50 protein-coding genes (1 of these 50 running past the window's edge) are annotated in these 57,671 nt (G+C 72.7%); 25 read left to right on the top strand and 25 right to left on the bottom strand.

Going from position 1 to position 57,671, the window contains the following annotated elements:
* Positions 1–103, top strand: partial view of a hypothetical protein gene (locus tag ABZS58_RS21370; protein WP_354783967.1) — the final stretch only. 1,349 nt of this gene lie to the left of the window's left edge; only the last 103 of its 1,452 coding nucleotides appear in the window; the start codon falls outside the window, past its left edge; its stop codon occupies positions 101–103.
* Between the two features lie 189 nt (positions 104–292).
* Here the strand turns inward: ABZS58_RS21370 and ABZS58_RS21365 are convergent, their stop codons facing one another.
* The 3 genes from ABZS58_RS21365 to ABZS58_RS21355 form a co-directional block, all read right to left on the bottom strand.
* Positions 293–1,660, bottom strand: a complete 1,368-nt coding sequence (locus ABZS58_RS21365; RefSeq protein ID WP_354783965.1) for an FAD-binding oxidoreductase — start codon at positions 1,658–1,660, stop codon at positions 293–295.
* A gap of 138 nt (positions 1,661–1,798) precedes the next feature.
* Positions 1,799–3,181: a prolyl oligopeptidase family serine peptidase gene (locus ABZS58_RS21360; protein ID WP_354783963.1), complete on the bottom strand. Its 1,383-nt coding sequence runs from the start codon at positions 3,179–3,181 to the stop codon at positions 1,799–1,801.
* A 32-nt stretch (positions 3,182–3,213) separates the two neighbouring features.
* Positions 3,214–5,496, bottom strand: coding sequence for a fibronectin type III domain-containing protein (locus ABZS58_RS21355; protein ID WP_354783961.1), 2,283 nt, complete (start codon positions 5,494–5,496; stop codon positions 3,214–3,216).
* A 134-nt stretch (positions 5,497–5,630) separates the two neighbouring features.
* Here ABZS58_RS21355 and ABZS58_RS21350 point away from each other — a divergent pair, with 134 nt between their 5' ends.
* Positions 5,631–6,467: an expansin EXLX1 family cellulose-binding protein gene (locus ABZS58_RS21350; protein ID WP_354783959.1), complete on the top strand. Its 837-nt coding sequence runs from the start codon at positions 5,631–5,633 to the stop codon at positions 6,465–6,467.
* 19 nt (positions 6,468–6,486) lie between these two features.
* On the opposite strand, the gene ABZS58_RS21345 is transcribed toward ABZS58_RS21350, so the two are convergent.
* Positions 6,487–7,065 carry an MBL fold metallo-hydrolase gene (locus tag ABZS58_RS21345; protein WP_354783957.1) on the bottom strand — a complete coding sequence of 193 codons (579 nt, stop codon included), beginning with the start codon at positions 7,063–7,065 and terminating at the stop codon, positions 6,487–6,489.
* A 72-nt stretch (positions 7,066–7,137) separates the two neighbouring features.
* Here ABZS58_RS21345 and ABZS58_RS21340 point away from each other — a divergent pair, with 72 nt between their 5' ends.
* A complete protein-coding gene (locus ABZS58_RS21340) occupies positions 7,138–9,822 on the top strand; it encodes an Hsp70 family protein (RefSeq protein ID WP_354783955.1) in 2,685 nt (894 codons plus the stop codon).
* A 107-nt stretch (positions 9,823–9,929) separates the two neighbouring features.
* Here ABZS58_RS21340 and ABZS58_RS21335 read toward each other — a convergent pair whose 3' ends face one another.
* A complete protein-coding gene (locus tag ABZS58_RS21335) occupies positions 9,930–10,661 on the bottom strand; it encodes an SDR family oxidoreductase (RefSeq protein ID WP_354783953.1) in 732 nt (243 codons plus the stop codon).
* A gap of 70 nt (positions 10,662–10,731) precedes the next feature.
* Between ABZS58_RS21335 and ABZS58_RS21330 the strand changes: the two genes are divergently transcribed.
* A complete protein-coding gene (locus ABZS58_RS21330) occupies positions 10,732–11,658 on the top strand; it encodes a LysR family transcriptional regulator (protein ID WP_354783951.1) in 927 nt (308 codons plus the stop codon).
* A gap of 252 nt (positions 11,659–11,910) precedes the next feature.
* Here ABZS58_RS21330 and ABZS58_RS21325 read toward each other — a convergent pair whose 3' ends face one another.
* Complete coding sequence (locus ABZS58_RS21325) at positions 11,911–12,303, bottom strand: MerR family transcriptional regulator (protein WP_354783949.1); 393 nt, start codon at positions 12,301–12,303, stop codon at positions 11,911–11,913.
* Positions 12,304–12,306: 3 nt separating this feature from the next.
* Entirely contained in the window at positions 12,307–13,011 is a 705-nt protein-coding gene (locus ABZS58_RS21320; protein WP_354783947.1) for a serine hydrolase, read from the bottom strand.
* Positions 13,012–13,105: 94 nt separating this feature from the next.
* On the opposite strand from ABZS58_RS21320, the gene ABZS58_RS21315 reads away from it, so the two are divergent.
* Complete coding sequence (locus tag ABZS58_RS21315; RefSeq protein WP_354783946.1) at positions 13,106–13,891, top strand: endo alpha-1,4 polygalactosaminidase; 786 nt, start codon at positions 13,106–13,108, stop codon at positions 13,889–13,891.
* Positions 13,892–13,897: 6 nt separating this feature from the next.
* Here ABZS58_RS21315 and ABZS58_RS21310 read toward each other — a convergent pair whose 3' ends face one another.
* The 5 genes from ABZS58_RS21310 to ABZS58_RS21290 form a co-directional block, all read right to left on the bottom strand.
* Positions 13,898–14,779, bottom strand: a complete 882-nt coding sequence (locus ABZS58_RS21310; protein WP_354783944.1) for a diacylglycerol kinase family protein — start codon at positions 14,777–14,779, stop codon at positions 13,898–13,900.
* Between the two features lie 437 nt (positions 14,780–15,216).
* Entirely contained in the window at positions 15,217–15,345 is a 129-nt protein-coding gene (locus tag ABZS58_RS21305) for a hypothetical protein (protein WP_354783942.1), read from the bottom strand.
* A gap of 154 nt (positions 15,346–15,499) precedes the next feature.
* On the bottom strand, positions 15,500–16,342 hold the full coding sequence (locus ABZS58_RS21300) for an ABC transporter permease (protein WP_354783940.1): 843 nt from the start codon (positions 16,340–16,342) through the stop codon (positions 15,500–15,502).
* Positions 16,339–17,892, bottom strand: a complete 1,554-nt coding sequence (locus tag ABZS58_RS21295) for an ABC transporter permease subunit (RefSeq protein WP_354783938.1) — start codon at positions 17,890–17,892, stop codon at positions 16,339–16,341. The genes ABZS58_RS21300 and ABZS58_RS21295 overlap by 4 nt, the downstream gene beginning before the upstream one ends.
* A complete protein-coding gene (locus tag ABZS58_RS21290) occupies positions 17,889–18,818 on the bottom strand; it encodes an ATP-binding cassette domain-containing protein (protein WP_354783936.1) in 930 nt (309 codons plus the stop codon). Before ABZS58_RS21290 ends, ABZS58_RS21295 begins: the two co-directional genes overlap by 4 nt.
* Positions 18,819–18,904: 86 nt before the next feature.
* Between ABZS58_RS21290 and ABZS58_RS21285 the strand changes: the two genes are divergently transcribed.
* From ABZS58_RS21285 to ABZS58_RS21265, 5 genes are all read left to right on the top strand, one after another.
* On the top strand, positions 18,905–19,567 hold the full coding sequence (locus tag ABZS58_RS21285; RefSeq protein WP_354783934.1) for a response regulator transcription factor: 663 nt from the start codon (positions 18,905–18,907) through the stop codon (positions 19,565–19,567).
* Positions 19,564–20,814: a HAMP domain-containing sensor histidine kinase gene (locus ABZS58_RS21280; protein WP_354783932.1), complete on the top strand. Its 1,251-nt coding sequence runs from the start codon at positions 19,564–19,566 to the stop codon at positions 20,812–20,814. The genes ABZS58_RS21285 and ABZS58_RS21280 overlap by 4 nt, the downstream gene beginning before the upstream one ends.
* A gap of 1,292 nt (positions 20,815–22,106) precedes the next feature.
* Positions 22,107–22,991, top strand: a complete 885-nt coding sequence (locus ABZS58_RS21275; protein WP_354783930.1) for a hypothetical protein — start codon at positions 22,107–22,109, stop codon at positions 22,989–22,991.
* A gap of 7 nt (positions 22,992–22,998) precedes the next feature.
* A complete protein-coding gene (locus ABZS58_RS21270) occupies positions 22,999–24,030 on the top strand; it encodes an LLM class flavin-dependent oxidoreductase (RefSeq protein WP_354783928.1) in 1,032 nt (343 codons plus the stop codon).
* A gap of 48 nt (positions 24,031–24,078) precedes the next feature.
* The gene (locus ABZS58_RS21265; protein ID WP_354783926.1) at positions 24,079–24,666 is read left to right on the top strand and encodes a dihydrofolate reductase family protein; all 588 of its coding nucleotides are present in this window, start codon (positions 24,079–24,081) and stop codon (positions 24,664–24,666) included.
* Here the strand turns inward: ABZS58_RS21265 and ABZS58_RS21260 are convergent.
* The 5 genes from ABZS58_RS21260 to ABZS58_RS21240 form a co-directional block, all read right to left on the bottom strand.
* Entirely contained in the window at positions 24,663–25,067 is a 405-nt protein-coding gene (locus tag ABZS58_RS21260; protein ID WP_354783924.1) for a hypothetical protein, read from the bottom strand. The two genes, ABZS58_RS21265 and ABZS58_RS21260, sit on opposite strands and share 4 nt — an antisense overlap.
* Positions 25,064–25,522, bottom strand: a complete 459-nt coding sequence (locus ABZS58_RS21255; RefSeq protein WP_354783922.1) for a hypothetical protein — start codon at positions 25,520–25,522, stop codon at positions 25,064–25,066. Before ABZS58_RS21255 ends, ABZS58_RS21260 begins: the two co-directional genes overlap by 4 nt.
* A 102-nt stretch (positions 25,523–25,624) precedes the next feature.
* Complete coding sequence (locus tag ABZS58_RS21250) at positions 25,625–26,011, bottom strand: VOC family protein (protein WP_354783920.1); 387 nt, start codon at positions 26,009–26,011, stop codon at positions 25,625–25,627.
* Positions 26,012–26,322: 311 nt separating this feature from the next.
* A complete protein-coding gene (locus ABZS58_RS21245) occupies positions 26,323–28,722 on the bottom strand; it encodes an ABC transporter permease (protein WP_354783918.1) in 2,400 nt (799 codons plus the stop codon).
* 124 nt (positions 28,723–28,846) lie between these two features.
* Complete coding sequence (locus ABZS58_RS21240) at positions 28,847–29,587, bottom strand: ABC transporter ATP-binding protein (RefSeq protein WP_354783916.1); 741 nt, start codon at positions 29,585–29,587, stop codon at positions 28,847–28,849.
* 145 nt (positions 29,588–29,732) lie between these two features.
* On the opposite strand from ABZS58_RS21240, the gene ABZS58_RS21235 reads away from it, so the two are divergent.
* Entirely contained in the window at positions 29,733–31,061 is a 1,329-nt protein-coding gene (locus ABZS58_RS21235; RefSeq protein ID WP_354783914.1) for a condensation domain-containing protein, read from the top strand.
* Positions 31,062–31,150: 89 nt separating this feature from the next.
* A complete protein-coding gene (locus tag ABZS58_RS21230) occupies positions 31,151–31,873 on the top strand; it encodes a laminin G domain-containing protein (RefSeq protein WP_354783912.1) in 723 nt (240 codons plus the stop codon).
* Between the two features lie 248 nt (positions 31,874–32,121).
* Here the strand turns inward: ABZS58_RS21230 and ABZS58_RS21225 are convergent, their stop codons facing one another.
* Positions 32,122–32,946, bottom strand: a complete 825-nt coding sequence (locus ABZS58_RS21225; RefSeq protein WP_354783910.1) for an ROK family protein — start codon at positions 32,944–32,946, stop codon at positions 32,122–32,124.
* Positions 32,947–33,025: 79 nt separating this feature from the next.
* Here ABZS58_RS21225 and ABZS58_RS21220 point away from each other — a divergent pair, with 79 nt between their 5' ends.
* Entirely contained in the window at positions 33,026–33,529 is a 504-nt protein-coding gene (locus ABZS58_RS21220; protein ID WP_354783908.1) for a GNAT family N-acetyltransferase, read from the top strand.
* 135 nt (positions 33,530–33,664) lie between these two features.
* Positions 33,665–34,327, top strand: a complete 663-nt coding sequence (locus ABZS58_RS21215; protein WP_354783906.1) for a phenylalanine--tRNA ligase beta subunit-related protein — start codon at positions 33,665–33,667, stop codon at positions 34,325–34,327.
* A gap of 71 nt (positions 34,328–34,398) precedes the next feature.
* On the opposite strand, the gene ABZS58_RS21210 is transcribed toward ABZS58_RS21215, so the two are convergent.
* Positions 34,399–34,830, bottom strand: coding sequence for a hypothetical protein (locus ABZS58_RS21210; RefSeq protein ID WP_354783904.1), 432 nt, complete (start codon positions 34,828–34,830; stop codon positions 34,399–34,401).
* An 848-nt stretch (positions 34,831–35,678) separates the two neighbouring features.
* Between ABZS58_RS21210 and ABZS58_RS21205 the strand changes: the two genes are divergently transcribed.
* The 3 genes from ABZS58_RS21205 to ABZS58_RS21195 all read left to right on the top strand — a co-directional run bounded on the left by ABZS58_RS21205 (position 35,679) and on the right by ABZS58_RS21195 (position 38,078).
* Positions 35,679–36,179 carry a SigE family RNA polymerase sigma factor gene (locus ABZS58_RS21205; protein WP_354783902.1) on the top strand — a complete coding sequence of 167 codons (501 nt, stop codon included), beginning with the start codon at positions 35,679–35,681 and terminating at the stop codon, positions 36,177–36,179.
* Entirely contained in the window at positions 36,172–36,756 is a 585-nt protein-coding gene (locus ABZS58_RS21200; protein ID WP_354783900.1) for a hypothetical protein, read from the top strand. Before ABZS58_RS21205 ends, ABZS58_RS21200 begins: the two co-directional genes overlap by 8 nt.
* Positions 36,757–36,917: 161 nt before the next feature.
* The gene (locus ABZS58_RS21195; RefSeq protein WP_354783898.1) at positions 36,918–38,078 is read left to right on the top strand and encodes a hypothetical protein; all 1,161 of its coding nucleotides are present in this window, start codon (positions 36,918–36,920) and stop codon (positions 38,076–38,078) included.
* 249 nt (positions 38,079–38,327) lie between these two features.
* Here ABZS58_RS21195 and ABZS58_RS21190 read toward each other — a convergent pair whose 3' ends face one another.
* Positions 38,328–38,654: a helix-turn-helix transcriptional regulator gene (locus ABZS58_RS21190; protein WP_354783981.1), complete on the bottom strand. Its 327-nt coding sequence runs from the start codon at positions 38,652–38,654 to the stop codon at positions 38,328–38,330.
* A gap of 152 nt (positions 38,655–38,806) precedes the next feature.
* On the opposite strand from ABZS58_RS21190, the gene ABZS58_RS21185 reads away from it, so the two are divergent.
* Complete coding sequence (locus ABZS58_RS21185) at positions 38,807–41,086, top strand: EAL domain-containing protein (protein WP_354783896.1); 2,280 nt, start codon at positions 38,807–38,809, stop codon at positions 41,084–41,086.
* Here ABZS58_RS21185 and ABZS58_RS21180 read toward each other — a convergent pair.
* Positions 41,073–42,116 carry a hypothetical protein gene (locus ABZS58_RS21180; RefSeq protein ID WP_354783894.1) on the bottom strand — a complete coding sequence of 348 codons (1,044 nt, stop codon included), beginning with the start codon at positions 42,114–42,116 and terminating at the stop codon, positions 41,073–41,075. The two genes, ABZS58_RS21185 and ABZS58_RS21180, sit on opposite strands and share 14 nt — an antisense overlap.
* A gap of 62 nt (positions 42,117–42,178) precedes the next feature.
* On the opposite strand from ABZS58_RS21180, the gene ABZS58_RS21175 reads away from it, so the two are divergent.
* Positions 42,179–42,550 carry a tetratricopeptide repeat protein gene (locus tag ABZS58_RS21175; RefSeq protein WP_354783892.1) on the top strand — a complete coding sequence of 124 codons (372 nt, stop codon included), beginning with the start codon at positions 42,179–42,181 and terminating at the stop codon, positions 42,548–42,550.
* On the opposite strand, the gene ABZS58_RS21170 is transcribed toward ABZS58_RS21175, so the two are convergent.
* On the bottom strand, positions 42,544–46,572 hold the full coding sequence (locus tag ABZS58_RS21170; protein ID WP_354783891.1) for a bifunctional nitrate reductase/sulfite reductase flavoprotein subunit alpha: 4,029 nt from the start codon (positions 46,570–46,572) through the stop codon (positions 42,544–42,546). The genes ABZS58_RS21175 and ABZS58_RS21170 overlap by 7 nt on opposite strands.
* Positions 46,573–46,612: 40 nt before the next feature.
* Here ABZS58_RS21170 and ABZS58_RS21165 point away from each other — a divergent pair, with 40 nt between their 5' ends.
* A complete protein-coding gene (locus tag ABZS58_RS21165; protein WP_354783889.1) occupies positions 46,613–46,870 on the top strand; it encodes a hypothetical protein in 258 nt (85 codons plus the stop codon).
* On the opposite strand, the gene ABZS58_RS21160 is transcribed toward ABZS58_RS21165, so the two are convergent.
* Entirely contained in the window at positions 46,860–47,318 is a 459-nt protein-coding gene (locus ABZS58_RS21160) for a pyridoxamine 5'-phosphate oxidase family protein (RefSeq protein WP_354783887.1), read from the bottom strand. The genes ABZS58_RS21165 and ABZS58_RS21160 overlap by 11 nt on opposite strands.
* A 1,108-nt stretch (positions 47,319–48,426) precedes the next feature.
* Positions 48,427–49,845: a WGR domain-containing protein gene (locus ABZS58_RS21155; RefSeq protein ID WP_354783885.1), complete on the bottom strand. Its 1,419-nt coding sequence runs from the start codon at positions 49,843–49,845 to the stop codon at positions 48,427–48,429.
* Positions 49,846–49,921: 76 nt separating this feature from the next.
* Between ABZS58_RS21155 and ABZS58_RS21150 the strand changes: the two genes are divergently transcribed.
* Positions 49,922–50,848, top strand: a complete 927-nt coding sequence (locus ABZS58_RS21150) for a DUF389 domain-containing protein (RefSeq protein ID WP_354783883.1) — start codon at positions 49,922–49,924, stop codon at positions 50,846–50,848.
* A complete protein-coding gene (locus ABZS58_RS21145; RefSeq protein WP_354783881.1) occupies positions 50,845–51,936 on the top strand; it encodes a small ribosomal subunit Rsm22 family protein in 1,092 nt (363 codons plus the stop codon). Before ABZS58_RS21150 ends, ABZS58_RS21145 begins: the two co-directional genes overlap by 4 nt.
* Here the strand turns inward: ABZS58_RS21145 and ABZS58_RS21140 are convergent.
* The gene (locus tag ABZS58_RS21140) at positions 51,837–53,684 is read right to left on the bottom strand and encodes a glycoside hydrolase family 9 protein (protein WP_354783879.1); all 1,848 of its coding nucleotides are present in this window, start codon (positions 53,682–53,684) and stop codon (positions 51,837–51,839) included. The genes ABZS58_RS21145 and ABZS58_RS21140 overlap by 100 nt on opposite strands.
* Before the next feature lie 274 nt (positions 53,685–53,958).
* Between ABZS58_RS21140 and ABZS58_RS21135 the strand changes: the two genes are divergently transcribed.
* The 3 genes from ABZS58_RS21135 (at position 53,959) to ABZS58_RS21125 (ending at position 57,641) form a co-directional block, all read left to right on the top strand.
* A complete protein-coding gene (locus ABZS58_RS21135; RefSeq protein ID WP_354783878.1) occupies positions 53,959–54,483 on the top strand; it encodes a PadR family transcriptional regulator in 525 nt (174 codons plus the stop codon).
* 85 nt (positions 54,484–54,568) lie between these two features.
* Positions 54,569–55,249, top strand: a complete 681-nt coding sequence (locus ABZS58_RS21130; RefSeq protein ID WP_354783876.1) for an ABC transporter ATP-binding protein — start codon at positions 54,569–54,571, stop codon at positions 55,247–55,249.
* A 52-nt stretch (positions 55,250–55,301) separates the two neighbouring features.
* A complete protein-coding gene (locus ABZS58_RS21125; protein WP_354783874.1) occupies positions 55,302–57,641 on the top strand; it encodes an FtsX-like permease family protein in 2,340 nt (779 codons plus the stop codon).
* Positions 57,642–57,671: the final 30 nt, after the last annotated feature.

Below are 57,671 nucleotides of genomic sequence, written 5' to 3'. Positions count from 1 at the left end.
GTGGCTGCTGGGCCTCGCCGTCTGGCTCGTCGTCGCCCTGGTCCGGAGGTCCCGCGGACCGCGGCGGACCCGGCCGGTGAGCACGACGCGGATCCGGCCGTGACCGCGGCCGGATCCGCACGGAGCCCCTGTCAGGAAGCGGAGCCCCTGTCAGGAAGCGGAGCCCCTGTCAGGAAGCGGAGCCCCCCGTCAGGAAAGCGGAGCCCCCCGTCAGGAAAGCGGAGCCCCCGTCAGGAAAGCGGAGCCCCCGTCAGGAAAGCGGAGGCCCCTGTCAGGAGAGCTGGAACACCTGTCAGGACGTCGGCAGCAGTGCCTGGTTGGTGGAGAACATGTTGGCCGGGTCGTAGGCGCGCTTCACCCGCAGGAGGCGGTCCCGGTCGGCGGCGGGCCAGTTCGCCAGCAGCGCATCGGGTCCGGCGCCGCCGGAGAAGTTCATCAGCCCGCCCGCGACGGTGTCACCGGCGGCCGCGGCCAGGACCGCGCCGGTGACCGCGTCGACGACCGGCGCGAGCTCCGGCACGCCGAGACCGACGACGAACAGCGAGTAGGCGGCGTCCCGGCCGGGGACCGCGTTCGGGACCGCCGGCGGCCGGGCGAGCGCGCCGCCGAGATGCCGCAGCTCGACCATGATGAGCGGCACGTCCACCTGCGGGCCGGCGGCCGCGAGGAGCCCGTCGACGGTCGCGGCGGTCAGGTCGCCGAGCAGCACGCCGCGTTCCCGGGTCGGCGTCGGGTCGACCGGGTCCTGATGGATCGAGTCGACCGCCTGGTAGGGCAGGTCGCCGACGCCGCCGAGCAGCACCGGCGCCGCGGCGAGCATCGGCGCCAGGATGTCCTTCGCGTCGCCGGCGTCGCCGAGGTACGCCACCCGCAGGTGCACGACGAACGCGCCGCGCAGCGGCTCCGGCAGCTGCGGCAGCGGGGGCAGGCGCAGCAGCGCGAGGGATGTGTTCATCCGCTCCGGCAGCGTCGGCGCCCACGCCCGGTAGGCGTGCAGGACCTGCGCGGCGTGCGTCGCCGGGAAGTAGATCCCGCCGCCGGTGAGCGACGGCACGTCGAAGAGGTCGAACTCGACGGCCGTGACGATCCCGAAGTTGCCCTTGCCGCCCCGCACGGCCCAGAACAGCTCGCGGTCGTTGTCGGCGTCGACGGTGCGGACGTCGCCGCCGGCCGTGACGATCTCGATCGAGCGGACGTGGTCGGCGGCGTGGCCGAAGGTCCGGCCGAGAAGCCCGAGCCCGCCGCCGAGGGTGTAGCCGACGACGCCGACCTGCGACGACGAGCCGCTCAGCGGCGCGAGGCCGTGCGGCGCGGCCACCTCGATGACCCGCGACCACCGGACGCCCGCCGCGACGCGGGCGGTGCGGGCCTCGGGGTCGACGAACAGGTCCTGCATCCGGCTCGTCGTGATGAGCACGCAGCCGACCGCGGGCCGGACCGCGCCGTGCCCGGTGGCCTGCACGGCGACGGGCAGGCCGTGCCGCCCGGCCCAGCGGACCGCGGCGGCGACGTCGGCGGTGGAGGTGGCACCGACGGCGACGACGGGTCTGTGCGGGTTCGCCACGTTCCAGGCGAAGATCTCCCCGGCGAACCCGTCGTCGGCGGGCAGGAACACAGGGCCGTCGACAGCGGCGGCGAGGTCAGCGAAGGACAACGTCATGGGGATTCCTCGGGTCAGGGCGCCTCGTCGACGAGGACGCCGGTAGACCCACCGTGCGCGGCCGCACTTAAAGGCCGCTTGGTCACCGCTGAAAGCCCGGCACCACCGAAAAGCCCGGCGCCACCGGAGCTGCTCCGGTCACGCGGGGCAGGCGGGACCGAACGCCGGGCGCTGCGTCAGCGTGAAGCGGCAGCCGAAGTCGGCGGCGGCGACCGCCCGGCGGTCCAGGATCGCGTCGCCGGCCGGCCGGTGCCCGGTCCGCACCCACGCGACCAGGTCGTCGAAGCCCTGCGCGAGCTCCGGCACCGTGAACTCGCAGTGCCCGAGGGCGCGCACCGCCCGGGACACGAACAGGGTGCCGCGTCCCTGGAGTGCGGCGCGTTTCGCGTACACCTGCTCCATCGAGATCGGCACGAACAGGTCGCCGATCGTGTGCATCGACAGCACCGGCACGCGCGGGCGGCCGTCGACGCGCGGCACGCCGGTCAGGTCACGGGACGGCAGGTCGGTGCGGTCCACGCGCAGGGCGTCGCGGTTGACCCGCAGTTCGTCGCGGTTGAGCCAGATGCTGTCGTCGCTCTGGTACAGGGTGAGCCGGTTCGACGTGACGTTGCCGTCGGCGATGCCGGCCGTGCCGCCGTTCAGGCCCGGGTACACGCCGAACAGGAACGGGACCGTCGTCAGCGGCGGGATGCCGGGCAGCGCGCTCCAGTAGGCGATCGCGTTGCCGAAGCCGGGCCGGGTGCCGCCGCTGCGCTGCTCGACGAAGCGGCCCCACTGCCGCCCGAGGTCCGTCAGCCCCGCCCCCTGGCCGAGCAGCGGGACCTGGCGCGCCACCTGCTGCCGGTACACCTCCTGGAACGACGGATCGACGGGTGCCTCCGGGAACGTGATGGTCGTGCCGGTCAGCGCGGCGGCGGTGACGTTGGCGTCGAGGAAGTAGTCGAACAGCTCGGCGTCGCCGAGGACGCCGCAGACGGGCATCGCGGCGACGAACGCCTGCGGGTGCCGCTCGATCGCGACCGCGGTGACGTGACCGCCCATCGACGCCCCGGTCATGTAGACGGACCTCGCGCGCAGTCCGGTGCGCTCCTTGAACCGGTCGATCAGCGTGTACGAGTCGCGCACGCCCTGACCGACGTCGTAGCCGTTCGTCTGGTAGCTGGACGCCGCCCAGGCGAAGCCCTTCGCCAGGTAGTGGGCGCGCAGCGACGGGCTGTCGACGTACACGGTCGTGCCGGGGCCGCGGTACCCGTGCGCGTACAGGACGAGCTCGCCGTTCCAGGCGGCCGGTTTCTCGATCCGGTAGGCGGCACCGTCGGCGATGCCGGTCCACACCGTGGATCCGCCGACCGGCGCGAACGGGGCGCCGGTGACGTCGCAGTCCGGGTCGGCGACGGTGTAGCCGGGCCGGGTGGTGCTGGCCGCGGGCGGGCCGCAGACCGGTGGGTCCGCGGCCGCGGCGGGCGCGGGGACGGCGAGGACGGCCGCGACCAGGATCAACGACGCTACGCTGCGCATCCATCCATGAGACGCCCGTCGATGCCTTGCTGTCAACGACTGGGTGCACTCCTTGTGCGCAATCTTGCGGCCCTCAGGATCGCGGTGCCCGCGCCGACGAGCGCCAGGCCCGTCGCGATGAGCAGGCCGATCGGCGGCCCGGTGACCGGCAGCGGGCCGCCCGCCGCGGCGACCGTCACCGGGAGCGTCAGGACGCGTGGGGCGCCGCCCGGTGCGATGCCGCTGATCGCGAGGGTGTGGCTGCCGCTGTACCCCTCGGGGATGGTCACCTCGACCGACACGTCCCCGGCCGCGTCGGACGTCGTGGTCACCAGCGCGGCGGGCGTGGAGTAGATCCCGACGGTCACCGGCGAGTTGGGCGCGAACCCGGAGCCCTTCAGCGTCGTGGTGCGCCTCGCGGGCGTGAACACCGCACCGCCGGACGTGTCCGGGGTGCCGTCGCCGGTCGGGACGGTGGCCGGCAGCGTCGGCGCGGCCGGGGTCACCGTCACCGCCGGGCTGGACGGGGAGTCGCCTGCCGCGTTCGCGGCCCGCACCGTGACGGTGTATGTGGTGCCGTTGGTCAGCTGGGTCAGCTCGCACGACGTGCCGCCGGCCGGTGCGGTGCAGGTGCGCCCGCCGGGCTCCGCGGTCGCGGTGTAGCCGGTGGGCCGGTCCGCGCCGGCGCCGGCCGCGGGGGACCAGCCGACGGTGGCCCTCGCGTCGCCGCCGGCGGCGGTCACGTTCACCGGCGCGCCGGGCGCCCCGGGCGTGGCGGTCGACGGCGCGCTGGGCGTCGTCGTGGGCGTCGAGCTCGCGCTGGGCGTGGCGCTGGGCGTCGGGCTGGGGTTCGGGCTCGCGCTCGGCGTGGGCGACGCGGTCTTCGTGGGCGTCGGGGTCGGTGTGGGCGTCGCGGTCGACGTGGGAGTCGGCGTCGCGGTCACGGTCGGTGTGGGCGTCGCGGTCGACGTGGGAGTCGGCGTCGTGGTCACGGTCGGCGTGGGGGTCGCGGTCGGTGTAGGGGTCGCGGTCGCGGTCGCGGTCGGGGTCGGGGTCGGGGTCGGGGTCGGGGTCGGGGTCGGGACCGAGACGTTCGCCCGCGGCGTGCTGGGGTCGCCCTCGCCGATGTCGTTGGTGGCGCTGACCGCGACCGAGTAGCTCGCACCCGCCGGCAGCCCCGTGATCGTGCACGTGCTCGCCGGGGCGGTCGCCTCGCAGTCGCCCGCGACGCCGCCGCCGGTCGAGAACGCCCGCGCCTTGTACGTCGTGACCGCCTTGCCGCCGTCGCTGACCGGCGCGGTCCACGAGACGCCGACGCCGCCGGCGCCGTTGGCCGCCTGCACCGCCGTCGGCCTGCCCGGCGCGGTGTCCTGGGTCGCGGTCGAGGCCCGGTTGTACACCTCGATCCGCCGGATCGAGTAGCCGAGGTCGGGCACGTCGAGCATGACCCCGCCGTCGACCTCGGTCACCGTCGCGGGGATCGGCACCTGCGCGCTGGTCACCGGGTCGATGCCCAGCACGTCGAACCCGACCGCGGCCGCCGCCGCCGCCGTGGTGCTCAGCGACGTGAAGTAGCTGCCGGGGACGAACGCGTTGAACGACCCGCGGACCGGCTCGCCGTGCATGTCGAGGTGCGGGTTGCCGAGCACCGACAGGTACCAGTATGGGTCCGGGTAGGTCGCGTACTGCACCACCGTCGGCCGGGCCTGCGCGTCGGAGGCGAGGTAGAAGCCGTCGAACGCGGCGCGGGCCGCCTGGTCCCAGGTCTCCATGTCCTGCGTGTTGCCGATGAACCTGGAGCCGGTGCCGGTCGCGTCCGCCATCGTGTTCTCGTCGCCGCAGTCGGTGCCGCCCACACAGGAATTGAACCTGTCCCCGGTCGTCCAGTCGATCTGCGTCACGCGCCCGGCGATGACCAGGGTGTTGCCGCCCGTGTTCACGTCGTTGGTACGCGTGACGCGCAGGTCCCTGGCCAGGGCCATCGTGTAGCGCGGGACGAACGTGCCGGTGCGGACGGTCAGCTCGACCTCGCCCGCCCTGACGGCCGCGTCGACACCGTCGGCGTCGAAGCCGGCCACCGACCAGTTGAGCGACGTCACGGAACCGCCCAGGGTGGTGACGGTCGCCGACAGCCCGAGCGACGCCGCGGTGGCCTCGACCCCGCCGTTGGGGGTCACGGTCGCCGACTCGATGCAGTACTGGTCCGTGGGGTTCGCGCACATCGGCCACGCCGACGCGGGCCAGTCCACCGGCGGGTCCGCGACGGCGACGGCGCCCCCGACGGCGACGCTCACCAGGGCCCCGAGGGCCCCGAGGGCATAGAGCAGCCTGCGCATTCGCGGTCCTCCACCGTCAGACCGCCCCGTGCGGCAAGTACCGCTAAATTACCCAATTTCATGTTTTGTCGGATGCGATTCGGGCAGGTCGTCGATTTCCCCAAATCCGAAACGGCTTCTAGACTCCCGGACCCATGGACCGCCGTCACCTGCGTTGGATGATCCCCGCCGCGGGCGGCGTCCTCGCCGTCGTCGTCTCGATCGTGCTCGTGCTGCAGGACAGCGGCAACGCCGCCTGCGCCGCCACCCCGCCGCTGCCGCGGGATCCGGTGGTGGAGGGCGTGCGTGGCGGCAGCGCGTCGTATTACAGCACCAACCGCAACGGCATGTGCAACCTCGGCGCCCCGTCCAGCGACGGCTACGCCGCGATCGGCCCGGCGGAGTGGGCGGGCGGCGCGGCGTGCGGGTCGATCCTCGCCGTCACCGGCCCCAACGGCCAGACGACCAACGTCCAGGTCGTCGACCAGTGCCCGTCCTGCCCCGCCGGCAAGATCGACCTGAGCAAGGCCGCCTTCGCCCGGATCGGCGACGTCAGCTCCGGCATCATCAAGATCACGTATGGCACCGTCCGCGACCCGGTGCTGCCCGGCCCGCTGAAGGTCAGGGCGAAGGGCGGCACCGGCTACTCGTCGCTGTCGGTCGTCCTGGACAACCACGGCAACCGGCTGTCCACTGTGGAGCTCCAGGCCGGTGCCGGCTGGACGCCGCTGAAGCACAACACCGACAACACCTGGACCGGCCCGTCAGGCCTGACCGGGCCGGTCACCCTGCGCGTCACCGACGTCGCCGGCCACCAGGTCACCCTGACCGGCGTCGCCCTGGGCGCGTCGGCGTTCCAGCAGACCGGCACCCTCATGTACAGTCCGGCACCCCCGTCACCGTCCCCCTCCCCGTCACCGTCGGCCGCCCCGTCGTCCGCCGCACCGGTGCCGGTCGAGGCCGCCGTCACGAGCGCCGTCCCCGTCTGCTGACCCTGCCGGCCGCCCGCGGTCAGCGTGGGGTGTCCGCGGACGGGGTGAAGGCCGGGCCGTGGCCGGGGACGACGATGTCCGCGACGGCGAGGACGCGTTCGCGTCCCCGGTGCAGGGCGGCGAGGTCGGTGGCGTAATCGTCGCCGACCGAGGTGGCCGTGTTCCACAGGTGCGTGAACGCGACCACCCCGCCCGCCGTGCCGACGAGCGTCGTGATGTCCTCCGGGGTGTGGCCCGGGGTCCGGATCAGCCGGATCGACGGTGACAGCTCGAACCCTTCCGCGTCCCGGTCGTCCCACTGGTCGCCCTGGTACACCGCCCAGTGGTCGTGGAAGCGGGCGTTGGGGAACAGGGCCGCGTTGAGCGTGTGGTCGGGATGGTGGTGGCTGAACACGACGTCGGTGACCTCCGCCGGGTCGACGCCGAGCGCCGTCAACGGGCCGAGGATCAGGGAACGGTCGCGGACCATGCCCGGGTCGGTGACGAGCAGGACGTCGCCGTCCCGGACGAACCCGACGGTCGAGGCCACGCCGTTGCCCGCGTAGCCGGTGTGCAGCATGTCGTACGTGGCGGTCGCCGCCCTCGGCTGATCACTCATGCACCCCAGCATGCCCCTCCCGGCGGGCCCGGGCGAGACCGGACGCCGCGAAGGGCCGTCTACCATTGCCGGATGGTCAGCGGCGGCGGGTTCCGGCTCGGCGTCGACTTCGGCACCACGAACACGGTCGCGGCGCTGGCCTGGCCCGACGGCACCGTCCGTCCCCTGATCTTCGACGGCAGCCCGACGCTGCCCTCGGCCGTGTACCGCGCCCCCGACGGTGACCTCCTCGCCGGGCGCGACGCGTTGCACGGCGGCAGGGTCCGGCCCGAGAGCCTGGAGCCGAATCCGAAGCGTTGCGTCGACGACACGGTCGTCCTGCTCGGCGCCGCCGAGGTCCCGGTCCGTGACCTGATCGCGGCGGTGCTGCGGCGGGTCGGCGCAGAGGCCGGGCGCGTCGCCGGTTTCTCGGAGGTCGTGCTGACGTGCCCCGCGACGTGGGGGGCGCGCCGCCGGCAGGTCCTGCTCGACGCGGCCGCCGACGCCGGCCTGGGCCCGGCACGCCTCGTCGCCGAGCCGGTCGCGGCCGCGGCATGGTTCGCCTCCACCGCCGACGTCGACGTCCCGGTCGGTGGCTGCATCGTCGTGTACGACTTCGGCGCCGGCACCTTCGACGCCTCGGCCGTGCGGCGCGACACCGGCGGGTTCACGGTCCTGGCCGAGGAGGGCCTGCGGGAGACCGGCGGCCTCGACGTCGACGCGGCGATCGTCAGCTACCTCGGCGCCGTCCACGCCACCCGCGACCCGCAGGCCTGGCAGCGGCTGAGCAGTCCCGCCTCGGCGCAGGACCTGCGGCTGCGGCGGGGCCTGTGGGACGACGTCCGCGCCGCGAAGGAGGCCCTGTCCCGCGCCGCCGCCACCGAGCTGCATCTGCCGATCGTCGACGACGTCGTCGTCCTGGGCCGGGAGCAGCTGGAGCAGCTGGCCCGCCCCCTCGTCGAGCGGACGGTCGCGACGACCGCGGCGGTGATCCGCGCCGCCGGCCTGACCCCGCCCGACGTCCACGCGCTGTTCCTCGTCGGCGGCTCGAGCCGGCTCCCGCTCGCCGCGACGATGCTGCACCAACGGTTGCGGCTCGCTCCGACGGTACTGGAGCAGCCGGAGCTCGTCGTCGCGCAGGGCAGCCTGCGCGTCCCGCTCCTGGACGGCACCCCTGAGCCGCCGGCCGGGTCCACCGCGGGTTTCCCGCCCGCGCCCACGCTCCGGGCCGCCGGCCCCACCGCGGCCGGACCGATGTCCGCTCCCGCCTCCGCCGGACCGATGTCCGCTCCCGTCTCCGCCGGACCGATGTCCGCTCCCGTGTCCGGGGGGCCGATGTCCGCTCCCACCTCCGCCGGACCGATGTCCGCTCCCGTGTCCGGGAGGCCGGTGTCCGCTCCCGTGTCCGGGGGGCCGGTGTCCGCCGCGCCCGTCTCCGGGAGCCCGTCGGCGGCCGGGATGACGGAGCCGTCGGTGGCGTGGCCCGCCGGGTCCGACCTGACCGACCCCGTCCCGAGCCCGGTCTCCCCCGCCGCGACGCCCGTCGGGGCACCCACCGCACGCCCCGCGCACCTCACGCCCACGGCACAACCCGCGGACCCGGCACCTACGTCCACGGCACAACCCGCGGATCCCGCACCCGCACCCACTGCACGCCCTGCGGACCCCGCACCCATGCCCACGGCACGACGCGCGGACCCAGCACCCGCACCCATAGCGCGGACTGCGGCCGCCGGGCCGATGTCCCCGCTGACACCCACTCCTGCTCCCGTGCCGGCGAGGCGGCCCGCTGGGCGGCTCCGGGCGCTGCTCGTCGGCGCCGTCGTCGTGCTCCTCGCCGCGACCGGCGTCTGGTACGCCATCAGCCGCGACGACCACAAGGACGGCTCCCGGCCGCAGCAGGCGACCGGTGCCGGATGCGCGCCGGTGGCCGGCGAGGGGCTCGTCGCGCTGACCGACGACCGGCACGTGCTGCGCGCCGACAACATCGTGCCGGTCATGCCGGCCGGCCAGGTGGTCGCAGCCATCGTGCGGCAGCTCGACCTCGTGTCCGCGACCCTCGACACCCGCAAGCTCGCAGGGCTCAACCGGCGCCTCGAGGTCGACGGTGCCGCGCCCGCCGAGGTCGCCCAGGAGTTCGCGGCCGCGAACGGGCTGACGAAGAAGGTGGACCTGCGGCTCACGTCCGGCATGACGATCGGCACCACCAAGCTCCCCGAGCAGCAGGTCGTCGCGCACCTCTACCGGATCTCGCTCGAGGCGGCCGGCTACCACCCGGTGATCCAGGTCTTCGACGACCGGGCCGGCCAGCACGCCGCGATGGTCGCCGGCACCGTGAGCATCGCGCCCGAGTACGCCGGCAGCTACGCCGCGTTCCTCAACGACGCCGAGCACGGCCTGCCGAACCGGTTCGCCACCGCCGACTTCAACACCTCGACGCTCGCGCTCCTCGGCGGCAAGGCGGGGCTCACGTTCGGCGCCACCTCACCGGCCGCGTCGCAGGACGTGTTCGCCGTGTCGAAGGCCTTCGCGGAGCGGCACCGGGTGACGAGCCTGGACGAGTTCGCCCGTGCCTGCTCCGGCGCCGCCACGGTCCTCGCCGCACCCGCCGACTGCCCCGCCGGCTACCCGTGCCGGCAGTCGCTCGTCGACGTGTACGCCCTGCACGCCGGCACTTTCACCCAGCTGCCGGACCGAGGGGCCGCAGCCCGCGCCGCCCTCGCCCAGGGCACGGCGTCCCTCGCCCTGCTCTCCAGCACCGACCCCGCCTTCGCCTGACGGTCTCCGCCTGGCGCCGCCTTCGCCCGACGCCCTGCCTGACGTCGCCTTCGCCGGACGCCGCCCTCGGACGTCGTACGGCCGGACGACGCCGAGCCGGACGGCGGTCACCAGCGGACGGTGCCCTCGTCGTCGAAGAAACCGCCGGACGGGCCGTCGTCGGGGAGGGTCGCGAGCCGCACCGCGATCTCCGCGCCCTGCGCCGCGGTCCGGAAACCGCTGTGGTGGTTCAGGTCGGTGGCGCAGTAGCCGGGGCACCCCAGGTTCACCAGGATGCCCGTGTCCCCGAGTTCCTTCGCGTACTGGACGGTGACGGCGTTCAGGAAGGCCTTCGACGGTGCGTACGCGACCGACGGCGGCATCCCGCTCAGCGGGCCGTCAGGGTCGGTCTGCTCGGCGAACGACCCGACGGAGCTGGACATGTTCACGATCCGTGGCCGCGGCGACCGGCGCAGCAGCGGCAGGAACGCGTTCGTCACGCGGATCACCCCGTACACGTTGGTGTCGACGGCCGCGTGGACCACGGCCAGGTCGACGGTGCTCGGCTCCTGCGGCGTGCCGCCGATGATCCCGGCGTTGTTGACGAGCACGTCGAGCCGCCCGTGCCGCGCCCCGACCTCGGCCGCCGCGGCGTCGACGCTCGCCTGGCCGGTGACGTCCAGCGCCACCCCGAACGCGTCCGCGCCTCCCGCCCGCAGCTTCGCCACCGCCTCCTCCCGGCGTTCCGCGTCGCGCGCCCCGATCCCGACGGTCCAGCCGAGCGCCCCGAGCCGCGCCGCGATCTCGAAGCCGATCCCCTTGTTCGCGCCGGTCACCAGCGCGACAGTTGCTGTGGTCATGCCCTCGATGCTGGTTCGCGCCGGCACCGGCCGCCAACACCGTCTGGGTCAGGACCGATACCGTGGCGGTATGGAAACGCGGGAACTGGCGTACTTCGTCGCGGTCGCCGAGGAGCTGCACTTCGGCCGGGCCGCCGCCCGCATCGGGATCGCCCAGCCGCCGCTGTCCCGGGCGATCCGCCAGCTGGAGCGCCGCCTCGGTGTCACCCTCCTCGAACGCACCAGCCGCTCGGTCGCCCTGACCCCGGCGGGCGAGGTCCTGCTCCGCGAGGGCCGCGCGGCCCTGGACGCCGTCGCCGCCGCCGACCGCCGCACCCGCCGCGCGGGCCGCCCCGCCGCCCGGCTCGTCCTCGCCACGAAGTCCGGCGCGGCCGGCGACCTGCTGCCCGCGCTGCTGTCGGCGTACGCCGCCACCCCCACCGCCACCGGCCCGGACGCCGTCACCGTCGAGGTCCTCCTCTGCGGCATCGGCGAGCAGGAACGGCTCCTGCGCGACGGCCGCGCCGACGTCGCGCTGCTGCACCTGCCCTTCGACGACCCGACCGGCCTGGACACCGAGGAACTGCACACCGAGGGCCAGGTCGCAGTCCTGCCCACCGGTCACCGCCTGGCCGGCCGCCCGCACCTACTGACCGCCGACCTCGCCGGCGAACCGTTCCCCACCTGGCCCAAGGCCCCTGCGTCGTCGTCCGGCCGTTCACCCGGTCCTTCGTCCGGCCCGTCGTCCGGACTGTCGTCCGGCCGTTCATCCGGCCCTTCGGCCGGGCCTGAGGTGCGCGACAGCACGCAGCTGTACCAGTTGATCGCCCTCGGCATGGTCATCGCCACCCTGCCCGAGTCCAGCCGCTCCCAGCTGCATCACGACCTGGTCGCCGTCCCGGTCCTGGACGCCCTGCCGGTGACCACGATCATCGCGTGGCCCCCGCACAGCCGCTCCCGGGCCGTGGCCACCCTGATCCGCTGTGCCCTGAACCTCACCGCCACCCCGGTGCCCTGATACCCCGCCACCCAGTTACCCCCGCCACCCCGGTGCCCTGAGCCCGGCCACCCTGTCGCCCTGAGCCCCGCCACCCTGAACCCGGCCACGCCGGCGCCCTGAACCCGGCCACCCTGTCGCCCTGAGCCCCGCCACCCTGAACCCGGCCACGCCGGCGCCCTGAACCCGCCACGGCACACCGAAGCGGCGGCCGTCGTCACCCCGGCGCGCCCCGCATGTCCACAATGGACACCTTCGGTGCGGCGTCCCGCGTCAGGCCGGTGCTTGCGCGTCTGCGGATGCCATGCGGGCGAGCTCGCCGCGATACCAGCCGATCTTCTCCTTGATCCGTGCCTGCTCCTCGCGCAGGTCGGCGATCTTCTGCTCGATGTCCCGGTCGTGCCCCTCCAGGAGCTCGGCGCGCTCGGTGAAGGTGACGTCACCGTCGCGGGCGAGCTCCGCGTAGCGCCGCATCCTGGCGATCGGCATACCGGTGTCGCGCAGGCAGCGCAGGACGCCGAGCCAGTCGAGGTCGTCGTCGGTGAACAGGCGCTGGCCGCCGGCGGTGCGGTCGATACCGTCGAGCAGGCCGATGCGCTCGTAGTAGCGCAGCGTGTCGAGGCTGAACCCGGTCTTCTCAACGGTTTCCCGCGGCGAGTACGGCATGCCTCATTTTCCCACGAGCGCACGCATCCCATCACCCAGCTCACGCATGGTCGCCAGCACCTCACCCACCGGCACCGCGCCCGGCTCCCAGTTGGCGAGGACCGCGTAGGTACACGCGCCGGCGACGCCGACGTCAGCGCGGACCCCGTCGTCGGTGCCGGTCTTGTTGCGCAGCGTCACGCCGGCGTGCGACAGCGGGTCGAGGGCGAACGCCGACGCGACCATCGACAGGTCCGCCGACGTGCCCATCCAGTCCAGGACCCGGTCGCCGCCGTCGACGGCCGGCAGGCGGTGCAGCAGCAGCGACAGCTCGGCGGCGCTGCCGGACGACAGCCGCGGCGGGTGCTCGGCCGCCCGCACGTCGCGGACCATGTCGTGCAGTGCCGTCGCGGTCAGGCCGAGCTCGGCGGTGAGCGCCGTGACCCGGTCGAGCCCGACGTGGCGCAGCAGGACGTTGGTCGCGAGGTTGTCGCTCACCGACGCGACCAGCACCGCCAGGTCGTGCGCGGGCAGCACGTCGGTGCGCAGATGCTGCCACAGCCCGGAGTCCGCGACCGGCGGCACGTCCCGCCGGTCGCACGGCAGATCCGGCGGCAGGGAGCGGGCCACCTCGATCAGCAGCAGCAGCTTGCCGACACTCGCTGTGGACAGGACAAGGTCGGGCTGGTGCTCGTACACCACCTGACCGCCGCGATCACGGACACACACGGACCAGAGGACGGCGCCGTCTGTCCCCCGACCGGCCGGCGCATTCCGCCGGACCGTCAGATCAGGCCAGTCCACGCCCGGTCGATGGCGAGGCATGCGACACACCCCCCGCACCCTGCTCGTGGCCGTGACAGCCCTCGCCGCCGTTGTGCTCGCCACGCTACCGGCAGCCGCCGCCCCCGCCGCAACCTGGTGGAAACCTCTCCCGGGCGCGACGTGGCAGATGCAGTTCACCGGCAGGCTGGACACGTCCATCGTCGCCGACGTGTACGACATCGACGGCGCCGACTCGACGAAGGCGCAGGTCACCCAGTTGCACGCAGCCGGCCGGAAGGTGCTCTGCTACGTCGACGCCGGCTCGTGGGAGAACTGGCGCGCCGACGCTGCCCGCTTCCCGGCCGCCGTGCGCGGCAAGGCCCTCGACGGGTGGGCGGGCGAGCGGTGGCTCGACATCCGCCGGTGGGACACGCTGCGCCCGATCCTCGCCGACCGGTTCGCGACCTGCAAGGCGAAGGGGTTCGACGCCGTCGACCCGGACAACATGGACGGCTACGCCAACGCGACCGGCTTCCCGCTGACCGCCGCCGACCAGCTGCTGTTCAACCGCCGCGTCGCGGACCTCGCGCACTCGCTGGGCCTGGCCGTCGGGTTGAAGAACGACCTGGAGCAGATCACCGAACTGAAACCGTCGTTCGACTTCGCCGTCAACGAGTCGTGCGTGCAATGGAAGGAATGCTCGATGCTGAGCCCGTTCGTCGCCGCCGCCAAGCCCGTCTTCCACGTCGAGTACAAGGCGTCGCTGTGCCCGGCACCGGCGAACCTCCGCCTCAGCTCGATCCGCAAGAACCTGCGCCTGGACGCGTTCCGCGCCACCTGCTGACCCTGTTCACGGCCTCGCCTCCGGCACCGCGATGGTGATGGCATCCGGCACGGCACGGGCCTTGAGCTTGCGGACCTTGCTGCGGGCCCCGCCGTCGAGCTCGAGGAGCACGGGTTCCGCGAACCGCACCTTGACCTTGTGCGCGCTCGCCACCCGCACGAACGGTGATCCGTCGGTACGGCCAAAGGCCATCCGGCCGAGGGTCCTGGCCCACTGCAGCGCACCTTGGGCCGTCGACACCCCCACTTCGAGCCGCCCGTCGAACGGACTCGCCTCGTCGAACGCCTCGATCCCCCCGGCAATGGTGCCGATGTTGCCCAGCAGCACACACGTCGCCGGCCCGCTGAACCACTCGGCGCCGTCGATCTCGACGCGGACCTCGACGGGTTCGTCGCGGACGTGGCGGACGGCGGTGCCGAAGTACGCGAGCTTCCCCGCCCTGCTCTTCATCCCCCTGTCCGCGTCGTCGATCATCGCCGCGTCGAACCCGGCACCCGCCATGACCGCGAAGTGCTCCCCGCCCACCTTCCCGAGGTCGAACCGCCGCCGCCGCCCTTCGAGCCCGATCCTGACCGCCTCCGCGATGTCCTGCGGAACGCCGAGCGAGGTGGCGAACAGGTTCGCCGTCCCGGCGGGCACGATCGCGAGGGTCACGCCGGACCCTGCGAGGGTGTCGACGCACCGCTGCACCATGCCGTCGCCACCCCACACGAACACGAGGTCCGCCCCCCGCTCGACCGCTTTGCGCAGCTGCTTCGGCGCCTTGCGGCTCTTGGGCACCTCGCGCCAGTCGGGGGTCTCGACGCCTGCCCTGGTCAGGACCCGGCGCAGTTCGTCGAGCCCTCCGCCGATGCTCTTCCCTGCGTGTGCGATGACAGCGACATTCACACCCGTCCCGATACCCAACGACGCCCCCCACCAAGCGCCACCCCGTCACGTGATCGAGCCGGCAGGACCGAAGATCACCGCCCGACCCGTGGTACTCCCCGGTCCAGCCATCGACACTGGCCTGTTTCCCATGATCCGGAAGACTTTGTGTCGCCAGAGAGCCTGTTGCGTTTTGGCGGAAAACTGTCTCGTCGACGGTCGTCGCGGCCCTCGACGGCTACCGATCGGCCGCGACCGGCTCGCACAGCCGTGTTTTTCTCAGCACGGAACGTGAGACGGCCATTTCGCAACAGGCTCCAGAGCAGCACAAACTCTTCCGGATCATCCAGAACCCCACTGAGGCCGCAGACGACGCAAGCGCTCACTCGCTCGGCCGAGGATCCGCGTGCGGCCCACCCCGCCACCTGCCGCCGGACAGCGCGGCGGACGTGACCCTCTCAGCCGCTTCCCATCAGCGCCGCCGCCTCCACATCCCAGCTGCCTTCCTTTGCCGCCACCTCGTCCTCATCGTGGTGCTCCGGATCCACGCGCACCCCGCGCCGCGCATACAGTTCGTTGAGCGCCATCAGCGCCGACGCCACTCACCGCCAGTGGCTTCCAACGCGGGGCGCCACGCAGCACGCCCGGCGACGGTGGGGCCAGCGCTCAACGTCGCCGTCCGCGGCGGATGGCACGCACCGTCGTGGCAGGCACAGCGGCACGATGGCACGGCGGCAGGGGTCAGGCGTCGCGGGCCTCCAGGGCGATGGCGGCGGCGAGCAGCGCGGCCGCTGCCCAGGCGGCGGTGACGCCCAGGCCTGCCCACGGCCCGATCGGCAGCTTGTCCAGCCCGGTGGTGGCCTGGACCGCGAGCCCCGCGGTCATCGGGCCGGCCTGCAGCAGGTGGCGCTCCCAGGTCGGGTCGGGCGCCGCGGCGGCGAGGACCGGGAACAGGAACAGCAGGGCGAGGACCACCCCGACGGCGGCCGCGGCGTTGCGCACGACGGCGGCGACGCCGACCGCGAGCAGGCCGATGAGCACCAGGTACACCACCGAGCCCCCGGCCGCCCGCACCACCGTCGACGTCGGGACCCCGGCGGGCAGGATGTGCCGGCCGGCGAGGGCGGCGACCGTGACCGCGACCACCGCGGCGGGCGCGACGGCGGCCGTGACGACGACGGCCTTGGCCGCGAGGATCCCCGTGCGTCGCGGCATCGCCGCCAGGGTGCCGTGGATCATGCCGGTGCCGTATTCGCCGCCGATGGCCAGGACGGCGAGGACCGCCACGACCGCCTGTCCGAGCTGGACACCGGTGAGTCCGGCCTTGGTCGGGTCGCCGCCGCAGACGGCGGTGGTGCAGGGCATGTTGAGCGCGACGACGAGACCGACGCCGACGGTCGCCGCGACGATCCCGATGACCAGCCACACCGTCTCGGGCGCGGTGCGCAGCTTCGTCCACTCCGCCCGCAGATAGCGCAGACCCTCCGCGGGCACCTCCCGCGCCCGCCCCGCCGGCCGCGGCCGCAGCCGCTCCTCCGATCGCGGCCGCACCCGCTCCTCCTGCGACAGTGGGTCGCGGGTCATACGTCCCTCCTGCGGAATCGGTACGCGGCGAAGGCGAGCCCGGCGCCGGCCCAGGCGAGCAGGACCGCGAACCCCGCCCACGGCTCGAGCGGGAAGAAGCCGTTGGCGGGCGTGTACAGGCCCTCCACCTGCGCGTACTGCGGCGTGGCCTGCTGCACGGCGAACGCGGCCGCCGGGGTGACCCGCAGCAGCCACGCGCCGGCGGAGACGGGCAGCACGGTCATGGCCAGCAGATACGGCACGACGGTCGCCACGATCGCGAGCGTCACGGCCGCCGTGCCTCGTCGCAGCAGCACACCGAACGCGAGCGCGAGCAGGGCCGCGACGGCGAGCAGCGCCCCGGTGCCGGCGACGATCCGCAGCTCGGTCGCCGGCGACACGGGATGGACGTAGACCCCGTTGCCACGGATGATGCCCGGTCCGACGGTGACGACGACGGCCGCCGCGACCACGCCCACGGCGAACGTGAAGGCGCCGAGCACGGTCGCCTTCGCTGCGAGCGCCGTCCCGCGGTGGGGCACCGCGGCGAGCGAGGTGCGGATCAGCCCGCGCCGGTATTCGCCGGTCATCGTCATCGCGCCGACCACGACGACGAACACGAGGCCGGCGAACGTGCCGACGAGCGTCTGACTGATCGTCGTGCCGAGCCCCGCGGCGCCCGCCACGGCGGGGGCGATGTCGCCCGAGCCGCTGACGGTGAAGCCGTCGCCGGTCTGCTCGGCCCCGGTCTCCTGCCCCGCGGCGGGTGCCCGGTCGCCGCCCGGCTCCTCACCGGCCGCCGTCGGGGGCGGGCCGCCGAGGGGACGGTCCTCGTCGGCCGGGCCGCCGACGCGTTCGGTCGTCCAGGTCGCGGGTGCCCAGCTGCCCGTCGTGGTCAGGTGGTCGAAACCGGCCGTGGCGAGGCTCGGCGCGCCGGCCGCACCGGCGGTGCCGTGACCCTCCACGTACATCGGTGACGTGACGAACAGGCCGACCTCCGCGGTCGCGGGCAGCCCGTCGAGGCGGACGGTCCCGACGCCGGTCCACGCGGTGCCGTCGGTGGACTCCAGGGCGGTGACCACGTCTCCGGCGCGGGTCAGCCGCAGCCATCGCGGTGCCGACGCGGTGACGGCGCCGGGTTTCCCGGCACGGTCGTGCACGTAGTCGTGCTGGAGCCGCACGCCGTGCGCGCCGGTGACCATGACCGCCGCATACGTGGAGCCCTGCTTCGTGCCGTCCTTGACGATCAGGCCGGCCTTCGCCCACGGCGCGGTCCCCGGCCGCTGACCCGTGCCGGTCAGCTCGGGCAGCTGCCCGGTCATCGACGCGACCCGCACGGTGACGCTGCCGTCGCCGGCGAGCGGCCGGTGCACGAACGTGAACACGTCGGTGACCTCCCCGCCCTCAGGCCCGACGGGCAGGGAGCAGCTGTCGTCGCAGGTGCCCCGCATGCCGGGGAACAGGCCGAACACCACGATCACCGCGGCGGCCGCGAGCATCCCGGCCGTCCAGCCGCGCACCGTCCTGAATTTCGTCCATTCCGCGTGTACGACCCGTGCGAAGCCGCTCATCGTGCCCCCTGCGACCCGGTCACCGCGCGGAACTCGACGGCGTCGCGGGTCAGCTCCAGATAGGCCTCCTCGAGGGTGGCGCGGTGCGAGGAGATCTCCGCGAACGGCACCCCGTGCGAGGTCAGCACCTGCACGACCGTCTCGGCGGGCAGCCCCGTGACGGTGAGCGTGCCCGTGTCGGTGCGGGTGACGGACGCGCCTTGCCCCTCCAGCACACCAGCGGCCGCATCGATCGAAGCAGCACCTGTGCGCAGCGTGACCCGCCCCGCGGCGGCGGTGCTGAGCAGCTCGGCGATGCCGGTGTCGGCGATGACCCTGCCGCGGCCGGCGATCACGACATGGCCGGCGGTGTCCTCCAGCTCGCCCATCAGGTGGCTGGAGACGAGGACGGCACGGCCTTCGGCGGCGAGCTCGCGCAGGTGACGGCGCATCCACACGATGCCTTCCGGATCCATGCCGTTGAACGGCTCGTCGAGCATCAGCGCCGGCGGGTCGCCGAGCATCGCGGCCGCGATCCCGAGGCGCTGGCGCATGCCGAGGGAGAACTTGCCGGCGGCTCGGCGCGCGACGGTCTGCAGGCCGGCCCGCTCCAGGACCTCGTCGACGCGGCGGCCGGGCAGTCCCTGCGAGTGCGCGAGCCACAGCAGATGGTCGCGTGCGGTGCGGCCCGGCTGGAGCGCGCCCGCGTCGAGCAGCGACCCGAGGTGGCACAGCGGGCGCGTGAGGCTGCGGTATGGGCGGCCGGCGACGAGCGCGGTGCCGGCGTCGGGCGCGTCGAGGCCGAGGATCACCCGCATCGTGGTGGACTTGCCGGCGCCGTTGGGCCCGACGAAGCCGGTGACCTGGCCGGGCGCGACCGCGAACGTCATCCCGTCGAGGGCGGTGTGCGAGCCGAAGCGTTTGCGCAGTCCGTTGACGACAATCATGGGTTCCGTTGTACGTGGGGCCCGGTGTCACCACGGTGACAGCGGCTGACACCTCACTGACACCTTCGGCCTGGCATGGTGGGGGCATGCGGGTGCTGGTGGTCGAAGACTTCGAGGTCCTGGCAAGGACGGTCGGGACGGGGCTGCGCCGTGAGGGCATGGCGGTCGACGTCGTCCTCGACGGTGCCGAGGCGCTCGACCGGCTCACCGTCAACCGGTATGACGTCGTCGTCCTCGACCGGGACCTGCCGGGTGTCCACGGCGACGAGGTGTGCCGGCGGATCGTCGCGGCGCGCACCAGCAGCCGGGTGCTGATGCTGACCGCGGCGAGCACCGTCAAGCAGCGCGTCGACGGTCTCGGCCTCGGCGCCGACGACTATCTGCCGAAGCCGTTCGACTTCGACGAGCTGGTGGCCCGCATCCGGGCGCTGGCGCGGCGCCCCGCCGAGGCGCTGCCGCCGATCTATGAGCTCGGCGACCTCACCGTCGACCCGTCCCGGCGGGTCGCGTCCCGGGGCGGGCGCCGCCTGGAGCTCAGCCCGAAGGAGTTCGGCGTCCTGGAGTGCCTCCTCGCCGCCGACGGCCGGCCCGTCTCCGCCGAGGACCTGCTGGAGCGGGTGTGGGACGAGGCGGCGGACCCGTTCACCACCGCGGTGAAGACGACGATCCGCCGGCTGCGCACCAAGCTCGGCGCGCCCGACCTCATACACACCGTCCGCGAGGCCGGCTACCGCATCGGTGCACGATGAGGCTCGGGAGCCGCCGCCGCGGCCTGCAGGTGCGGCTCACCGCGTTGTATGCCGTGCCGTTCGTGTTCGTCGTCATCTCGTCCATCGGCCTGTTCTCCTACGGGCAGTCCGCGACCGCGCCGGCGCTGCACGACAGCTACAACGACGCCCGCTACGGGCTGCCCGGCCCCGCCGCGCCCGACATCGCCGACGAGCGGCTGTTCCGCCTCTCCCTGATCGTCGTGGCGTTCGCCAGCATCATCGCGGTGATCGGCGGCTGGGTCACCGCCGGGCGGGTGCTGCGCCCGCTGCGCGCCATCATCGCCACGGCCCAGGACATCTCCGCCACGAGCCTGCACCGGCGGCTCGGCAAGACCGGCTCCGACGACGAGTTCACCGACCTCGCCGAGACCCTCGACAGCGTCTTCGAGCGCCTGGAGGCGGCGTTCGCGTCGCAGCGCCGCTTCGTCGCCAACGCGTCCCACGAGCTGCGGACCCCGCTCGCCGCGGAGCGGGCGCTGCTGCAGGTCGCGCTCGCCGACCCCGACGCCACCGTCGACGCCCTCCGCGAGGCGTGCCACGAGGTCCTCACCCTCGGCACCGCCCAGGAGCGCCTCGTCGACGCGCTGCTCACCCTCGCCAGCGGCGAGCAGGGCATCGAGCAGGACGAGCCCGTCGACCTCGCCGCCATCGCGACCGCCGCCGTCCGCCGCCGCTCCGGCGAGGCCAAGGTTCGCGGCGTCCGCGTCGACACCACCCTCTCCCCGTCCGTCGGCGCCGGCGACCCCCGCCTCGCGGAGAGCCTCGTGGCCAACCTCGTCGACAACGCCGTGCGGTACAACATCGACGGCGGCTGGATCGAGGTCACCACCTCCACCGTCGACGCCCTCTCCCCGCCGCCGGCACGGTCCTCCGCGTCGTCGAAGGACCGCGGCTCCTCGACGCGCGCCGCAGACCCGACGGCACCCGGCCCGGACCCGACGGCCCGGCCCGGAGACCCGGCGGGCCGGAGCGCCGGTCCGGCCATGCGGGGCGCGGCCCGGCTCACCGTGCGCAACACCGGCCCGGTCGTCCCGGAGGACGAGATCGGCCGGCTGCTGCAACCGTTCCAGCGCCTGGACGGCCAGCGGATCGGCCGCGCCGAGGGGCACGGCCTCGGCCTCGCGATCATCCATGCCATCGCCAACGCCCACGGCGCAGACCTGCGCGTGTTGTCCCGCCCCGAAGGAGGCCTCGACGTCACCATCGACTTCCGCCCGCTCCGCTGAGCCGGTCCAGCCAAACGCCACCTCCCAGCCGACCCATAACGTCGCTTTCGCCCGCCCCGCCAACCCGCCCGTCAACCCGCCACGCCGCCACGCCACGCCACGCCACCCGGCCACGCCACCCGGCCACGCCGCCCGGCCACGCTCCGCTGCTCCGCCGCCTGACTGCGCTGCTCCGCCGCCTGACTGCGCTGCTCTGCCGCATGGCTGCGCTGCCCCGCCAGCCGCGGTTGAGCTTCACGATGTGGAACTGGCTGTTCTCACCGCCCGGCCGCCCCCGCTGCGCTATCGCCCCGGTCCACTGCGCCGCCCCGCCGGGTTTCGTCCACTCCGCTGCGCTGCCCCGCCGGGTTTCGCCCGGTCCGCTGCGCCGCCCCGCCGGGTTTCGTCCGCTCCGCTGCGTCGCTGAGTTTTTTCCACCGCTGCGCCGCTGAGTTTGTCCGCTCCGACAGGCCACCCCCGCTGGGTTTTCCCGCTCGCCGAGGCATTCCGGCGACGTCCACCCAGCCCGCCTGGACCATCACAGCTTCCGCCGCTCCGCTGAACCGCTGCGACCGGCTCGCGCTCCCTCGGCTGAGTCATCCCGGCCGGTCCGAGGTCCGTTCGGCCGGTCCGAGGTCGGCCCGCACGGTCACCGATCATGAGAGCGGCCTGGCCCCGGTGCGGGCAACCGGCCGGACGATGACTCCACACGGTGGGGTCTCCAGCATCGGCCGTGGGGGCACGTCCGCCTTGGTGGTGTACGAGTGGCACCACAACGGCCGTGCGGCCCGTCGGTCTCGAGGTGGTCGTCGCTCTGCGTCTGTGGTGGGCGATCAGTGTGCGCAGGGGCTCGGGTCTGGCCGCGGCCGCTGGACTCGTGGGTGGTGGTGCGCTGGATGATGGGGATCTCGGCGGCGATGCGGGGACGGCGGGGGAATCCTCGACCGAGCGAACGAGTGCCTGCGTCGTCTGCGCGGCTTCAACGGGGTCTTTGATGATCCGGAAGAGTTTGTGCTGCTCTGGAGCCTGTTGCGTTTTGGCGGAAAACTGTCTCGTCGACGGTCGTCGCGACCCTCGACGGCTACCGATCGGCCGCGACCGGCTCGCACAGCCGTGTTTTTCTCAGCACGGAACGTGAGACGGCCATTTCGCAACAGGCTCTCTGGCGACAACAACTCTTCCGGATCACGGGGAAGTCGACGCGGCTGGTCCCTGCCGACCGGGCCCGGGCACGGCGGGGCTACCAACGCGGAACCGGGGCGGGTGGCAGGGCGTCGAAACGTGCGACGATGCGGCCGGAGGCGGGGGCGGACATGCGGCAGAGGCGATGGGTCTCGGTGGCGTTGGTGGTGGCGCTGGCCGGGTGCGGGGCGAGGAGCGCGACGGAGCCGCCGCCCGTCGGGGAGAGCGGTGACCGGTTGCGGCAGCAGGCGCGGGAGGCGTTGGAGCGGTACGACCAGGCGGTTGCCGCCGCCGGGGGCAGTCAGGGGATCGTCGTCGTCGGGGAGCGGATGGGGCAGGTCGGCGACTGGGAGGCCGGCAAGGAGCTGTACAAGGAGTCCCTGAACGCCGGGAAGGTCAAGGCCGCCGGGGTCCTGCCCAAGGCGCCGCAGCCGGGCGGCGAGGTCGTGTGGGACGGCGGCGGCAGTCGTACCGTGGCGATCATCGGGGCTGCGGAGGCGCTCGAAGAGCTCGTCAAGGGTGGGGCGGGCAGCTGCGCGGAGTGCGGGACGATCGAGGTGACCGGGGCGCGGCTCGGCACGGCGAAGATCCAGACGGCGCGGGGTGCGGCGACGGCGCCGGCGTGGGAGTTCACCGTCGAGGGGTCGGCGGTGCTGGTGACGCGGGTGGCGTTCGCGGTGTCGGCGGGGGTCACGGTGGTGCCGCCGCCGTGGAATGCCAGCAACCCGCCCCGCGGGCTGCGGATCGACAGTGCGACGGTCAACGGCACGACGCTGACGGCGCAGTTCGTCGGGGCGCCCAACCCCGCGACCGGGCCGTGCGGAATCGACTACACGGCGGAGGCCGTCGAGTCGGCGAACGCGGTCGTCGTCATCATCCTGGAGCACCGCTACTCCGACCACGAGAGCTGCACCGCCATCGGCGGGTCACGCACCGCGACGGTGGAGCTGCGGGCGCCACTCGGTGACCGGGCGGTCCTGGAGGTGCAGCAAGGCATGCCGGTGACGGTTGGATAATGGAGCCGTGCCTTTACGGAAACTGGGGTTCCTGACGATCGGGCTGTTCGACGAGGCGGACCCGCGACGAGGTCACGAGTCGACGCTCGAGGTGATCCAGCTCGGTGAGCGGCTCGGGTTCGACAGCGCGTGGGTGCGGCACCGGCACCTGCAGTTCGGGATCTCGTCGCCGGTGGCGGTGCTCGCGGCGGCGACGCAGCGGACCAGCCGCATCGAGCTCGGCACCGCCGTCATCCCGCTCGGCTGGGAGAATCCGCTGCGGCTCGCCGAGGACCTGGCCACCGTCGACATCCTGTCCGGCGGGCGGCTCAACCCCGGGGTGAGCGTCGGGCCGCCGATGCACTACGACCGGGTGAAGGAGGCGCTGTATCCGGACACCGCCGACGCCGAGGATTTCGGTTACGAGCGGGTCCGCCGGCTCGTGGAGCTCGTCCGCGGCAAACGCGTCGCCGAGGCCGGCACGGAAGGGTTCGAGGCCTTCTCCGACCGTGTGCAGCCACACTCCCCCGGTCTCGGCCGGCGGATGTGGTACGGCGGAGGCAGCCTCGCATCGGCACGCTGGGCGGGTGAGCACGGCATGAACTTCCTGACGAGCAGCGTGGTCAAGGCGGAGGAGAGCGAGGACTTCGCCGAGATCCAGCGCTCCCACATCCGCGCGTTCCGCGCCCGTCACCCCGACGGCGACCAGGCCCGCGTCTCGCAGGGACTCGTCGTCATCCCGACGGACTCCGCGACGCCTTCGCAGCGCCGGCGGTATGAGGCGTACGCGGAGCAGCGCACCCCGCGCACGGCCACCCCGCAGGGCCCGGCGCGGATGATGTTCGCCCGGGACCTGGTCGGCCCGTCGGAGCGGATCGCGGAGCAGCTGCACGCGCACGCCGGGTACCAGGAGGTCGACGAGGTCGCGTTCGCGCTGCCGTTCACGTTCGAGCATGACGACTACGTGCAGATCCTCACCGACATCGCGACGCACCTCGGCCCGAAACTCGGCTGGCGGCGGAATGTCGATCCGGGGGCGGCGACTTCGTATAGCGGGTGACAGGGCCGGCACCAGCGCCGGCCCGGAGCACCCGGAGGTGGGCCCGACATGCGCAAGCTCAACGTCATCGAGTTCCTGACCCTGGACGGGGTCATGCAGGGCCTGGGGTCGCCGGACGAGGACCGCGACGGCGGGTTCGAGCACGGCGGCTGGAGCGCGCCGTACTTCGACGACCGCCAGGCCGCCGCGGCCGCCGAAGGCCTGGCGTCGACGACCGCGTACCTGTTCGGGCGCCGCACGTACGAGAAGATGGCCGCGTTCTGGCCCACCCAGCCGGACGGCAATCCCATGGCGGCGCACCTGAACGCGACCGCGAAGCACGTCGCGACCCGCACGCCGCAGCACCTGACCTGGCGCAACGCCCAGGTCCTCGACGGTCCGCTGGCTCCCGCGGTACGAAAGGTGAAAGGCGAAGGTGAGGGCACCATCGCGGTCCTCGGCAGCGGTGTCCTCGTGCAGGACCTGATCGCCGAGGACCTCGTCGACGGCTACCGGCTGTTCCTGCATCCGCTGCTGCTCGGCACCGGCAAGCGCCTGTTCCGCGGCGCCCCCGTCCCGCGGCGCCTGGAGCTCGTCGACTGCACCCCGACCAGCACCGGCGTCGTCATGCTGTCCTACGAGGTCGTCCCGCGCTAGACCACGTGTTTGCGGGCGGTGTCACGGGCGCGTGACACCGCCGGCATCCGGGACCGCAGCAGCCACGAATCGGTGTGGCAGTGCCGGCACGCACGGACGGCGCCGACCGGGACACCGGTGTCGCCGCGCACGTATTCGAGCCTGTGCAGGTCCGCGAGCGGTTGCCCGCACCGGCGGCAGTCGCCCTCATCGGTGCCGACCGTCGTGTAGGCGATGTGCTGGGTGGTGTACCGCACGGTCGAATACGCCTTCTCGTCGCCCACGCGCAGGGTGGGGTTGCGCGGTGCGCCCGCGTAGGGGCCGGTGTCGGCGTGGGAGACGGCGCCCGCCACCCCGCCGAAGATCCGGAACCGGCGGCGCAGCCACGCCATGAGATCCGATCGGCGCTCCGTGCCGCTCACGCCGCGTCCGCCGGCAGCAGCGCGCCGATGACACCGGCGGCAGCGCCCGACACGTCCGTGGCCGGGTCGGCGGCGTGCAGGAGGGCGAGCCCGCCGCCGAGCGCGCCCCACGCGACGACGAACTGCGCGAGGGGCACCGCGGGCCGGATGCCGAGCCGCCGGCAGTGCCGGTCGAGCTCGGCGGCCACGGTCTCGTCGACGTGGCGCTGGGTGGCGGCGATGCCGGACCGCCCGGCGACCGCGGCGAGATGCTCGGCCGACACCACCGCCCATCTGGTCGCTGTCTCGTCGGCGACGAACCGGGCCGGGTTGAGCACGTCGATCAGCTCGGCACGGCTGCCGGCCCGGTCGAGGGCCGCGCACAGCACGGTCCAGCCGGCTGGACCGGGTGTGCCCGAGCGCGGTGGTGTCGACGTGGACTCGGTGGTCTGCTCGACCCTGGCACGCCCCCGCACCCGACGCGGCCGTGCCTACCTGGCCGTCGTCGGCCGCGTCCACCCCCTGGTCGCGCGGACGATGCCCACCCGCGCCCCGCACGCCGCCCCTCCGCTGGCAGCCTAGGGCGTGACCTGGGACATGATGGCGAGGAGACCGCCGTCAGGGTCGGTGAAGAACGCCATCCACTCCTCCACCCCGTCGCCGTGCCGGTGGATCATGTGGGGCTCGCCGGAGAAGGTGACGCCGCGGCCGGTCAGCTCGGCGTGGGCCGCGTGGATGTCCGGGACCCGGAAGTAGATGATCGACTGGGCGGCGACCGTCCCGCCACCCTCCGGCCGGCTCAGGAACAGCCGCGTGCCGTCGCAGTCGAAGAACGCCAGGTCGCCGTACGTGTACAGGTGCGGCAGGCCGAGCACGCCGCCGTAGAAGTCGACGGCTCGACCGATGTCACTCACGTGCCGGGCGATCTGCCCGACCCCACCCAGCCGGAACGCTGCATCCACCATGACCCGACCATAGGCCCGCCACGCCCCGGCGGACCACGGCCGGAAGGCCGGTCATCAGCGCGCCACCAACCGGCCGGAAGAACGACCGAGGCGGCCGGAAGAACGACCGCGTCCAAGGAAGACCGACCGCGTCCAAGGAAGACCGACCGCGCCCAAGAAAAGACCGGACCCGGCCGGAAGGAAGCCCGAACCCGAACGGAAGAACGACCGGACCCGGGCGGAAGCCGAAGGCCGGACCCGGGCGGAAGAACGACCGGACCCGAGCGGAAGCCGAAACCGAAGCCCGACCTTGGCGGAAGAACGAGCGGACCTCACTCCCGCACCGAGGACAGCCGTCCGGGTGGCGTCCGCAGCACGAGCGCCGCCGGCACCAGGCTCGCCACGAGCGTGATCAGTACACACCCGGCGGCGATCACCGCGATCGGCGTCCACGGCACCACGATCCGCGGGTCGGCGACGAGCCCGGCGAGCCCGGCCCGCAGCCCGGCCAGCATGCCCGCCGTGACGCCGCCGGCGAGGACCAACCCCGTGCAGCCGAGCAGCAGCGCCTCCGCCCCGATCATCGTGAGGACCTGCCGTGGTGTGCCGCCGCCGAGGCGCAGCACGGCGAGGTCCCGCACCCGCCCGCTGGTCGCCATGACCAGGGTGTTCGCGATCGCGATCGACGTGTAGACGAGGGCCATCCCGAGGACCGCGACGAGTGCCAGCCGGTTCATCCGCCGCTGCTGCGCGTTCAGTGTGCGGAAGTACTCGGCGGCGGTCACCACCCGCGCGTCGCCCGGCGTGGAATCCCAGAGGTAGACCGCGTCGGCGCCGGTGCGGGGAGCGTGCGCGGACCGCAGCTCCCACGGCAGCAGGACCGTCTGGTCGAGGTCGATCGACGGGGACAGGACCGCCACGACCCGCAGCCGCACCTCGGTCGCGTCGTCCAGCCACAGTGTCGCCGTCCCGCCCGTCCGCCAGCCCGCGGACCGGGCGATCCCCGCCCCCACCACGACGGTGCCGGTGCCCGCGAGGTCGGTGACCGAGCCGGACGTCACCGGCAGCCGCAGTGCGCGTTCGACGCCGCTGCCGGTGTACGTGGCGGCGAACTCCTCCGCGTAGTCGTCGGTCCGCACGTACACCACGGACTGCGCGACCGGGACACCGCCGCCGAACGAGGGGATCCCCGCGGAACCCGGTGGCAGGGCGACGGCGGGTGCGGTGACGCGGGCGGCCGACGCGCGTTCCTCGGCGTCCCACAGCGTCGCGGTCGCCGCGAACGTCGCCGCCGCGATCCCGACGGTGACGAGGATCGGCGCGACCGTCGACGCGGTCCGCCGCACCGCGCTGCGGGCGTTGTCCCGGGCGAGCCCACCCGCGACACCGGGCAGCAGCAGCCCGGCGAGCCACGCGAGCCGCGGCGCGAACACCGGCGCCAGCAGCGCGATCCCGGTGATGGCGAGCTGCGCGTCGACGAGGACGAGCGCGACCGCCTCGGCACCGAGCCCGGGGATGAGGACGAGGACGACGGCGGCCCCGCCGAGGAACAGGATCCCGAAGATCCAGCGTCCGGCGGTCATGACCCGCCGTTCCGCGGCCGCCTCCCGCAACGCCTCGATCGGCCGGACCTTCCCGGCGCGGCGGGCGGCGACGGCGGCCCCGATCAGCGCGACGAGCAGGCTGAGCCCGAACGCGGCGAGCAGCGGCCACAGGATGAACCGGGCGGTGAAGCCGGGCGGCGCGAACCCGGACCGGGCGAGCCACGCCGCGAACGGCGGCGCGACGAGGGTCCCCGCGAAGCACCCGGCGAGGCCCGCGACGACGCCGACGATGAGGGACTCGCCGAGGACGAGGCGGCGCACCTGCCGCGGGGTGGCGCCGGCGGCGCGCAGCAGCGCCAGCTCCTGCCGGCGTTGCACGACGGCGAACGCGAACGTGCCGGCGACGACGAAGACGGACACGAACACGGCGACGCCGGCAGTGGTGCCGAGCAGCGACGCGGCCACGGCCAGGAGGTCGGCGTCCGGGTCGGGTTCGGCGCTCGCGCGGCGGTCGCCGGTGAGGACCGCCGGGCCGGTGCCGACGACCTCGCGGACCCGCTCGGCGGTGACGCCGCTGACGGCGATCGCGTCGATCCGCCCGCCGGCGAGCGCGGCCGCGGCGGCGTCGGTGAGGTAGGCCGCGGGTGGTCCGTCGACGATCCCGGCGACCGTCCATGTGCGGCGGCCCAGCGGGGTCGACGCCTCGACCCGGTCGCCCGGGCGGTGGCTCGTGGGGGCGGTGAGCACGACCTGGTCGCCGGTCTGCGGCGGTTCGCCGCCGAGGATGGTGAAGGGGTGCAGCCCCGCGCTCGACCACGGGTGCACGTCCAGTGCGGCACCGTCGATGTCGGCTGGGACGGACCGGTCGACGACGACGGTCGCGCCCGGCAGCGCGGCGAGCCGCCCTGCGGCGCCCTCCGGCAGCTGCTGCGGCCGGCGCGTGCGTTGCGTCGACGTCGAGTGGACCCCGTCGCCCTCGTCGACGGTGACGGTGACGGTGACGGTCTGGTTGCCGGTGACGACGACGTCCGGCAGCGTGAACCACTGCGGCTGCCGCCCGTCGGACACCGTCGACGCGATCGTCAGTCCCGTGGTCGCGAGCAGGCACGCGCCCAGCGCCAGGGCGATGAACACCCCGGCGAACGAGGCCCACCGCGCCCGCAGCGTCTGCCCGGCGATGCTCAGCACGGCGTGTCCCCCGGCCCGGTCGCGGGCGACGCCGCGAAGGGTTCGCGGGCGACGACCGTCCGAGCGGTCGACGCGGAAGGTCCGGCGGCGGGGACCCGGGTCCGGAGTGTCCGCCCGGCGATGCTCAGCACGACGCCGTCTCCAGTTCGGTCATGCGGGCGGCGACCGCCTGCGGGGTCGGCCGGTGCAGTTCGCCGGCGACGCGGCCGTCGGCGAGGAACACGACCCGGTCGGCGTGCGAGGCGGCGACCGGGTCGTGGGTGACCATGACGACGGTCTGCCGGGTGTGACCGTCCACCATGGACCGCAGCAGCCGCAGCACCTCCCGACCGGTCGCGGAGTCCAGCGCGCCGGTCGGTTCGTCGGCGAACAGCACCGCGGGCCGGGTGACGAGGGCTCGGGCGATCGCGACCCGCTGCTGCTGCCCGCCGGACAGCTCCGCCGGCCGGTGCCGGCCGCGGCCGCCGAGCCCGACGGCGTCGAGGACGGCGCGCACGTCGGCCCGGGACGGGCGGCGCCCGGCGAGGCGCAGCGGCAGCGCCACGTTCTGCTCCGCGGTCAGCGACGACAGCAGGTTGAACGCCTGGAACACGAAGCCGATCCGGTCGCGGCGCAGCAGCGTCAGCCCGGTCTCCGACAGCGTCGACAGGTCCGTGCCGGCGACGGTGACGGTGCCGCCGGTGGGGGTGTCGAGGCCGGCCGCGCACTGCAGGAGCGTGCTCTTGCCGGAGCCCGACGGGCCCATCACCGCCGTGAACGTGCCGGCCGCGAACCCGAGCGTGACCTCGTGCAGCGCGGTGACCGCACCGTCGCCCCGGCCGAAACGCCGGTGCACCTTGTCGAGGATGACGACATCCGTGTCCATGCCGTCGATTCCACCCGTTCCGCGGGGGCCGGCACACGCCCGTACACCGGCGGATCCGGGGTATGGCAGACCCCACCACAAACCTTCTGGCTGGCCCGACACCATGATCCGCTACGATCGGCGCCTTCGATGTGGAGGTGACAGCATGACCACGATGGCGGATCGGGTTGTGGTGGCGTTCACCGGTGAGGGCGACGGCGTCGCCGGCCTTTCGTGGGGGCAGCAGGACATCTGGCAGGCGATGGTGCGCCAGAAGTCGTGGCTGCCGAACGGCGCGTGGGGGCCGCTGCCCGAGGGCACGACCGTCGACGACGTCGCCGAGCAGCTGCGGTACATGATGAGCCGCTTCCCGACGGCGCGGACCAGGCTGCGGTTCGACGAGGACGGGCGGCCGAGCCAGGTCGTCGCGGCGTCCGGCGAGATCACCCTCGACATCGTCGACTCGGGCCCGCAGGACCCGGCTGCCGTCGCGGAGTCGGAACGGCTGCGGCTGCAGGACGCCGAGTACGACTTCGCCGAGGACTGGCCCGTCCGGATGGCCGCGATCCGGTCCGGCGGCGTGCTCACGCATCTCGTCGTCGTCATGTGCCACCTGGTGGCCGACGGCTTCGGCACCGGGGTCATGCTGGAGGACCTCGCGACCAGGGTCGAGACGCCGATCCCGCAGCTGCAGCCCCTGGAGCAGGCCCGGTGGCAGGCGTCGCCGTCCGGCCAGCGGCAGAACACCCTCGCGCTGCGGCACTGGGACGGCATCCTGCGCGGGATGGCGCCGCGCCGCTTCCCCGACACCGCCGAGAAGCCCGAGCCGCGGCACTGGCGGGGCGAGTTCACGTCGCACGCCCTCGCGCCCGCGCTGCGGGCCGTGACCGAGCGGACCGGGGTCGCGTCGGCGCCGGCGCTCCTCGCCGTGTTCGCGGTCGCGCTCGCCCGGGTCACGAAGGTCAACCCGGTGGTGCTGCGGCCGATGGTCAACAACCGGTTCCGGCCCGGGCTGGACCGCGTCGTGTGCATGCTCGCCCAGTACGGCCTATGCCAGCTCGACGTCGCCGGGGTGTCGTTCGCGGAGGTCCTGGACCGGGCGCGGCGCGGCGCGCTCACCACGTACAAGCATGCCTACTACCACCCGGTGGAACTCGACGACCTGATCCGCCGGGTCGTCGAGGAGCGCGGCGCGGACCTCGAGCTGCCCTGCTACTTCAACGACCGCCGCACCGACACCGCGAGTGCTCCGGCTGAGCGGGACGAGCTCCAGGACCTGGTGTCGCGCGCGGTGTTCGAGTGGACGACCCGGCAGGACGTGCCGTTCGAGCCGCTGATCGTGCACATCGACGACCTCCCGGACGACACGGTGCGGGCGATCATCTTCATGGACACGCACGTGGTCTCCCCCGCCGACGGCGAGGCGCTGCTGCGGGGCATGGAGGCCGTCGCCGTCGAGGCCGCCCTGGATCCGGACGCCCCGACAGGCGTGTGAATCCGCCCCTGCCGGGCCCTTTCGGGGTCTACGATCTCATTTGTCCGGTATGAGATCAGCTCCCGGATTTGACGTGTTCGGGGGTATGCATGGTCGTTTTGACGTCCGGTCGGCGGGTCCTGGTGGTGGCGGCCGCGGCCGCGGCCCTGGTGGGCGGGTCGGCGAACGGGGCCGGCGCCAGCCCCGGCCACTACGCGGTGGCGACCTGGTCGATGAACGAGGGCCCCGGCGCCCGCACGATGATCGACAGCAGCGGCAACGGCCTGAACGGATCGATCGGCAACGAGGTCGTCACCGACGTGGGTGTCCGCGGCGCGACCGGATACCGCTTCACCCGCCTCCAGCCGGACCGGCCGCCGACGCACCCGCGGCACCTGGTGACCGTCCCGGACAGCTCCGCCCTCGACCCGGGCAGCCGCGACTACGCCGTGACCATGCGGATCCGCACCACCTACCAGTTCGGCAACATCATCCAGAAGGGCCAGGCGACGGCCTCGGGCGGGAACTTCAAGTTCCAGATCCCCAACGGCATCGTGCAGTGCCTGTTCCGCGGCTCCAACGGCACGATCATCGTGCAGGCGTCCCGCCGGATCAACGACGGCTGGTGGCACGTCGTGCGCTGTGAGCGGACCGGCTCCGGGGTGAGCCTGGAGATCGACGGCCGCACGGTCGCCCGCCGCGGCGGCTGGACCGGCCCGATCTCCAACGCCTGGCCCCTGTCGATCGGCGGCAAGACCGAATGCGACCAGCGCGACGTCGGCTGCGACTACTACGCCGGCGACATCGACTGGGTCGAGATCGAGGCCCGCTGACCCGGCCCGGCACACCAGTGCGGGATGCTCGCCGGCGGCGTGCCGACGAGCACCCTCGCACCGACCAGCGGCACGTCCTGCGTCCCGGCACATCAATGCAGGACGCTCGCCGGCGGCGTGCCGACGAGCACCCTCGCACCGACCAGCGGCACGTCCTGCGTCCCGGCACATCAGTGCAGGACGCTCGCCGGCGGCGTGCCGACGAGGACCCCCGCGCCGATCAGCGGCGCGTCCTGCGTCCCGGCACATCAGTGCAGGACGCTCGCCGGCGGCGTGCCGACGAGCACCCTCGCACCGATCAGCGGCGCGTCTTCCGTTGCCGCCGGGTGCACCCGCACCGCCTGATACGTCAGGCGTTCCGCCAGCGCCGCCCGCAGCGGTGGCCACAGTCCGGCCCGCCGGGCCGCGATCGCCCCACCGATCGCGACGGCCTCCAGCCCGGCCGCCAGGGCGAAGTTGGCGACACCCGCGGCCAGGCGTTGCGCATACACCTGCCAGAACCCCTGATCGTCGACCTCCTCCAGCCCGCGCCCGAGCCGGCGGCGCAGCTCAGCCCCGCCGAGCAGCGTCTCCAGGCAGCCGGTCTGACCGCACCCGCACCGCCGGTCGTTGCCCTCGACGAGCTGATGACCGGCCTCGGTGGTGACCGCCACGAAATGCCCGCCGACGCCGAGCCGCAGCGCCGCACCGACGCCGGTCGACAGGGTCAGATACCCGCACCGGTCGACACCGCGGAGACTGCCGTGCGCGTGCTCGCCTAGGAGCCCGCAGGTCGCGTCGTGCGCGACCCGCACCTGGCACCCGAGCATCCTTTCGAGGTCCCCGCGCAGCGCCCGCCCTTCGTGCCCGCGCAGATGCAACGAAACCCGGACGTCCCCGTCCGCGGTGACCCGCCCACCGAACGACACCCCGACGGCGGCGGGTCTCGCCGGAAGCGCGTCGCGGAGCAGGGCGAGCTGCCGGTCGTAGTCCGGGTCGGTCGGAAACCGCACCACCGCCCCGTCCTCGCCCATCACCCTGGTCCGGCTCCCGCCGATGTCAACCGCCGCGACCCCGCCCGAGCCGATGCTCACGCCGCAGCCACCCCCTCACGCCTACGACACCTCGACCATGCGCCCGACCGTAGCAGCGAGGTACGACAACAATGGAGCGGTGATCGAAGCATTGCGGCATCCCGTCGAGGACGACCATTCCCGTGTCATGGCGGTGATGGACGAGTGGTGGGGCGGGCTCGGCGGGGAGTCCGGCGGCCTGTACCGGGCGACGCTGCTGCCCCGCCTCTTCTTCCAGCACTTCACCGACACCAGCTACGTCCTGGACCTGCCCGGCGGCAGGCTCGGCGCGTTCCTCGTCGGGTTCGTGTCGCAGTCCGATCCCGGCGTCGGCTACATCCACTTCGTCGGGGTGTCACCGGCGGTGCGGCGCACGGGGGTCGGCGGTGCGCTGTACCGACGCTTCTTCGCCGACGTGGGCGCCCGTGGCGTCCGGAAGGTCCACTCGATCACCGGCGTCGCCAACCGGCAGTCCCTGGCGTTCCACACCCGGCTCGGGTTCACCCTCGTGCCCGGCGACACCGAGGTCGACGGCCTGGCCGTCCACACGAACTACGACGGGCCGGGCCGCGACTCGCTCAAGTTCGTGAAACACCTCCCCTGAGCCACGGTCCGCCGCTGCGTCCCCGAGCCACTGTGGACGGTGCTGCGCCGGCTCGCCCGGCGCCGCCGGTGGTCCTGCTTTCGACCGGTGAAGTGGTCCTTCCGTCACTCCCGCGGTGCGGCGACGCTGGAGCGCGTGCGGTTCCGACACCATCCGGCGCTCCGCGCCGACTTCCCGGCGCTCGCCGCGGTCACCCTGTTCGTCGACGGCGTCACGGCCGACGCCGGTGTCGACCCGGCGCCGTGGCTGGACACCGCCCGCCGCCGCCTCGCCACCGGCGCCGAGGGCGGGCTGCCGGAGATCCAGGCGTGGCGCCGCGCCTTCACGGCGATGGGCCTGCGACCCACCCAGTACCGCTGCGCCTCGGAGTCGCTGCTGCGCCGCCTGCGCCGCGAGGGTGACCTGCCGTCCCTGCACCCGCTCGTCGACCTGTGCAACGCCGTCTCGGCCGCCTACGCGATCCCCGTCGCCGCCCTGGACCTGGACCGCATCACCGGCGACCTCGAGGTCCGCCGGGCCACCGGCACCGAGCCGTACGCCACCTTCGCCGGCGACGTGGAACACCCCGACCCCGGCGAGGTCGTCTTCGCCGACGAGGCAGGCCGTGCCCACGCCCGCCGCTGGACCAACCGCCAGAGCGGCCATTCCGCGATCAGCGCTCGGACCCGCCGGGCGTTCATCGTCGCGGAGGCCCTCCACGACACCGCCACCATCGACGTCACCGCCCTGCGCGAAACCCTCACCGCCGCCCTCCACACCACCTGGCCGACCGCGACCGTCACCACCGCCGGCCCCTAGCCCAACTTTCCTGGCTAGCATGATCGACTAGGTTGTTTTCGCAGCTCAGTGGGGTTGGCTGGGGCCATGACCTAAGTCTGTGGCGCCCATCGTTGAAGGTCGAAGATTTCGATGAGTTTCTGCTGCTGGGGGCTGGTTTCGGTGAGTTGGTGGCGGGTTTTTGGGCGTCCGCCGGTGGAGGGGTAGATCAGTACGGTTTCTTGGATGCCGCCGAGTTGGGTGAGCAGTTCCCGGACGGAGAGGTTGAGGCCGGCGTGGGTTGCTTGGCGGCGCATGAGGTGGGCGATCTGCAGGGCGAGGACGCAGGTGTAGACGTGCACCCGGATGGTCTGGTCGGTGGAGTGGTGCATGGGCGAGAACGACACGACGGCGGGGTCTTTGAGTTGGCGGAACCCGAACTCGGCGTCGGATTGGGATCGGTAGGCGGCGACCACGTCGGCGATGGGCCAGGAGTCGCGGTTGGTGACCAGGATGCGTTTGCCGAAGAGTTCGGCTTCCAGCACGGTGTGGGCGTGCTCGTCGATGGTCCATGACAGCCGCAGCTGCGATGGGGTGTCACCGGCGAGTTGCCAGTTGAGGATCTGCCGGACCCAGGGGTCTTTGCACAGGGTGGTGACTTCGGCGGCGACCGCGTCGCGGGTGCGGCGGGTTTGCCGCGTTGCAGGCGGGTGGCGAGTTCGGTCAGTTTGGCTTCGGTTTTGGCCAGGGTCTGGTCGAGTCCGCGGGACTGCCCGGCGTGCAGCGTCGGGGAGTGGGTGAGGATGACCCGGGTGGGTTGTCCGTAGATGTCTTTGCGGACCTGCAGGGCGGTCAGGCCGGGGAAGCGTTGCGGGTCCACGCGTCTGCGTCGGCGTTTGGGCAGGGCGGTCAGATCGGAGTGGTCCGATGGTGGCAGCGAGGTGACGTCGCCGATGCCGGTGGCACGCAGGTGTTCCAAGTTCGCGGTGGAGTTCTGCCCGGCGTCGAAGACCACGGTCACTTCACCCAGGGCGCCGTCGGCGAGGACGGCGCGGTAGCGCAGGCACAGTTCGTCGAGCACGGTGGCGAACTGGGGGACATCGGGCCGGTTCGCCGCCTCCTGCATGCGGTGCCCGAGCCGTTCGAGCTCGTCCGAACCTGGCCGGCCGTTCGGCACCGCGCGGGTCGGACGCCGCCCAGCGGGCGATCAACGTTGCGAAGATGGCCGGCGTGCTCAGCAGCTCCGCGGGTCCGGCACCGCGGACACCCTCCCACGCCGGCACCGCCCTGCTGGGCAAGGGCGAAACGGCCGGGCACTGCCCGCCGGGATAGGTTGAGCGACATCTTTTCGCAGCGGATGGAACCGGCGAGCGGGTTGAGGGGTGAGATGGGTATGGGCAAACCGCCTGCCGTCCTGGACGCTGTCGCTGATCTCTATTCGGCCTGTTACGGCCGGCTCGTCGGGACGGTCGCGCTCGTTGCAGAGAGCCGAGCGGACGCCGAGGAGCTGGTTCAGGAGGCATTCGTCAGGCTGCTCGGCAGATGGCACCACGTGTCCCGCCTGGAGTCTCCTGAAGCGTGGGTGCGCACGGTCGCGTTCAGGCTGGCGTCGAACCGGCGGCGGAAGGCCCGCAACGCGCTGCGTGCGCTGTTGCGCCACGGCCCGGCGCCCGACGAGCCGCCGCCGAGCACGGATCGGGTGGATCTGACGCAGGCACTGCGGCAGCTGCCCGTCGGTCAACGGCAGGCAGTCGTCATGCACCACCTGCTCGGCCTGCCTGTCGCGGAAATCGCCGACGCGCTGAGCGTGGCTCCAGGAACCGTCAAGTCCCGTTTGAGTCGTGCGCGAGACGCGCTGGCCGGGCTGCTGAGAGAGGAGACACACCATGTCTGAGCTCAAGGAGCTGCTGGCCGCGGAGGCGGCCCGACAGCAGCCGACGCACCAGCCGCCCTTCGCGGATCTTGTGCGGTCGCGCCGGAGACGAGACCGGCGCGCCCCCCTTCTCGCAGGAGCGCTCATCGCCCTTGCGCTGACCGCCGCGGGGGTACCGGCGCTGATGCGCCAGGAGCGGACCGCGCCGTCCGCGCCGAGCGCCGGCGTGCCCGTGACCGGAACGTTGCTCCAGGTCGGAGGCCCCGGGGGCATCCCACCCCGCGGCATTGCCGGCACCGTGCACTTCCAGGCGACCGACGGCACCGTGACGGAAGTGCTGGCGAAGATCGACGGCCGGTTCAGTCTTTCGGTTCCGCCCGGGCGGTACGTCGCTACCGGCACTCCACGGGGCCATGGCACCAGCAACCCGTCAAGCGTGTTCGTCAGCAACCCGCCCGAGGTGCCGACCGGAAACTCCTCGGGCGCGGTCACCACCATCCCGGATGGCGCCAGGCTCCCCGTCTGCGAAGCGGACGCACCCATCACCGTTTCGTCGGGCGGACTCGACGACGTCCAGGTGATCTGCCAGGTCCGGTAACATCCGAACGATTTCGACAATTTGCGCTGATTTCTCCGATTCAATTGACCATTGCCGTCTCGTTCCACCGGCAGGCCGCTGGATCTTTGCCGCAGCTGCCGCAACCGATACACTCCGCCGTAGATCGGAAGCTTCGCATCCGTCTATGAACGGGGCCCCTCATGCGCGACATGCGTCGCCGTATCTCCATGTCTGTGGTCGCGTTGACCGCATCCATAGCTACCAGCGCGGTGGCCTTGCCCGCGCCGGCCCAGGCCGCGATTCCCACCTGCCCGGGCCGTTGTCACGCCTATGGAATTGCGTATCCCTACAACCTCCTGAATGCGGTGAGCGCGAACATCAGCGTCAACTGCCTGCACGTTCCGAACCGAATCTCTCAGTTCGTCAACTGGGAGATGTGGCTCATGACGAGATCCGACCGGGGATCAGACCCGTTGACCTGGAACTGGGTCGAGGTCGGCATGACCGCCGGCACCCTGCGCTATGACAACCCGACACAGACCGGATTCATGTGGTTCTGGGCGGACTCCTACGCGACCTACGGCTCCGATCCGGGCGGCTACTTCGAGCACTACATCAGTTCCGCGACCGTGCAGACCACCTCGAACGTAAGCCTGTACTGGGTGCCGAACCAAAATGGCGTGTACGGCTGGAACGTGTACAAGAACGGCACTCAGTGGGGCTGGTCGGGGGTCGGCAGTTTCCCGCACAGCCCACGACTTGGCGCCGAGTCCACGAACGGCAATATCGCCGTGGACGGCTGGGCCGATGACTGGCGGTACCGGGAGGCGACGTCCGGCATCTGGAAGAAGATGAACGCGGCGCCGGTGAAGTCGGGCAACGCCATCAACGTCAGTCTGCCCACCGACGGTCAGGTGCACGGCTGGACACCGCAATGGGCCTGCGGCGGCCCAGGGCCATCGGCAGCATCCGGGGCCCGGCTGGACGGCGCGGACAGCGCCGAGCCGGACCACGCACCGCTCATGCGGACGCAGGCCGGTGTACGGCAGAGGCTCCTGGCCAAGACGAACCAAGCCGTAAGCATGCTCGGCACGGCGGATGTCGGCAGGTCACGGTATGTGAAGACGACCCGCAACGCCGCCCTCGGCCGCCACCACGACACCGCGGTCGCCGAGGACCGGCCCGTCTACCTGGTTCAGCTCAACGGCACCTTCAGCCGGCCCGACAAGCACGGCCGCACGTTGAACGGCTCGGTCCTGGAACTCGTCGTGGACGCGGAGACCGGCCAGCTCACGGACTGGGGCATCACCAGTGGCGGGAAGAGCCTGGACAGCCTTGGCGTCACGGCAGCACTGGCCTGACACCGCGCGCGACGTAGGCCAACCGTCCGGCGCGGCGAGCACTGTTCGTAGTGTTCTAGGTCATAGGCCCGCTAGAAGATCAAATCAAGCAAGACACACCGCTAAGCCCAGCTCAACCCCTATCGACACAACCCGCACTCTACCCAAGATCAAACTAGCCAGGAAGGTCGGGCTGGCCGGGGGTTCAGCCGGGCGGACCGGCGCGCAGGCCCGTGATCCGGCCACCGGCCGACGGCGCCGACGGCCGCTTCAGGCGAGACGTGCCCGCAACCCACGCCGGCGCAGGCCCGCGGCGGCCGCGTTGGCGTTGCGGCGCAGCCGTTCGACCTCCGTGACGAGCCGGCCCGCGCCCTCGTCCGTCAGCCGGTAGTAGCGGCGGAGCCGGCCGTCGACGGCCTCCTCGCGCTCCACCGCGATCAGCCCCTGCCCGGCGAGACGGTCCAGTGCCCCATACAGCGTGCCGGCCCCCAGCACCACAGTGCCCCTGGAGAGGGCGGTCACCTGTTGCAGGATGCCGTAGCCGTGCAGCGGCTCGCCGGTGAGCGCGGTGAGGACGAGAAACGTCGGCTCCTGCATTGGAGGCATGACCAGCAAATTACAACCGCCCAGATATTACGTCAATCGTACTATCGGGCCCGGGGCGTGTCCCACGGCGCAAAGGCTCATGGCAGCATTCGGGTGGTCGATGTTGGCAGCGCACTGGCGACGGCACCGGACGAGGAGACCGCATGGGCGCACTGCGACGGCCGTGGGTCATGTCCGGGCTGATGCGCGCCATGTGCGTCGTCCTGGCGGTCTGCGCGACCTGGTTCGCGGTCAACCTGGTGACCCCGGTGGGGCCGCCGGTGCTGCTGTGGGTGGCCACGCCGGTCGGTGCGCTGCTGCTCACGGCCGCGTTCCGCCGCACGTCGCGCACGGCGTCGCTGCCCGCGCCGACCCGCCGCTTCTGGGGGCACCTGAGCGTCGCGGCGTTCCTCGTCGGGGTCGCGCACACGACCCAGGCGATCGACGTGCTCACCCACCCCGACGTCGGCGGCGCCTACAACGGGCCGGGGCTGCTGATCTTCGACAGCGGCGCCATCCTGTTCATCATCTTCGCGCTGTACCGGCTGCCGCTGTCCGCACGCAGCGCCGGCGAACGGCTGCGGGTCACCCTCGACGGCGGCACGGTCGTCGCCGGTGCCGCCGTGTTCATCTGGCACTTCCAGACCCGGGTCGCGCTCGGCACCGACAACCGCGAGCAGGTCGTCGGCTCCCTGATCCTCGGCGTGCTCGCCCTGGTCGTCGTCCTGGCCGTGGCGAAGGTGATGCTGTCCGGCTACGAGTTCATCGACAAGTCGGCGCTGCAGTGGCTCGCGTTCTCGATCTTCTTCGGCGCGACCAGCTCGCTGCTCCAGCCGCTGCTCGCGTCGGGCCATCCGCATCTGATGGTGACCCAGGTCACCATCCCCGTGGTGTGCTGCCTGGCGTCGTGGGCGGCGGAGCGGGAGCGCCGCACGACCCGCCGGCCCGTCGCCGCCCGCCGGCGCCGCCCGTTCAGCCTGGTCCCCTACGCGGCCATCGCCGCGGTGTACGTCCTGCTCATCCTGGAGACGTGGACCGGCGACCACGCCGACCAGAAGATGATGGTCCTCGGCGCGGTCACGCTCACCGCGCTGGTCATGGTGCGGCAGGTCGCCGCGTTCGTCGACAACGGCCGGCTCCTCGCCCGGCTCGACCACGGCGCCACCCACGACGCACTGACGCAGCTGCCGAACAGGGCGCTGTTCGGCCAGCGGCTCCAGGAGGCGCTGCAGCAGCCGGGCCCGGTCAGCGTCGCGCTCATCGACCTCGACGACTTCAAGGAGGTCAACGACACCCTCGGCCACGAGGTCGGCGACCTGCTGCTGATCGAGGTGGCGCGCCGCCTCGAGGACCGCGCCGGGGCCGGTGACACGGTCGCCCGGCTCGGCGGCGACGAGTTCGTCGTGGTCATGCCCGGCGCCGGCCCGTCCGACGCCACCCTCGCCGTGCAGGCGCTGACCGACGCGTTGCGCGTCCCCGCCGTCGTCAACGGCCACGAGCTGCCGATCTCGGCGAGCATCGGCATCGCCGACGGCCGCACCGGAGACGACGCGAGCGTGCTGCTGCGCCGCGCCGACATCGCCATGTACGCCGCGAAACGCCTCACCGGCACGGCGTTCCTGCACTACGACACCGCGATGTCCGAGCTCGGCGACGCCGGCGACCACCCCGCCCAGCTGCGGGAGGCGATCACCGGCGGGCGGTGTTTCCTGGTGTACCAGCCGATCGTGTCCCTCGAAGACGGCCGCCTCGTCGGCGCGGAGGCCCTCGTCCGCTGGGACCATCCGGAGCACGGCGTCCTCCCGCCGGACACGTTCATCCCCCTCGCCGAGCGCACCGGGCTGATCGTGCCGCTGGGCCGCTTCGTGCTCGCCGACGCGTGCCGGCAGTTCGCGGCGTGGGACGAGCAGTACGGCGCCGCCGCCCCGGCCGTGCTCAACATCAACGTGTCGCCGCGGGAGCTGCGCGAGACCGACTACGCCGACTTCGTCGCCGGGACCCTGACCGCCCACGGCGTCGACCCGGCCCGCATCGTCCTGGAGATCACCGAGTCCATGGCCCTGACCCTCGGACCGGCCACCGCCGCCCTCGACCGGCTCCGCGCGCTGGGCGTGCGGATCTCCCTCGACGACTTCGGCACCGGCAGCTCCACGCTGCGGCTGCTGCACGACTGCCCCGTCGACGAGGTCAAGCTCGACCGCTCGTTCACCCAGGCCCCGGCGTCGGGGCGCACGCCGGTCGCCGCGGCCGTCATCCAGCTCGCGCAGGCGCTGCGGCTGCACGCCGTCGCCGAAGGTGTCGAGACGCAGGAGCAGGCCGAGCTGCTGCGGTCGCTCGGCTACCGCTCCGCCCAGGGCTACCACTTCGCCCGGCCCGTCCCGGCGGCGCAGCTCACCGAGTGGATGACGGCCCGCGCCCCGTCGCCGGCGGCTACCTCAGCGTGAGCTGCTTCTGCCCGGCGCCGGTCAGCTTCAGCGTGGCCGGCTTGCCGTCGCGGGTCATGGCGCCCTTCGGCTCGAACCTGACCTGCAACGTCTGCACCGAGCCCTCCGCGACCTCCATCCGCACCTCGTCGCTGATCGTGTACGCGTTCATCGGCACCGGGTCGTTCGTCACGTCCGCGTCGGACGCCTCGACGGTGACCGCCTTGCCGCCGGCGGTCAGCTGCAGGCTCTGCCGCATGTCGACGGTGCCGCCGAGGCTGCCGAGCGCGGTGAACTTCGCCTCCACCCACACCCGCAGCCAGGTGCGCCCGGCCGGCGCCCACGTCCCCTGCCGGCGGTGGTCGTAGGGCTCCAGGGCGGCCGACACGGTGATCTCCACGTCGGTCTGGTGCGGCTCGCCGCTGACCTGCCCGACCAGCTTGAACGACGTCTCCCCGTACGGCCGCGGCTTCAGATAAGCGGCCACCGCTCCCGGCCCGACCGCGCCGGTGCGCAGGTCGACCGTCTGGTCCTTGTCCGCGTCGGTGACGACGAGCTTCACGGGCGCCCCGGCCGGCACCAGCGCGACGAGGACACTGTCCGGCGCCACCAGGCCCTCGACGGGCCGGGCCTTGTCACCGACCCGCAGCCGCGCCTTCACCGCCGGCGACGGCTCGGTCCTGCGGCCCGGCACCTCGGCCAGCCGGGCGAACACGAACTCCTTGCCCGCCCCCGCCGCGATCGGCCCGGACGCGTCGCGCGGCACCCCCGTCGCCGACTGCATCCTGCCGAACTGCGTGACCACCGCCGGCTCCAGGTGATCGGCGGCGCCGACCTCGGTCAGCCGCACCGCATAGTCCGGCCCGGCGATCGCCGAGCCCGCCGGCAGCTGCTTCGCCGCGGGGACCGCGATCCCTCCCCCAGCCAGGACCGCGAGCTCCTCGGCGACCGATGCCTTCGGAGGCGCCGCGGACGCGGGCACCGTCACCGGCTTCCCGCCGCACCCCGCCAGCAGCCCGCACGCCAGCACGACTCCGAACCATCCACGCACCGGTCGTTCCTCCCCCGTTTCGCCGAGGCCCCACCATATCGGCGGGGTGCGACGATATTTCTGTGGACGTCCGAGGCGCGCAGGTCGGCGACAACAACACGCAGATCAACCACTACGGTGGGCCGCCGGATGAGAGCGCATGGCTGCTCGTCGATGCCGAGCGGATCCTCGGGGCGGACCATCCCGACACCCTCGACACCCGGCGGAACCTCGCGCACTGGCGGGGGCTGGCCGGAGACCCGGACGCCGCGGTCGCAGGACTCGACGCGGTGCTCGCCGATTATGTGCGCGTGCTCGGGCCGGACCATCCCGACACGATGCAGGTGCGGGAGAACCTCGTGCACTGGCGGCCCGAAGGGCTCGAGGCGCTGATCGCCGACCGCACCCGGGTCCTGGGGGCGGACCATCCGCACACGGTGCGGCTGCTTCAGTAGACGTCGCGGACGTAGCGCTTTTCGGTGCTGAGCTGCTTGACGTAGGCCTCGGCGGTGTCGGGGGTCAGGTGGCCGTGGGTGACGGCGATCTCGCGCAGGGTCCGGTCGACGTCCTTCGCCATGCGGCTGGCGTCGCCGCAGACGTAGAAGTACGCGCCGTCCTGCAGCCAGGACCACAGCTGGGCGCCGTGTTCGCGCATGCGGTCCTGGACGTACACCTTGTTGCGCTGGTCGCGGGAGAAGGCGAGGTCCAGGCGGGTGAGGGCGCCGCTGTCGCGCAGGGCGAGGAGCTCCTCGGCGTAGTAGAAGTCGGTGGCGCGGCGCTGCTCGCCGAAGAACAGCCAGTTCGCGCCGCGGGCGCCCTTCGCCTGACGTTCGTGCAGGAAGCCGAGGAACGGGGCGACGCCGGTGCCGGGGCCGACCATGATCATGGCGGTGGCCGGGTCCGCGGGCGGGCGGAAGTGCGGGGCGCGCTGGACGAAGACGGAGACGGAGCCGTCGGTGGGGAGGTCGGCGAGGAACGTGGACGCGACGCCCTTACGGGTCTGGCCGCGGCTGTTCGGGAAGCGGACCACCGAGACGGTCAGGCTCACCCGGGACGGGTCCAGCAGCGGCGTCGAGGAGATCGAGTACTGCCGTGGCTGGAGCCGCTTCAGCACGCCGGCCCACTCCTGGGCGGTGGCGTCGACGGGCCACTCGGCGACGACGTCGACCGCCTGCCTGCCCCACGTCCACTTCGCCAGCTCGCCCTGGTTGTCGGGGCGCAGCAGGGTCTTCAGGTGCGGGTCGCCGTTGCGGTCGGCGACGAACCGCAGCAGGTCCGGGCTCACCTTCGCGATCTCGAGGCGGCGGTGCAGCGCCTCGGCGAGCGGCAGGGTGCCGTGCTGGGCGAGCTCGACCGGGTCGTCGCCCCGCAGACCGGTCACCTCGAGCCACTCGCCGACGAGGTCCGGGCAGTTGACGGGCCAGACGCCCAGCGCGTCGCCGGCCTCGTACGGCAGTACACCGTCCGCGGCGTCGAACGTGAACTGCCGGACCTCCTTCGCCGAGCCCGGCAGGCTCAGCAGGCGGTTGCCGGTGAGCCGGGCCGTCACCGGCTGGTTGCGGGTCGGCGCCGGCGCCGCGGTGCGCCCGGCCGGCGTCGTCGCCCGCAATGCGGTGATGACCTGGTCGAGCCAGGCGCCGGCGGCCGGCTGGTAGTCCGGTTCGCAGTCGACGCGGGCGGTGAGCCTGGTCGCGCCGAGCTCGCTGAGCCGCGCGTCGAGGCGCCGGCCGTGGCCGCAGAAGTCGTCGTAACTGGAGTCGCCGAAGGCGAGCACGGCGTACCGGCGGTCGTCGAGGCGCGGCGTGTCGGGGCCGCCCAGCGACTGCCAGAACGCGGCGCCGTTGTCGGGTGCGTCGCCGTCGCCGAACGTACTGGTGATGATGAGCAGGTCCGCGGGCCCGGCGAGGGTGTCGACGCCGACGTCGGCCATGCTGCGCACACTCGCCTGCCAGCCGTCGTCGGCGAGGCGGCGGCCGACGACGCCGGCGAAGTCCTCGGCGTTGCCGGTCTGCGACGCCCACAGCACCTGGATCGCCGGGCCGGCCGCCCCCTGCACCGCCACGACGGCGGGCGCGGCCACCGGCACCCGCGAGTAGCGCCCGGCGAGCAGCCCGTTCACCCACAGCGCCCGCTCCGGCGCGACGGGGGCCGACGCCGGCAGGACGGGCACCGTGGTGTGGTCCGGCGGCGCCGCGGTGAGCGCGTCCAGGAACCCGGCCAGGTAGCGTTTCTCGTCGTCGGTCAGCTGCGGCGGTACCGGCGGAAGCCCCAGCAGACCGCGCAGGTCCTCACCACGGTCGGGCACGTCGGCGACCCTGGTCAGTGCGACCGCGCAGACCTTGAGCTCGGGCTGGAACGAGATCGGGTCCACGGCGTCGTTCGTGACGGCGTTGACGCTGAGGTATTCGCCGAAGAGGTCGTTCCAGTGGAAAGGCGCGAAGCACCCGCCCGGCATGACCCGGTCCGTGACGACGGCGGGCAGCACCGCGCGGCCCCGCCGGGACGCGACCTCGACCCGGTCACCGGAGCCGATCCCGAGCCGGGCCGCGTCGGCCGGGTTGACCTCGACGAACGGGCCGGGGTTGAGCTTGTTGAGCTTTCCGACCCGGCCGGTCTTCGTCAGCGTGTGCCACTGGTGCTGGACGCGGCCGGTGTTGAGCAGGAACGGGTAGTCGTCGTCGGGCAGCTCCGCCGCCGGCAGGTGCGGGCGGGCGAAGAACACCGCCCGGCCGCTCGGCGTCGCGAACGCCAGCCGCGGCCGGGTGCCGTCGGGCCGCTCCAGGAGTCGCCGGCTGACGCCGTCGTTGACGTAGCGGACCGGGTTTCGGGCGCCCGCGCCGGGCGGCGCCGGCCACTGCACCGGGCCCTCGCGGAGCCGTTCGTAGGTGACGCCGCGCAGGTCGTAGCCGGTGGCCGGGTTCCAGAACGCCCGCAGTTCGGCGAAGACGTCCTCCGCGCTGTCGTAGGCGAACGCGTCGCCGTGGCCGAGTTCCGTGGCGATGCGGGCGATCAGCTGCCAGTCGGGCAGGGCGTCCCCCGGCGGGTCGACCGCACGGTGCACGAGCGTCAGGGAGCGCTCCGAATTGATCATGATGCCGTCGGTCTCGCCCCAGATCGTCGCGGGCAGGATCACGTCGGCGTACGCGTTGGTCTCCGTGTCGCCGTACACGTCCTGCGTGATGACGAGCTCGGCGGCCTCGAGACCCTCGATCACGGTGCGGCGGTTGCCCACCGACGCGACGGGGTTGGTGCAGATGATCCAGCAGGCCTTGATCTCGCCCTCGGCCATCCGCCGGAACATGTCGACGGTGCCGGTGCCGACGTCGGTCCGCAGCGTGCCGCGGGGCAGCCCCCACCGGTCCTCGGTGAACGCGCGGTCCTGCTCGACGAGGACGGAGCGCTGCCCGGGCAGGCCGGGACCCATGTACCCCATCTCGCGGCCACCCATGGCGTTGGGCTGGCCGGTGAGCGAGAGCGGGCCGCTGCCCGTGCGGCAGATGGCGCCGGTGGCCAGGTGCAGGTTGACCAGGGCGTTGGTGTTCCACGTGCCGTGGGTCGACTGGTTGAGCCCCATCGTCCAGCAGCTGACCCAGTTCTTCGCGCCGCCGATGAACGCGGCCGCCTCCTGCAGCAATTTTTCCGGGATGCCGGTTATTTCGGACACTGTGGCCGGCGGGTAGTCGGCCAGGAACGCCGGCATCGCGTCCCAGCCCTCGGTGTGCTCGGCGATGAACTCCTCGTCGACGTGGCCCGCCTCGACCAGCAGGTGCAGCAGGCCGTTGAGCAGCGCCAGGTCGGTGCCGGGGTTGATCTGCAGGAACAGGTCGGCCTTCTCGGCGGTGGCGGTGCGGCGCGGGTCGACGACGATGAGCTTCGCGCCGGCCTTGACCCGGTCGAGGATCCGCAGGAACAGGATCGGGTGGCAGTCGGCCATGTTCGCGCCGATGACGAGGAACACGTCGGCGTGGTCGAGGTCGTCGTACGAGCCGGGCGGCCCGTCCGAGCCGAGCGACAGCTTGTAGCCGCTGCCGGCGCTCGCCATGCACAGCCGCGAGTTCGACTCGATCTGGTTGGTGCCGATGAACCCCTTCGCGAGCTTGTTCGCCAGGTACTGCGCCTCCAGGGTCAGCTGTCCCGACACGTACAGCGCGACCGCGTCCGGGCCGTGCTCGTCGATGATCGCCCGCAGCTTCCGGGCGGTCTCGGTGATCGTGGCGTCGAGGCCGGCGTCCTGCGGTGCGGCGCCCCGCTCCCGGCGGACCTTCGCGGTGCCGAGCCGCCCGGGCGCGGCCAGCATGTCGGCGCTCGTGGCACCCTTCGTACACAGGCGGCCACGGTTGGCGGGGTGCTCCTTGTCGCCGGCCGACCGCAGCACCCTGGCCCGGCCGTCCGGGCCAGGCCCGATGTCCAGCACGATCCCGCAGCCGACGCCGCAATACGAGCAGACCGTCCTGACCTGGGTGCCGAGTGCTCCCACGACCACTTCCCTCCGCCCGGCCGACACCGACGCGTCGACCGTGACGCTGCCGGTGAGCGTAAGGACGGCGCGTTACACGCACGTCACGCCGATCATCGCCGCGTCGTTACACGTGCCTGACATCGACATCGCCCGTGCTGTGAACAGGGTGGTCTGTCAGGTCGCGCAGGTGCCGGACCGGCGAGCACACCAGGACGAGCGGGGCGGCGAGCGCGGCCGCGGCGAACAGCCACAGGGCCACCCGGCCGCCTCCGTCGACGACGTCCTCGCCCTGCTGACCGCGCCGGCTACAACGTGATCGCGGCTCGGCCGTCGGGGCGGCCGTCGGGGTCGAGGACCCAGTGCTCGTGGACGGTCGCCCGGTACATCCGGTAGATCCCGTCCCCGGCCACCTCTCCGGGCCTGACCCGCCGCCCGCCCTTGGGCAGCGCCGCTTCCCCGTACGCCGCCGCGACCGCCGCCACCGCCTCGCCCGTGACCTCCGCCGCGACGCCCCGCATGTACACCGCGAACGCCTCACCGACCCGGACGCTCGAGTCGTACACAACGAGACTCACCTCGGGTCGCACCGCCAGGTTCCGCGAATGCAACGTCTCCGGCGACGACATCCAGATCAGCTCGCGATACCCGCTCATCGTGTAGAACACCGGCGAAACCCACGGCCGCCCGCTCGCATCGGCGGTGCCCAGCACTACGTACCGGTTCCCGTCCAGCGCAACCCGGGCAGCTTCCTCGAACGCCACCATCCCCGCAGCGTATGCCACCCCCACCCACCCCACCCGCCACCAGACGTCCTCACGGACGCCGACGGGAAGACGCAGCATGACGTCAACCGGGAAACCCCGGCACCCTGCACGATGAAGGCGTCGACACCACCAACCTCGTCCTGGACGTCCGGGTGGAACCAGACCGTCGATGGAAGTGGAAGGACGAGGACGAACTCGCTTCCCGGATCAGGCGACCGCTCTACTTCGACCACGCTGAGGCGACCGCGATCACCGCCCGAACCGTGGTACTCCCCGGTCCAGTCATCGACATCGACCCATTTCCCATGATCCGGAAGACTTTGCGTCGCCAGAGAGGGTGGCGCATAATTAGCTACGTCGATGCGTCGAAGAGCCAGTCTGTCGACGAGAAAGCCGCAATCCGGACTTTCCTCTGCGACGACTGCCCGAAAGGTCCGCTTCGCGGCCTAGAACACGCGCCGGTAGAAGCTTGACAAGCCAGAATTCCGAATTACGCGCCACCCTCCAGAGCAGCACAAACTCTTCCGGATCATGAAGAACGGGGCGGGGCCGCAGGCCTCAGGAACGTAGCTGAGACATGCCCTTGATGCCGGGGTCCGGCCGGCCTTCGCGCCTTTGGCGACGACGTGCAGATCGGCGGTGTTCAACCCCGCGCGATGATCGAGACAACGCGGCAGCGCGGCCAAGGTGGCAGGGTCCGGCGGCACCGGGTGCGGCCATGGAGGCCGAACGGTCGACGGGCATGCACGCCGCCGAACAGCGAGGCACGGCACCGGGCGCGGCGCGCGGATCCGAATCGTCAGCAGCCGCCGCACCAGCCACGGTCCACACCGAGCGACAACGCCCTCGTGGACGCGGGCACGGGAAGCAGGCGCCCGACGCCGACAGGCAACAAGCACCGTGCGCGGCTTCGGGTCAGGCAGTGGCCGAGGACACGGCCTCAGTGCATCCAGGACCTCCGCGACCTCGCCTTCGCAGCGTCAAAACGGTCGGGACGGTCACTGAGTATGCGGGCCTTGGAAGAGCGAGGCACGGCACCGGGCGGCCGCTGCGGGGTCCGGGACGAAAGGACCCGCGCGGCGGCCGGCTTGCGGGGGTGGGGGTGAGGTCAGACGAGGCGGCGGATTTCGCCGTGGGCGCGGTAGAAGCCGCCGCGGCCGGCCTCGCGGATCTCGGGGACGACATAGCGGGCGTTGGGCTCGCGGATGCCCTTCGGGAACTGGACCTGCCAGTCGGAGTGGAAGCCGGGTGAGACGACGCGGATGCGCAGGCGGCCGCCCTCCTCGAAGCATTCGACGATGATGCCGCCGCTCGGGTCGGTGACGACCTCGACGGTGGTGGAGGGGGCGACGGCCTCCATGCGGGGGGCCTTCACGTCGACGTATTCGGGGACGACGCCCTGCTCGGCGTCGCGGACGGCCTGCTCGCCGGCGTCGATGCAGGCGAGCGAGCCGTCGGTGGTGACGATGTAGAGGCGCTCGTTGTGATACTGCATCGAGTAGGCGCTGCCGCAGCCGGTGCCGAGCTTCCACAGCCGGGTGCCGTCCGCCGCGAAGCAATACACCGAGGAGCTCGAATCGCCGGCGAAGACGTAGCGGCCGTCGGGGGCGGTGGCGCAGGAGTAGATGGTGTTGTCGCAGCGATAGGTGACGGCTGTCTGGCCGCTCTTGGTGAAGGACAGGACCTGGTTGGAGGACATGCCGGCATAGAGGGTGTCGCGCTCCTGCCAGCCGAAGAGGACGGCGCCGCGGGTCGGCTGGTTCCACAGCTCCTGGCCGGTGCGCCAGTCATAGCTGGTGACGCCCTTGCTGTGGCCGTGGTGCACGGCGTTGTCGTCGCAGCGGACCATCCAGCCGCTGGAGCCGTTGCCCTGGCGGCGCCACAGGAAGTCGTCCTCGTGGTCGATGCTGCAGACGCCGCCCTGGGCGTCGGCGACGCCGAGGACGCCGTCGTGGATGTCGAGCCAGTAGATGTCGATGTCGGGGGCGATGGAATAGGCCAGGCGCGGGATCTTGCCGGAGAGGTCATAGACGTTGCCGTCGTCGCAGCCGGCATAGAGCCAGTCGTCGTCGGCGACGATGCACTTGACGCCGTCGGGGAGCTTGAACTGGCGCTGGACCTCGGCGTCGTGGGAGAGGGTGGTGACGACGCCGGCCTCGTTGCCGACCATGCAGACGCGGTCGTCGACGAAGATGCCGAACGCGGACGAGCCCGACTTGTAGCGCCACAGGAGCGGGGCGGTCTTCGCGGTGGAGCGGGCGCTGACGATGACGCGGCGGGAGACGGAACGCTTGGCGCGCTGGCCGGCGACGGCCGGGGCGTAGCCCTTGCGGACCTTCTCACCGATCTTCTTCGCGGCCTCGGTGGTCGCCTTGGCGTTGTCGGGATAGTTGGTGGTCTTCAGCGTGCCGGAGTCGCCGATGCGCCCGTAACGGATCGACATCTCGGTGCCGTCCACGGTCACCTCATAGAACTTGTGGGCGCTCCCGCTGTCCTCGGACAGCTCGAGATAGGTCGTCTGGGGCATCGGTCACGGCCTTTCAAACACGAACCAACGAGGGGGCGCCGACAGCGTAGCGACGACCACCGACAAAAATTGAGGGGTGCTGCATCTGCGGGTCATCTCCCCACCGGACCGGACCGACGAGGTCGTGCGGATCATCGAGGCCGCGCCCGGCGCGACGAACCTGGTCGTGCTGCCCGGCGCCGCCCGCCAGCCCGGCGGCGACCTGGTGCTCTGCGACGTCGTCCGGGAGGCCGGCAACCCGGTCCTGTCGGCGCTGCGCAAGATCAAGATCCATGAGGAGGGCTCGATCGCCGTCGACCACGTCGAGGTGGCGCTGTCCAACGTGGCCGCCGCGGCCGCCGACGCCGCCCCCGGCCTGGCCGGCGACGCCGTGGTGTGGGACGAGATCGAGCAGAAGACCGGCGACGAGGCCGAGCTGTCCGGCACCTACCTGCTCATGTTCGCCATCGCCACGATCATCGCCGGTATCGGCGTCCTGCTCGACCAGCCGATCCTGATCGTCGGCGCGATGGTGGTCGGCCCCGAGTTCGGCCCCCTCGCCGCCCTGTGCGTCGGCATCATCCGCAGAAGACCGGCATTCGTCCGAAGAGCGGCGACCGCGCTGACCGTCGGATTCGCGACGGCCGTCCTGGCCACGGTCTGCACCACGTACCTGCTCGACCTCGCCGGACTCGTCGACAGGGACATGCTCCTGCGCGACCGTCCCCTCACCGACTTCATCTGGCGCCCCGACGCCATGTCCTGGGTCGTCGGCTTCCTCGCCGGCGTCGCGGGGATGCTGTCGCTGACGTCGGCGAAGGCCGGACCGCTGATCGGCGTGCTCATCTCGGTGACGACCGTGCCGGCCGCGGCCAACGTCGCCGTGGCCCTCGCGTACCGGGTCCCCCACGAGGCGGCGGGCTCCGCGGTCCAGCTGATGCTCAACCTCGCCGCGATCATCACCGCGGGCGTCCTCACACTGTTGGCTCAGCGATGGTTCTGGAGCAGGAAGGCAAAGGCGTGACCGATCTGCGAGAGGCCCTCGACCGGCTCCTGGAGGCGGTTCCGCCGAAACGGCTCGCCGAGTCGGTCCAGCGGCTCATCACCGACTACCGCAGCGGCCGCCCCGCCGACGAGCCGCTGCTGCGCAACATGGTCGACGCGACCGCGTACGCCGCCTACCGCATGCCGGCCACCCACGCCGCCGTCGCCGCGGTGCTACGACAAATCAGCATAAGTCCGGAGAGTGTCCTCGACGTCGGCGGCGGATCAGGCGCGGCGACCTGGGCGGCCCTCGCCGAGTTCCCGACGATCGGGACGGCCACGGTCCTCGACCAGGTCACCGAGGCGCTCAAGCTCGGCAGCCGCATGCTCCCGACCGCGCAATGGCAGGAGTGGCACCTCGGTGAGCCACTCTCCCCCGCCGACCTGATCATGGTGTCGTACGTCCTGGGCGAGCTGACCGAGGAAGCGCAGCACCAGCTCGTCGACGACGCCTCCGCCACAGCCCGCCAGGCCGTGGTCATCGTCGAACCGGGCACTCCCCTGGGGTACCAGCGGATCCTCGACGCAAGGCAACGCCTCATCGCGGCAGGCTGGACCGTCGCGGCGCCGTGCCCGCACCAGCAGCAGTGCGGGATGACCGGCAAGGACTGGTGCCACTTCAGCGCCCGCGTCAACCGCTCCGCCCTGCACCGCAGGCTCAAGGACGCCGAACTCGGCTACGAGGACGAGAAGTTCTCCTACGTCGCCGTCACCAGGCAGGCGCAGGGGACCAGGGGCCGCGTCGTCAGGCACCCGGCGTTCCGCAAGGGGCTCGTCACGCTGCAGGTCTGCGACCAGGACACCACCGTCGGCCCGAAACTGGTGTCCAAGCGGGAGGGTCCCACCTACAAGGCCGCCCGCGACGCCGAATGGGGCGACCCCTGGCCGGTCCTGATCGGGCACCGGCGCGGAACGCCGGAGGCCCGGCCGCTGGAGGATCAGCGGCCGGGCCTGCGGGGCGTTGCGGGTCAGGTCTGGTCGGCCGCGAAGGAGGCGACCCAGGACAGCGAGGAGTTCCAGTTGATGGTCAGCTCGTTCGTCGACCACGACTTGATGTCGTCGATGTAGCACAGCTGCGGCTTGCAGTCCTTCAGCGCCGCCGAGGCGACCTCGTCCTGCAGCGAGGAGTTCGGTCCACCGGCGAGCGTGCCGCGCGGCGGGTTGGGCAGCTTCGGGTCGAGCTGGTTGGCGTACCAGCGGCTGTGCTGGTTCTTCGACGCCTTCTCGCCGTAGCCGGTCACGTAGGACTGGTTGAGCGCGTTACGGCCGAAGATGTAGTCCATGCCGGTCAGCACGCCGTCGCGGTACTTCGCCTCACCGGTGAGGTCGAACGCGGTGCCGACGACGGCGAGGTTGTTGAGCATCTGGCTGTTGGACGCCCAGTCGTAGCCGCCGTTGGGCGCGTACGCCTGGCCGTACGCCTGCGAGGCGATCGTGGCGAGGTGCTTGTCGGCGCCCGCGATGACGCTCGCGCGGACCCGCTCCCGGTCGGGCAGCTTGTTGTCGACGGTGGCCAGGTCGAGCCGGCCGAGCGCGCCGACGGCACGCCAGTCGAAGGCGTTGGCGAACACGTCGTTCTTGTGCACCGGCGAGGCGGTGACGAAGTCGCTGAACTTCTTCTCGCCGGTGGTGATGTACAGCTCGGACGCGGCCCAGTAGAACTCGTCGTCGACGTCGGTGTCGCCGTACGCGCCGCCGCCGGTCGAGTCCGAGTCGGGAGCGTACATCTTCGGGTTCGCCTGCGCGGCGGTGAACGCCGAGCGCGCCACGCCGAGCAGCTTCGCCGAGTACTCGGCGTCATAGGCCTTGAACACCCGGGCGCCCTGCGCGGCCGCGGCGGCCAGGTTGAGGGTCGCGGCGGTCGACGGCGGCTTGAGCACCCGCGGCTGGGTGTCGGCGGCCGGGTCGGTCGGCAGCCCGGTCCAGGCGACGTCCTGGACCTTGTGGTGCGCCATGCCGGCCAGCTGCTGCCCGGCCGGGACCTGCATCTTCATGAGGAAGTCGAGCTCCCAGCGGGCCTCGTCGAGCACGTCGGGGGTCTTCCCGCCGGCCTCGGGGTTGCGCAGGGCGCGCGCCTCGGACGCCTTCGGGGAGCGCTCGTAGAGGCTCATCAGCTGCGCGACGGAGATGCCGCCGTTGACGACGTACTTGCCGTGGTCGCCGGCGTCGTACCAGCCGCCGGTCACGTCGAGCGAGTAGTCGCAGCTGCCGGGCGCGCACGGGACCTTGGTGTCGCCGCCGTTCGGGGTCTCGGCGGTGTGGCCCGCGGCGCGGCCGTAGCCGGGCGCGATCTTGTTGTCGATCGCGATGCCGCTGCGCTGCGGGTAGTAGAACGACATCGCGTCGACCGCGAGCGCCCGGTAGGCCTTCGGGTCCAGGTCGAACGGCAGGCTGGCCTTGCCGTCGACCTCCAGGGTGTACGTGCTGCCAGTAGCCTTGTAGTCGCTGAAGTCGACGGTGTGCGTGCCCTGGCCGGAGCTGGGGTCCATACCGTTCGGGGTGCTCTCGCCGGAGGCGACGACGGCGCCGGCCTTGTCCTTGAGCTGCCACGGCAGCGGGGTGGTCGAGTCGCTGATCACGGTGGCCCGCTTGGGGCCGTCCGGCAGGTAGCCGACCTGGTTGACCCGCACCGGGGTGTCCGGGATCTGGTCCGGGGTGGCGGGGAACGCGTAGGCGGCGTCGCCGCCGGCGGATCCGACGCCCGGCAGGCCGCCGTCCCTTGCGGCGAACGCGATCGGCAGGGCGACGGCGGGGACCGCCACGATCGCCGCGACGGCAGCGAGTTTGGCCTTGTTGGACAGGTTCGGCAGGCGCACCGGCTCTCCTTCTCGGTCGTTGGTTGCTAGGCACACGCCGCCGTCATCCCGAGGGGAGAAATGGGGTGATCGACGGCGTGTCCGGGCGAACCTACAGACCGACTTGTCGGGAGAACCGGACAAAACGGCGGAGGTGTGGCCTGGGTCACACTGCCTTGCTCCGGTTGGCACATTTGCTCGTACAGACGGATGAGACGTTTTGCGGAGGACCAGCTCAGAGGCTGTACAAGCCGTGTATACACACTAGGTATACACATGGTGTAGAGTCGCCGCCATGTCCATCGGTCAAGCGTTTCTGGGGCTGCTCGAGTCCCAGCCCCGCCACGGTTACGACCTGAAGCGGGCCTACGACGAGCGGTTCGGCAGCGACCGCCCCCTCGCCTACGGCCAGGTCTACTCGACCCTGTCCCGGCTGCTGAAGCACGGCCTGGTCACCGTCGACGGCGTCGAGCCCGGCGAGGGCCCCGACCGCAAGCGGTACGCGATCACCGCGGCCGGCGTCGCCGACGTCGATCAGTGGCTGGCCCAGCCGGAGAAGCCCGAGCCGTACCTGCAGAACACCCTCTACACGAAGGTGGTCCTGGCGCTGCTCACCGGACGGCCCGCGGCGGAGCTTCTGGACACCCAGCGGTCCGAGCACCTGCGGCTCATGCGCGAGCTGACCCGCCGCAAGACCGGCGGCGACCTCGCCGACCAGCTGATCTGCGACCACGCCCTCTTCCACCTCGAGGCGGACCTGCGCTGGCTGGAGCTCACCGCCGCGCGCCTCGACGAGCTCGCCGGGAAGGTGCGCGCATGAGCGGCTCCTCCGCTCCGCTCCGGGCCGCGCATCAGCGACGCGGTTCCGACTCAGGCCGGCGCCGCGGCGAGGCGGAGGTGGCGGCATGAGCACACCGCTGCTGGCGGCGATCGAGCTGACCAAGTCGTTCGGGTCCACCCAGGCGCTGTCCGGCGCCTCCATGTCGATCGCCGCGGGCGAGGTCGTCGCCGTGATGGGGCCGTCCGGCTCCGGCAAGTCGACGCTGCTGCACTGCCTCGCCGGGATCGTCCGCCCCGACGGCGGCAAGGTCGTCTACCGCGACCAGGAGATGTCGGCCATGTCCGACGCCCGGCGCAGCGCGCTGCGGCGCGGCGAGTTCGGGTTCGTGTTCCAGTTCGGCCAGCTCGTGCCGGAGCTCACCTGCCTGGAGAACGTGGCACTGCCGCTGCGCCTCGACGGGCACCGGCGGCGCGACGCCCAGCGGCGGGCGGCCGAGTGGCTGGAGCGCTTGGAGATCACCGACGTCGCCGACAAGCGGCCCGGTGAGGTCTCCGGCGGTCAGGGCCAGCGGGTCGCGGTCGCGCGCGCCCTGGTCACCGGCGCCCGGGTGGTGTTCGCCGACGAGCCGACCGGCGCCCTGGACTCCCTCAACGGCGAGCGGGTCATGCGCCTGTTCACCGAGGCCGCCCGCGACAGCGGCGCGGCGGTGGTCCTGGTCACGCACGAGCCGCGCGTCGCCGCGTACGCCGACCGCGAGATCGTGGTCCGCGACGGCAAGGCCCTCGACCTTGCCAGGCACCGATGAGCGGCCAGCGCAGCGGCTCGGGCCGACGCCGGAGCGTAGCGGAGGTGGCGGCGTGAGCGCGCCCACGAAGGTCGCCGGCGGTCAGCGGCATGCCCCGCCCGGCACCGGGCGGTTGCGGCGGTGGGCGGCGGAGGTCGGGCTGGGCGCCCGGCTGGCGCTCACCGGCGGGCGCGAGGGCCTGCTGCGCACCGCCCTGACCGCCGTCGGGGTCGGCCTCGGCGTCGCCGTGCTGCTGCTGTCCGTCTCCGTGCCCACGATGATGGCCGCGCGCAGCGACCGCAACGACGCCCGCGACGACAACCGCTACAGTGCTGATCCCGTCACACCCGGTGACACCACCGTGCTGACGTTGAACATCAGCACGCCGTACCGCGGCAAGGGCGTCCGCGGCCGCCTCGTGCGCCCCGACGGCGCCCACCCGGTCCTCCCACCGGGCGTGACGGCCGTGCCCGCGCCCGGCACGATGCTCGTGTCCCCCGCGCTGCGGGACCTGCTCGCCTCCGACGAGGGCGCGCTGCTGCGCGACCGGATGCCCGGCAAGGTCGCCGGCACCATCGGCAAGGCCGGTCTCTCGGGCCCGGCCGAGCTGGTGTACTACGCGGTCCGCGGCGACCTCGAGCTCGGCCAGCCCAATGTGCAGCGGCTCGACGGCTACGGCAGCCAGAGCCCGGACAACCCGCTCGACCCGTTCCTGCTCATGCTCGTCGTCGTCATCTTCGTGGTCCTGCTGATGCCGGTCGCGATGTTCGTCGCCGCGGCGACCCGCTTCGGCGGCGAGCAGCGCGACCGGCGCCTCGCCGCGGTCCGCCTCGTCGGCGCCGACAGCGGCATGACCCGCCGGATCGCGTCCGGTGAGGCCGTCGTCAGCGCCGTCCTCGGCCTCGCCGCCGGCGCCGTGTTCTTCCTCGCCGGCCGCCAGGTCGTCGAGTACTTCACGGTCGCGGACCTCAGCGTGTACGGCGCCGACGTACGGCCACCGCTGCCGCTGCTCGTGCTGCTGATCGTCGCCGTGCCCGCCGCCGCCCTGGCGATGAGCCTCGTCGCGCTGCGCCGGGTCGTCGTCGAGCCGCTCGGCGTCGTGCGCCGCGCCGCCGCCCGCACCCACCGGCGACTGTGGTGGCGGCTGCTCACCCCGGTCGCCGGGGTCGCGCTGCTCGCCCCCCTCACCGGGCGCCGCGGCGAGTTCAACCCGTGGCAGGCCGTCGGCGGCGTGTCGCTCGTGCTGCTCGGCGTCGCGCTGCTGCTGCCGTGGGTGTTCGACCGGCTCGTCGGCCGGCTCGGCGCCGGCGGGAGCCTCGCCTGGCAGATGGCCGTGCGCCGCCTGCAGCTGTCCGGCGGCAGCTCCGTGCGGGCCGTCGGCGCGATCGCGGTCGCCGCCGCGGGCACGATCGCGCTGCAGATGCTTTTCGCCGCCGCTTCGGCCGGATACACCGGGGACACCGGCCAGGACCCGGCCCGCGCACAGGCCGTCACGACCGTCTCCCTGTCGTCGCTGGCCACCGTCGCCGACGGCGCCGGGCTCGACGCCCGCCTGCTGGCCGGAGGGGTGACGGCGGTCAGCACGTACCGGCACGACATCGCCCACTTCGGCGAGGACGGCTTCGCGCTGGTCTCCATCGGCGACTGCGCGGTGCTGCGCGAGCTCGCCGCGCTCGACTCGTGCGCCGACGGTGACGTGTTCGTGCTCGACCAGCCGGACCTCGCCGGCCGGACCGTCACGATGGGCGACCCGGCCCTCGACGCGCCCCATCCGCAGTGGACGGTCCCGACGACGGCGCGGCAGGTCACGCCGCGGCGCGACCCGTACGGGCAGACCACCACCGGGCTGCTCGTCACCACGTCCGCCGCTCCGCCGGTCCGGGCCGAACCGTCGTACGTCTCCTTCGTCCGCCTCTCCCCCGGCGACCCGGACGCCGGGGAGCGGCTGCGCAACGCCGCCATGGCGATCAGCCCGACGATGGACGTGACCGTGCTGCGGACCCGAGCGTCCGACAACACGTTCGCGGGCATCCGGCGGGGGCTCTTCGCGGGCGCGACGGTCACGCTGCTGCTGGTCGGGCTGAGCCTGCTCGTCGGCACCATCGAGCAGCTGCGCGAGCGGCGGCGCACCCTGGCCGCGCTGGTCGCGTTCGGCGCCCGGCGCTCGACGATCGGCTGGTCGATCCTGTGGCAGACGCTGATACCCGTGGTCCTCGGGCTGCTCCTGGCGACCGCGCTCGGCCTCGGCCTCGGCGGGCTGCTCCTGGCGACCGTCGACGTGCCGTTCGCCGCGGACCCGGCCGGCATCGCCATCGTGTGCGGCATCGCCGGCGGGGTGGTCCTGCTCGTCACCGCCGCCAGCCTGCCGGCGCTGTGGCGGCTGATGCGCCCCGACGGGCTGCGCTTCGAGTAGCGGCGATTTTCTGTCGTACCCGGGGGTTAC

It is taken from the genome of Dactylosporangium sp. NPDC005555, assembly GCF_040605635.1.
Classification (GTDB): Bacteria; Actinomycetota; Actinomycetes; order Mycobacteriales; family Micromonosporaceae; genus Dactylosporangium.
Note: the sequence above shows the minus strand (reverse complement) of the source record. Positions and strands in the feature narration are given on the sequence as shown.

Bases quoted from the DNA above. Each gene is read 5' to 3' on its own strand.
- ABZS58_RS21365 (WP_354783965.1), bottom strand. From the start codon at position 1,660: ATGACGTTGTCCTTCGCTGACCTCGCCGCCGCTGTCGACGGCCCTGTG.
- ABZS58_RS21360 (WP_354783963.1), bottom strand. From the start codon at position 3,181: ATGCGCAGCGTAGCGTCGTTGATCCTGGTCGCGGCCGTCCTCGCCGTC.
- ABZS58_RS21355 (WP_354783961.1), bottom strand. From the start codon at position 5,496: ATGCGCAGGCTGCTCTATGCCCTCGGGGCCCTCGGGGCCCTGGTGAGC.
- ABZS58_RS21350 (WP_354783959.1), top strand. From the start codon at position 5,631: ATGGACCGCCGTCACCTGCGTTGGATGATCCCCGCCGCGGGCGGCGTC.
- ABZS58_RS21345 (WP_354783957.1), bottom strand. From the start codon at position 7,065: ATGAGTGATCAGCCGAGGGCGGCGACCGCCACGTACGACATGCTGCAC.
- ABZS58_RS21340 (WP_354783955.1), top strand. From the start codon at position 7,138: ATGGTCAGCGGCGGCGGGTTCCGGCTCGGCGTCGACTTCGGCACCACG.
- ABZS58_RS21335 (WP_354783953.1), bottom strand. From the start codon at position 10,661: ATGACCACAGCAACTGTCGCGCTGGTGACCGGCGCGAACAAGGGGATC.
- ABZS58_RS21330 (WP_354783951.1), top strand. From the start codon at position 10,732: ATGGAAACGCGGGAACTGGCGTACTTCGTCGCGGTCGCCGAGGAGCTG.
- ABZS58_RS21325 (WP_354783949.1), bottom strand. From the start codon at position 12,303: ATGCCGTACTCGCCGCGGGAAACCGTTGAGAAGACCGGGTTCAGCCTC.
- ABZS58_RS21315 (WP_354783946.1), top strand. From the start codon at position 13,106: ATGCGACACACCCCCCGCACCCTGCTCGTGGCCGTGACAGCCCTCGCC.
- ABZS58_RS21305 (WP_354783942.1), bottom strand. From the start codon at position 15,345: ATGGCGCTCAACGAACTGTATGCGCGGCGCGGGGTGCGCGTGGATCCG.
- ABZS58_RS21300 (WP_354783940.1), bottom strand. From the start codon at position 16,342: ATGACCCGCGACCCACTGTCGCAGGAGGAGCGGGTGCGGCCGCGATCG.
- ABZS58_RS21295 (WP_354783938.1), bottom strand. From the start codon at position 17,892: ATGAGCGGCTTCGCACGGGTCGTACACGCGGAATGGACGAAATTCAGG.
- ABZS58_RS21290 (WP_354783936.1), bottom strand. From the start codon at position 18,818: ATGATTGTCGTCAACGGACTGCGCAAACGCTTCGGCTCGCACACCGCC.
- ABZS58_RS21285 (WP_354783934.1), top strand. From the start codon at position 18,905: ATGCGGGTGCTGGTGGTCGAAGACTTCGAGGTCCTGGCAAGGACGGTC.
- ABZS58_RS21280 (WP_354783932.1), top strand. From the start codon at position 19,564: ATGAGGCTCGGGAGCCGCCGCCGCGGCCTGCAGGTGCGGCTCACCGCG.
- ABZS58_RS21275 (WP_354783930.1), top strand. From the start codon at position 22,107: ATGCGGCAGAGGCGATGGGTCTCGGTGGCGTTGGTGGTGGCGCTGGCC.
- ABZS58_RS21265 (WP_354783926.1), top strand. From the start codon at position 24,079: ATGCGCAAGCTCAACGTCATCGAGTTCCTGACCCTGGACGGGGTCATG.
- ABZS58_RS21250 (WP_354783920.1), bottom strand. From the start codon at position 26,011: ATGGTGGATGCAGCGTTCCGGCTGGGTGGGGTCGGGCAGATCGCCCGG.
- ABZS58_RS21240 (WP_354783916.1), bottom strand. From the start codon at position 29,587: ATGGACACGGATGTCGTCATCCTCGACAAGGTGCACCGGCGTTTCGGC.
- ABZS58_RS21235 (WP_354783914.1), top strand. From the start codon at position 29,733: ATGACCACGATGGCGGATCGGGTTGTGGTGGCGTTCACCGGTGAGGGC.
- ABZS58_RS21230 (WP_354783912.1), top strand. From the start codon at position 31,151: ATGGTCGTTTTGACGTCCGGTCGGCGGGTCCTGGTGGTGGCGGCCGCG.
- ABZS58_RS21205 (WP_354783902.1), top strand. From the start codon at position 35,679: ATGGGCAAACCGCCTGCCGTCCTGGACGCTGTCGCTGATCTCTATTCG.
- ABZS58_RS21200 (WP_354783900.1), top strand. From the start codon at position 36,172: ATGTCTGAGCTCAAGGAGCTGCTGGCCGCGGAGGCGGCCCGACAGCAG.
- ABZS58_RS21195 (WP_354783898.1), top strand. From the start codon at position 36,918: ATGCGCGACATGCGTCGCCGTATCTCCATGTCTGTGGTCGCGTTGACC.
- ABZS58_RS21190 (WP_354783981.1), bottom strand. From the start codon at position 38,654: ATGCAGGAGCCGACGTTTCTCGTCCTCACCGCGCTCACCGGCGAGCCG.
- ABZS58_RS21185 (WP_354783896.1), top strand. From the start codon at position 38,807: ATGGGCGCACTGCGACGGCCGTGGGTCATGTCCGGGCTGATGCGCGCC.
- ABZS58_RS21160 (WP_354783887.1), bottom strand. From the start codon at position 47,318: ATGGTGGCGTTCGAGGAAGCTGCCCGGGTTGCGCTGGACGGGAACCGG.
- ABZS58_RS21155 (WP_354783885.1), bottom strand. From the start codon at position 49,845: ATGCCCCAGACGACCTATCTCGAGCTGTCCGAGGACAGCGGGAGCGCC.
- ABZS58_RS21135 (WP_354783878.1), top strand. From the start codon at position 53,959: ATGTCCATCGGTCAAGCGTTTCTGGGGCTGCTCGAGTCCCAGCCCCGC.
- ABZS58_RS21130 (WP_354783876.1), top strand. From the start codon at position 54,569: ATGAGCACACCGCTGCTGGCGGCGATCGAGCTGACCAAGTCGTTCGGG.